The following is a 57671-nucleotide window of genomic DNA, read 5'->3' as shown; positions in this document are numbered from 1 at the left end:
TTTCTTCGCTGTTGGTAATACTTGTCCGGTAAATTTGACCTCACCTGAGCCTAATGCTCGGCCACGGCCTGGATTACCATCCCAAGCCAGGAAAAATCCGACGAGTTGCCACATCGCATCCAAGCCTAAACAACCAGGCATAACAGGATCACCCGGGAAATGGCAATCAAAAAACCAAAGATCCGGATGTATATCCAATTCTGCAATGATTTCGCCTTTACCGTAAGCACCACCTGTATTTGCAATATGAGTAATGCGATCCATCATCAGCATATTGGGAACAGGGAGTTGTGCATTGCCAGGACCAAACATTTCGCCGTGTCCACACTGCAATAATTCTTCGTATGTAAATGATGATTGCTTACTCATGAATTCTCTTAATTATCCCGCCAATTGGGCTCCGTATAATACCACGATCGTTTCTAAACCAGAAAAAAACGTCATTCCCATATATATAAAAAAGCCACGGGCTTTCCCGTGGCTATGAAACTGTTGAAATAGTGATTTACTGTTTTATAGCAATAGTCTCTGCAGCCTCAGGTGCTTTAATATTTAAGCCTTGAAGCAATAGTCCCATACTATTCAAAATACGATACTGCGCATACAGTTCGTCATACTCAGTGTTAACCAGAGCCGTCTGTGCTCTGAAAACTTCATTCTCAGAATCCAATAAGTCTAATAAGGTGCGCTGTCCAAGACTGAATTGTTGTCTGTAGGCATCACGTGACTTTTGACTTGAGTCAACATGTTGTTCGCGATATGACATCTGGCTTTTGACCGTTTCCCATGCATTCCAGGAAAGCCTCGTTCCTTCTTCCACTTCACGATAAGTATTATTTCGAATCTCTGCTGCTTGATTAATTAAATAGGCAGTCTCTTCACGTCGGGCTGAATCACGGCCGCCATTCAATAGGTTATAGCGTAAACGCAACATGGCCGTGATGTCTTTATCCGTACCCACCTGACCATCGATATTATGATCAGCACGCGTACCTACTTCCAGATGTAGATCGGGATAAAAAGGTGCTTTTGCGGTGGCGTGCTGTGCACGGGCTGATTCCAGATCAAAGTTGGCTAATCTTAAAGTTGGATGATTATCAACGGCTTTTGCTATTGCAGCATCCAAGCTATCAGGAATCAGGTTTTCGGGAATTTCAGGCTCTTCTAATGATTCAGGTGGCTCGCCAACAACGCGGATAAAAGTTGTTTCTGCATCACGCAATTTACTTTCTTCTTCCATCAGGTTGGCTTCAGCTAAGGCAAGCCTACCCAGACTTTGGTCCATATCTGCACCACGACCAACACCACGCTCACTGCGAAGAACAATTTGATCATGTGTCCGTTGGTGCGCTTCAAGGTTGGTTTGGGCTAATTCAACAATTTTCTGCTGTCTCAGCACATTGAGATAAGCGTCAACAGCTTCCAACCCGGTATTTTCTGCAGCACTGTACACCGCTGATGCACGGGAATTTGTTCTAAATTCTTGTCTTAGAACTTCGTTTTTAGTTTCCATGCCATCAAACAACATTTGACGCAGCTGTAAGCTTGCCTCATCCCTGTTCAGTCTGACTTCGCCACGCCCTGCTGAACGTGTATTCGGGTTATCAGTCATTTCCCAGCCCGTACCCAAAGCTAAATCCAGAGTTGGATAATATCCGGCCTTTGCCTGATCTATTTCTTTAGAAACAGCTTGTCGTTCACTCGCAGCAGCAAGGATATCGGGATTTGACTCAATAGTATGCATTACTGCACTTTCCAACGTTTGAGCAGAAACACTAGATACCATTACCCATAAAGGTAAGCTTAAAACTAAACTTTTCTTCATCACTTCAAATCCCAATTCCCCCCCAGCCTGAATGTTTTACATTCAATGACTGAATATAAGCCTCATTCCATTGTGCTTAAAATGGCACGGTGTATTAAAACATAACATACTGTTGTTTGATATAACTAACGTAAATCCCTGAAAAATATAGCAAGTGAAAGTCTATCCGGAATATTCATTTTCTGGAATATCGCTGTTAAATGTGCTTTTACAGTTCTTTCCGTAATATTCATTGTCCTGGCAATCATTTTATTTGTCGCACCATGACTTACCAACTCAGCGACTTCCAACTCCTTACGCGACAAACTGTCCAATTTTGCTTGTTGCTCATTTGAAAGTTGAGGTGTGTGATTTAATTCATCAATTAACCCAGCAATAACATGCCGTTCTACCCACACTTCTCCCCGCTGAATCAAATCGAGCGCAATCAGTAACTTATCATCAACAAGTTCTTCTTGAAAATATCCACGTGCGCCCTGTTTAAGAATCGAAATCTGCTCAATAACAGAAAGTTTAGGTCCGATAATAAGTACACGAGCACGGGTCACAGCATTTTCCATGATGCTGAATAAAGAGCTTGCATCACCATTCAAACAAGATAGATGACACAGAATGAGATTTGGGTTTTTTCCATTAAGCTCAGCTTGCGCGTCTTCGATACAGGAAAACTCACACAGCTCATATTGGTCTGCCAAAAGGTGCTTGATATGCACAAGTTGTTGGGCATCCGTCCCGATGCAATAAAGCATTGACTTATTTGCCATATCCGGCATATTTGGTATGGTTTGATTAATCAACGTTCTCTCATCGCCTCATTTTTAGCTTTGAGTATCGGTTTGAATAAATAATCCAGCACCGTTTTTTTGCCAGTCAAAATATCAACCGTTACAGTCATACCTGGAATAATCTCTAATGGACCTTTACTACTATCAATATAGTTTTTATCTGTTCTTAAGTAGATAAGATAAAAACTCTCTCCCTCATCATTTGTAATTGTATCAGCACTTATTCGTTCTAATGTAGCAGGAAGTCCACCATAAATGGAAAAATCGTAAGCGGTTAATTTCACCATCGCTTGTTGTCCAGGACTCAAAAACGCAATATCAGACGGCCGAATATTTGCCTCAATTAACAGATTATCTTCAACAGGAACAATTTCAACTAAATCCATCCCAGGTTGAATAACGCCACCTACCGTATTTATTTTTAGCTGTTTTATTTTACCTTTAACGGGCGAGCGTACTAATGTACGCCTCACTCTATCTTCTTGAGAAGTGGTTGTTTCTTTAGTAATGGCTAACTCTGACTGTACCTCGCTCAGTTGTGAGGCAGCATCAGATTTAAAACGCAACGTTGTATCTTTAATTTTTTGTTTCGCTTCATTGAGTGTCGAGCGAATTCGGGGAATGGCTAATCGTGTAGTTTCCATTTCTCCACGTAAATCATTGGTTGCACGTTTAAGTCTTAATAATTCAACTTCAGATATCACACCCACTGAAACTAAGGGTTCAGACATTTCCAGCTCTTGACGACTTAAATCATAACTTGTGCTCAGTTTATTCAGTTTAGCCTGATTCTCCAGTAACTCTTGTTCACGCTGTTTTACTTGCTGCTCAAGCACATTGATACTGCTCTGTAACTCTAGCTGCCTGGATTGATATAAGGAACGTTCACTGGCTGCCAATGAGGGCTGTTGCTTAATGATTTCCTCAGGTAATTCCAATGGTTTACCCTCAACCTCAGCTGTTAAACGTGCTTTGCGAGCCAACAATTCCCAATATTTCAGTTGTGTCTCGCGGAAAGAAGATGAAAAACGTGTGTCATCAATTCGAAGCAGCACATCGCCTTTGTCAACTAAGTCACCCTCATTAACCAAAACCTCAGAGAGAATCCCCCCCTCCAGATTTTGAATAACTTGCACTTTACTTGAGGGAATCACCTTACCCTGCCCGCGTGTCACTTCATCCAACTCGGTCACACTGGCCCACCAAAAGGCACAAATAAAAAATAAGGTAATTAGCAGTAACAATGAATGACCAAGTCGGGGCGAGCTTTCCAGCGAAGCGGCACTGACTTCTGACATAAACTCAAGATCGTCTGAATTCGTTTTGTTAAACCATGCCATATTTAGCCCTTGTTCACTTTTATATGGCCATTTTTAAGTGCTGTCAGAATTTGTTCTCTTGGCCCATCGGCCACAATGTGACCCTGGTCCATCACAATCACTCTATCCACCAAGCTTAATAAAGAGGCTTTATGCGTGACTAGCAATAAAGTTTTATTCTCAATATTTTCAGCCAGTTTTGCTTTGAAACGTTCTTCAGTACTGTTATCCATGGCATTGGTGGGTTCATCCAGCATGATGACAGGAGAGTCTAACAATAACGCTCTGGCAACGGCCACACTTTGACGTTGTCCGCCCGACAAACCTTCACCACGCTCACCTACTGGCATATCAAAACCTGAAGGATGGCGATTAACAAATTCAGTGACGCCTGCTATGTCGGCCGCTTTGAGTACTTCATGATCTTCAGCGAATGGTGCCACCATGGTGATGTTTTCACGAATACTGCCATAAAACAGCACAACGTCTTGAGGTGCATAACCAACATTCTTTCTTAAATCGACAGGATCAACCTGTCGAATATCGGTCCCATCGAGCAAAATAGAACCTTCTTCTGGCTCATACAAGCCAAGCATGAGTTTTTCTATGGTACTTTTGCCAGAGCCAATACGGCCGATAAAAGCCACTTTTTCACCAGCATTAATTTTAAAAGACACGTCAGTTAAGGCATCTATAGGCTGCTCTGGATATCGGAAACTGACTTTTTTAAACTCGATCCCGCCTTTAAATTCGGGACGATGCAGAAACTCTCGTCCTGAGGGTCTCTCGACAGGTAAGGCCATAAGGCTGTTCAATGAGCTTAATGCCGCTTTGGACTGGTGGTAACGTGTTAGCAGCCCGGCCAGTGCTGCCATGGGCGCTAATGCTCGTCCGGTTAAAATAGTACTGGCAATTAAGGCGCCCATCGTAATTTCATTTTCAGTAATCAGATAGACACCAAAAACAACAACGGTAATGGATGCCATTTGCTGAAGGAAAGAGGAAAAATTAATCGCGGTAGCAGATAAAATTCGGGCGCGTTGACTGTATTTCGTCATAAAACCGATTGTCTGTTCCCATTTCCGCTGTATTGGCGTCTCGGCGCCAATGCTTTTGATCGTTTCTAAGCCAGTTAAAGTCTCAATCAAAGTAGAACTTCTTTGGCCTGAATGCCTGAATAAATGTTGAATGGTTTTTGATAAAGGAAACTGAATAATCAGACTGACTAGTATTGTCAGTGGAATCACGGCCAGTGGAATGAAAGCAACAGGACCAGCCACTAACCAGATAACAGTTATAAATAATAACGAAAAGGGCAAATCCACTAACGTAGTTAAGGTAGCCGAGGTAAAAAACTCTCTGAAAGACTCAAACTCCTGCATGCTATTAGCAAATGAGCCTACTGAGTTGGACCGGGCAGACATTTTCACTGCCATGACCTTCTCAAAAATAGTGGCAGACAGTATGACATCCGCTTTTTTACTGGCAATATCAATAAAATAAGCGCGCAACGTTCGTAAAAGTAATTCAAAGACAAATACTGTTGCGACACCGATAGCCAGTACCCAGAGTGTTTCGGTGGCATTATTTGGCACCACCCGGTCATACACATTCATCACAAATAACGGTGAAGCTAGTGCAAAACTGTTTACTAATATAGATGCGATAAAAACCTGACCATAAATTGGCCAAAAACGCAGAATCGTCCCCCAGAACCAATGGTTCGCCCTTGGTATAGCTGAAAACTCCGTACGCTTATCAAATTGGTGAACGGGTTTGATAAAAATACTGTATCCAGAGTACTGAGCATTTAGCTCCTCTAATGGAATTTCTGCTTCCCCTTCCCCTGTTTCCGGGAAAATGACTCGGGCCTTGTTGTTACTCAATTCCAGAACAATACAAGCATTGGCATCATTGAGTAATAAAACAGCGGGCAGAACAAGATTCGGAATTTTCGTTAACTTTCTCTTCACAATACGTGAAGATAAACCAGCGCGATTAGCGGCACGACTAAACAGGGATGGTGAGAGTTTATTATTAACTAATGGAAGACCAGCAACCAGAGATTCTGGACTATGCGGCTTATTCAAAATTTTAGCCAGCAGTGTCAAACAGGACAATAATGGATCATCATGCGTACGGTAGCTATCCTGAGCATCCCATTGCTCATTTTTACTCGTATTGATGACAGGCTCCGTACGCATCTTTATTACTTGTAGTTATTAATAAAACTTGATGAGTTTCACAGTTTTTTAGTTTACTGTAAAGCACTGCTTATCGTAATGTGCTACAGGCATGGGTTTATGGGGTACTAATATAATGGTTTATGTGAAAAGAGACGAGTCAGGAAAAATCACTGCTGTCTATGACAGGCCTCAGGATGAGGCTACAGAAAAATTGTCAATAAACTCTGCTGAATTAGTCGATTATTTAATACAATCGGAAAAAAAAGAAGATAGCCTTTCTGCGCTAAGTGCATCGGACTTATCATTGATCAGGGTATTGGAAGATTTGATCAACACCCTAATAGATAAACAAGTTATTTTATTTACAGATTTACCGATAGCGGCAAGAGAAAAATTAGCCAACCGTGAAAAAGTCAGGGATCAACTCAATAGCCTTGAAAACCTGATGAGTGATGATCCCGGCCTTCTCTAATCACTAACTTTTACGACTCTTTCTTGGTGGGCGCTGTTTTTTTTGTGGCGTATTCTGACTAGCACTTTTTATTGCTTTATCACGATATGGGTTATCACTGGTTTTAAACTCAATCATCACCGGTGTTCCCTGTAATTTCAGCGCCTCTCTGAATGTATTCTCCAGATAACGCTTATAACTGTTCGGGGTAGACTCCGTCTGATTACCGTGAATAATAATTCTGGGTGGATTTTTCCCTCCCAGATGGGCATAACGAAACTTAATACGACGACCTCTAACTAACGGTGGCGGATGATCAGCAATCGCATCTTCCAGCACACGTGTTAATCGTGACGTTGGTACTTTAGTCATGGCAGATTGGAATGCTTGTCTGACTGATTTAAATAACAAACCGACCCCACTACCATGCAGTGCCGAAATAAAGTGTGTCTTGGCAAAATTCAGGAAAGGTAAACGTCGTTCGATATTGGTAGTAACCCACTCTCGTTCACTTTTTTCCAGACCATCCCATTTATTCACAGCAATGACAACGGCACGTCCACTTTCAACTATCAGTCCGGCCAGATGCAGGTCCTGCTCAACAATACCTTCATGAGCATCAAGCACCAACATCACAACATTCGCATCTTCCAGGGCCTGCAACGTTTTTAAAACACTAAACTTCTCAAGTTTTTCAGAGACTTTCGACCGACGTCTGACACCTGCCGTGTCAATTAATGTGTAATTAACACCGTCTTTCTCAAAAGGAATGTGAATACTATCGCGTGTAGTTCCTGGTTCATCAAAGGCCACTACACGCTCTTCACCAAGTAATCGGTTAATTAATGTTGATTTACCAACATTAGGCCTTCCCAAGACAGCCAGCCGGATTTCATTTTCATCAAAGACTTCGGCTTCATCTGCTTCAATTTTCTCAACCGCCGGAATGCGTTGTTTAATTTCAGCTAATAAACTATCAATCCCTCTGCCTTGAGTCGCAGAAATGACTTGTGGCTCACCCAAACCTAATGCATAAAATTCGGCAGATATAATTTCACGACGTTCACCCTCTGTTTTGTTAATAACAAGACAAACAGGTTTTCCATCATTGCGTAGTTGTTGGGCCACATCTGAATCTGTTGGCATCAGGCCTGCTCGACCATCAACAATAAACAAAATAAGATCCGCTTCATCAATCGCTAGCTTAGCTTGCTTGCGCATCAAATCTGACATATTGTCAGTCTGATCGGTGAGTCCACCGGTATCGATTAATATAAAATCAAAGCCGGGTTCTTTCACCTTGCCATAAATACGATCACGGGTCAGACCGGCATAATCAGCGACTAGTGCATCACGACTTCGTGTTAGCCGATTAAATATTGTTGACTTGCCAACATTAGGGCGGCCAACCAGCGCGATTACAGGTTTCAATTTTCGGGTACTCTCAGAGCGGTAATACTGCCATCAGCGGCAGTAATATAAACAACACCATTAATAACTAATGGTTTACAGTAGATTGGTCCGTCACTCACTTGTTGACGTGAAACAAAACGTCCATCGTCGCGGGCGATCCAGTGGATATATCCTTCAAAATCGCCAACAACAATATAGTTACCAGCAATCGCGGGCGCTGTGGCTTGGCGACGTAATAATCTTGTCTGACGCCATAATGCGTCACCACTACCATCCTGCACAGCCCAGACATAGCCTTCATCATCGGTCACATAAACTGCATCATGGTAAGCGGCGTCTAGCCCTATTTGTGAAGACATATCACGTGACCATAAGACACGGCCAGAATTAATATCAACGGCAGCAAGCTGTCCTTGATAAGTCACTACATAAACCGTATCGTCTATCACAACAGGATCAGCATCGATATCAACCAAACGTTCCAACTCAGTACGCCCACGTGGGATAGCGATACTATTTTCCCACAAAACTTTACCGTCATTTAACGATAATGCCACCAACTTACCATTGTCATAACCAGCAATAACTTCATTACCAGTAATAACGGGTCGGCCAGCACCACGCAAACTTAACAACGGTACAGCACGTTGGTATGACCAGAGTACTTTGCCATCTTGAGCTGAAATACCGCTGACCCGTCCATCGGATGTCCGGCTGACAACAACATCATTTGCAGATGTCACTGGCGCTAAGACTTCACTGGTCAATTGGGTACGCCATAACTCTTTGCCATCGGCCTCGTTCAGAGCAACTACCACACCCTTGTCTGAACCAACGTAGACCATATTCATGCCGCCACCAATTCCGGTCACCACATTCAAATCAAGGTCAGCATCCCAAATTTCACGACCCGTTTCAGCATTTAATGCCGTTACCTCACCTTCATGATCAACGGCAAAGATTTTATTATTCTGCCACCATGATGACAGCTCCACTTTCTTGTCACCGGCGCCGTCACCAACACTTTTATCCCACAAAATCTTGGGGCTAATTTCGCTGGTAAACTCTGTTAGTGGTTCTGGTGGTTCTTCATAGGACTCATCAGCAAACCAATCACCCACGGTGCTACATGCTGATAAAAATATACTTAGTAATAAACCTATCGTCAGTAAACGCAAATTAACTTTCATGTGCAGCTGCCACGTCATCTAATTTCATTTCAATTAAGGTATGTCTTGGCTCACCTGAATTGAGGCCAACTAATGCTTTTTGATAAGCGGCATGGGCTTCTCCGGCTTGTCCTTGTGCTGTTTTGATGTCGCCTTCCAACTCAGCGAATAATGAATCAAACGCTGCAGCATCGTTAGATGTCACTTGCTTCAATGCTTCATCTAACTGGCCGTTATCGAATTCGACCTTTGCCAGTCTAAGTTTTGCTAATGCTCTGTGTCCGGATAACTCTGCATTAGCAATTACCCATGAAAGGTAATCTTTTGCTTTATCAACCTCTCCCGCTTCACTGGCTTTCTCAGCCATTTGTAAGGCCGCAAATACTGAATATGCACTCTTTTTATTATCCTGCATTAACTTTTCAGTACTTATTTCCGCAGCTTCGCTGTCTTGGTTACTTACCGAAACGATGGCCTGCTGATAAGTTAAAGCGGCTTGTTGGTCCTGAACCTGTTGATAGTTTATCCAATAACGGACACCAAAAATACACGCGATCCCCAACACCACGCCTACAAATACAGAGCGACCATTTTCACGCCACCACTGCTTTATTGCTTCTGCTTTTTCTTCATCAGATGCATAGATATCCATGCGGTCTCCTCAACATCAGTTTTATCATCAATATAAAGCGCTTGATTATACGTTTTTATCAGCAGCTTGTGGATCAACAATTCAATGAACACTAACCATATACTTCTTTGATGGCACCAATTTAGTGCTTAACATAATGGGTTCGCACCAAAATAAATCACCACATAGTCCAATATTGCACACATTTATCTGTATACAATTGATTTAACTTAACTTTTATTTTTGGTGCGAGTCTTGCTATTTTGGTGCTTTATATCTAAACCAACGAGGGGATAAGATAGTGCATAATGCAAATGATGTTTTATTTATATTACTAGGCGCCATAATGGTGCTTGCCATGCACGCCGGCTTTGCGTTTCTCGAAGTCGGAACAGTTCGCAAAAAGAATCAGGTCAATGCGCTTGTTAAAATTATTGTTGATTTTGCAATATCGACAATCGCTTATTTCTTTATTGGTTATGGCATCGCCTACAATTTACATTTTTTTGATGCTGCTCCCACACTCAACGAAAACTATGGCTACGGCCTGGTAAAATTCTTTTTCTTGCTGACGTTTGCTGCTGCTATACCTGCCATTGTTTCAGGAGGCATCGCAGAAAGATCAAAATTTTATCCTCAATTAATTGCTACTTTTTTTATCGCCGGCTTTATTTATCCTTTTTTTGAAGGAATCAGCTGGAACGGTGCCTATGGTATTCAGGACTGGTTAAATTCTTCCTTTGGTGCCAGCTTTCACGACTTTGCAGGTTCAATTGTCGTACATGCTGTGGGTGGCTGGATTGCGCTAGCAGCTGTTTTACATTTAGGTCCCCGGCACGGTCGTTACGGGAAGAAAGGAGAGATTTTTGCTCACCCTCCTTCCAATATACCTTTTCTAGCTCTCGGTGCATGGATTTTGACCGTTGGTTGGTTTGGCTTTAATGTTATGTCAGCACAAGCCATTGACGGTATAAGTGGTTTAGTGGCTATCAATTCATTAATGGCAATGGTGGGCGGTATACTAGCATCCTGCCTGGTTGGTAAAAATGATCCAGGCTTCGTACACAATGGGCCATTAGCCGGTCTTGTCGCTGTCTGTGCCGGTTCTGACATTATGCATCCATTAGGCGCACTCATGACAGGCCTGGTTGCAGGGGCATTATTTGTTTTTACATTCACCCTGACACAAAATAAATGGAAAATAGACGATGTATTAGGTGTCTGGCCACTTCATGGCTTGTGTGGCGTTTGGGGTGGTATCGCAGCGGGTATATTCGGTCAGGTTGCGCTTGGCGGCATGGGCGGAGTCAGCTTAATATCTCAGCTTATCGGCACTGGACTTGGCATTTTGATAGCTTTTGTCGGCGGGTTTGCAGTTTACGGTTTACTAAAAGTCGTGCTTGGACTGAGATTATCTCAAGAACAAGAGTATGAAGGCGCGGACTTAAGCATTCACAAAATTACAGCAACACCCAATAATGATTAGATATAACGGGAAAACGCATAATCCGATATTATCGGATTATGCCGCCTTCCTGCTTCTTGAGAAAATCCGCTAATAAAGAAATCTCATCTGATTCTTGTTCTATGCCATCAATACGCAGCTCTGCTTCTTCAAGTTTTAGCCCTGAGCGGTATAAAACTTTATAGGCTTGGCGAATATTTTTAATTTGAATATCGCTGAAATTACGTCTGCGCAGACCTTCGACATTAATACCAAAAGGTTTTGCCATATGCCCAGAAACAAGAATATATGGTGGGACATTTCTCGAAATAACACTGCCCATCGCACTAAAAGAGTGTGATCCCATATAATTGAATTGGCTGATTAGCGTAAAGCCACCCAAAATAACGAAGTCGTCAATGATGACATGTCCCGCCAAAGAAGCATTGTTAGCAAAAATATTATCATTACCGATAATACAATCATGTGCGATATGCACATACGCCATAATCCAGTTATTACTGCCTAGACGGGTTATTCCACCACCCTGAACAGTTCCCCGATTAATCGTCACTGACTCGCGGATAAGGTTGTTATCACCAATTTCAAGTAGTGTATCTTCACCGTGAAATTTTTTATCCTGAGGTTCCTCACCTATTGAGGCGAACTGGAATATGCGGTTATTTTTACCAATTTTTGTTGGTCCATTAATCACCACGTGCGATGCAATTTCAGTGCCTTCACCGATCTCGACCTTTGGGCCAATGACTGAAAAGGGACCAATCTTGACGTTATCAGCAATAACCGCTGTTGGATCAATAATAGCTGTCTGATGAATCACTTTGGCATTTCTTGGTTAACACACATGATATCTGCGCTGACAACGACTTCGCCATCAACACTCGCTTCACCCGTAAATTTCCATAAGTTACGTTTATTTTTAACCAGCTTCACTTCGAGTCTTAGCTGATCGCCTGGCTCAACTGGCTTTTTGAAACGGGCATTATCAATACCTGCTAAATAATATAACGCTTCATCAGACCGAATCTCATCAGCTGTTTTAAACGCTAACAAACCTGTTGCTTGAGCAAGGGATTCAAGGATTAACACACCTGGCATGATAACACGCTGAGGAAAATGACCTGTAAAGTGTGGTTCATTGAATGTAACATTTTTGATGCCGACTAAATGCTCGCCAGGTGTAAATTCAATGACTCTATCGATGAGTAAAAAAGGGTATCGATGAGGTAACAGGCGTTGAATTTCATGTATGTCAATCGTGTTCAAGCTAATATCCCTTGACTATTATTATATTAATAAAGACCGACAATCTTACTTTGAGTCGCCATTTTGGTAAAGCGAAACAACACTCGAATCAATCTTTTGTTTTTTCTTCAAGCTGTTTAACACGATCAAATAATTTATCCATTTGGCGGTATCTAATCACGTTTTTATGCCACTGTTTAGCAGGTTCAACAGGAATACCTGAAGAATAGATACCTGCCTCATTAATAGACTTAGTGACCATACTCATCCCGGTTAATTGCACACCGCTGGCAATATTAATATGTCCTGCCATGCCAGTACCGCCACCAATGGCACAATATTCACCAATAGAAGTACTTCCTGCAATCCCTGTACAACCGGCTATAACAGAATGTTTACCAATTGTGACATTGTGTCCGATCTGTATTTGATTATCTAGCTTCACGCCATCAGCAATAACCGTGTCATCAATGGCACCTCTATCAATTGTAGTATTGGCACCAATCTCAACATCATTACCAATATTGACAGATCCAACCTGAGGCACTTTTATCCAGTGGCCATTATCGTTAGCAATACCAAAACCATCCGCACCAATGACTACCCCAGGATGAATAATCGTCCTTTCACCAATCATGACTCCAAAGCATAATGTCACATTAGGTCTGAGGTTTGCCGCTTTGCGAATAATCACATCATGTTCGATAACACATCCCGGCCCAATCACCACGTCATCTTCTATGATGACTGCTTGCTCAATAACGACATTCGCACCAATGCAAACATTAGCACCTATCTTTGCTGATGGGTCAATTGATGCTGACGGATGGATGCCAGGAAGCTTTTTTTCAGTGGGGTGAAGTTGGCTTGCCGCTTTTGCATACGCAACGTATGGATCATCAACTTCAATCGCATTTGTGGTGACATACTGAGCCATACCTTTTAAAACGATTATGGCACCGGCACGGGACTGATTTAAGAATTTTTTATATTTGGGATTGGATAAGAAACTAAGCTGACTTGAATCAGCATTTGATAATGTACCGACGCTGCTAACTGAGTAATTAGCATCGCCGATAACACTACCATTGATATATTCCGCTATTTGAGCAAGAGTCAAACTCACAGGCGCACTCTATTTCTTAGCTTTTAACATTTCCAGAACTTTATCAGTCAGATCTACTTTATCACTGGCAAAGATAACGCCTTGGTATAAAACTAAGTCATAAGACTCTTTTTTGGCTAAATCAACAATTGTTTCAGCAATGTCTTTTTCAAGCTTTCTCAACTCTTCGTTACGACGGATAGACAAATCTTCACTATATTCATCCTGAAGACGTTGTAACTCGCGCTGATCACTCAATAAGTCACGTTCTTTATCACGACGTTGTTCAGCACTTAAAATAGCACCATCTTTATTCAGTTTTTCTTGAGCTGCTCTTAATGCTTTATGTTTTGCTTCTAAAGACTTACTTCTTGCTGAAAATTCTTTTTCTAACCGTGCGAGTGCTGCTGCTTTTTGTGGTGATTTATCGAGCACCACGCCTGCATTTACAACACCGATTTTTAAATCTGCTGCATAACTAGCAGGTGCGGCGATGAACAATGCAAATAATAGCCAAATAAACTTCAAATTCTTCACACTCAACTCCAAATAATTAATTAAAACGTCGAACCTAATGAGAACTGGAATGCTTCAGTCTCATCGCCGTCTTCTTTCTTCAACGGTGCAGCTATACTAAACGACATTGCACCGAATGGTGAAATCCATATAGCTGACAGACCAGCTGAATATCTCAATAAACCCGCATCAAAATCTTGATTCACATCGTAAACATTACCAAAGTCAGTAAATGCACTCAGGCGGAAAGATTTTAACGTTTTTTTCATAAATGGTACTGGGAAAATAACTTCAGCGCCGCCACTGACCAGTAAATTACCACCTAATGGTTCATCATCTTCTTTAACACCAAGCGTATTAGCCTGGAAGCCTCTAACACTTCTGATACCACCCGCATAGAAATTCTGGAAGAAAGGATATTCTTCTGTATCCCCATACGAATCACCATAACCAAACTCACCTCTTAGAGAGAAGGTGAATGTCTCGTTGATTGGATGGTACGCATTAGCCTTATATTTCAGTTTGTAGTACTGCAGTGACGGTCCAGGTACTGCGAACTCACCTGTCAGTGTTTGTGAGATACCACTTGTAGGTAACAATGCATTATCACGGTCATCACTCGACCAGCCAAGGTTTAATGTGACAGTATCAAATGAGTCACCCTCTCGGTCAATAAAATCAGAATAACGCGAAATGTTATTGTCGGATGGTAAATCGATTTCAGTATGCTCATAACCGACACCAAGGTTAATACGATTTTCTTCTGAAATTGGAATACCAAAGGTAATATCGCCGCCGAAGGCGTCTAATGTATAGGTAGCGATATTAGCTTCATCAGCATCAGTTTTACGATAGAAAGCATTAAAGCCCTGACTGATACCATCAACCGTCACAAAGGGATTGGTGTAACCAAAACTATAAATCGTATTGATACTGCTATTGTTAAAACCAAAACGAATATGTTTACCACTTCCTAAGAAGTTTTTCTGTGTCACATTTGCATTAAAAATAAGGCCATCAGATTGCGAGAAACCGATACCGGCTGAAAGACTACCAGACGGTGTTTCTGTGACGCCAAAGTCCAAATCAACCTGATCCTGAACGCCAGCAACCGGGATGGTTTCAACGTTCACATTTTCAAAATAACCAAGCCGTGATACACGTGCTTTTGATTGCTCGACTTTTTCAGTCGAAATCCAGGCAGATTCCTGCTGACGGAATTCACGGCGTAAGACTTCATCACGTGTTTTGCTATTACCAGAAATATTAATACGTCTGACATATGCTCTACGACCAGGGTCAACAAAGAATGTTAAATCCACTTCGCGTTTTTCGCGGTCGATTTCTGGTACAGCATTTACATTGGCGAAAGCGTAACCATCGTTACCCAGACGGTTAGTTAAGTTCTCAGTACTCTTTGTGATCGCCTTACGTGAAAATACAGAATTTTCTCGAATCGTCACTAACTTGAATAATTCATCTTCCGGAACAATCAAGTTACCTGCCAGACGTACCTGATTGATTTTATATTTCTCACCTTCACTAATATTAATAGTGATAAACATGTGTTTTTTATCATCACTGATTGATACCTGAGTCGACTCAACAGTAAAGTCAACATAACCACGATCCAGATAAAATGAACGTAGTGTTTCTAAATCAGCAGATAATTTTTGACGAGAGTATTGATTGTCTTTTGTCAGAAATGATAACAGTGAACCGGTTGTTGTCTGAAAGTCCGTCATCAGCTCTTCATCATCAAAAGCATGGTTACCGACAATATTGATCTCACTGATTGTGGCGACAACACCTTCCGCCATGGTGATACGAATAGCGACACGGTTTCGCGATAGTGGTGTCACTTCTGAACTAATGGCAACACCATATTTACCGCGGCTGAAATATTGACGTTCAAGTTCCAGCTCTACCCGTTCAAGCATGGCTTGCTCAAACACTTGGCCTTCACCAAAACCTATTTCGCGAAGCGATTTCAGTAATTCGGCAGAATCCATGTCTTTATTACCGACAAGTTCAATGCTGGATATCGCCGGACGTTCTTTTACTTTAATAACCAGTACATTGTCTTGTATTTCCACTTCAACATCGTTGAAATACTTTGACTTAAACAATGAACGAATAATGCCTTTTGCATCGTTATCCGTCATCGTATCCCCGACTTTTACAGGGAGATAATTAAAGACGGTACCAGCAGAAATACGTTGCAATCCCTCTATACGGATATCTTCAATGGTAAAGGACTCAGCTTTTGCGACTGAGATAAAGGACAAGAACAGGAGTATAGGCAGTAATTTATTCATTGTTATCAGCAATAACTATCCGTCGACGAAAGAGTAAGTGTACCTGCAATTAATCTGATTATCCAAACACTCTTGATAGATCATTAAAAAAGGCAATAAACATGACCATTATCAAAACAAGGAAGCCCACTTTTTGAATTTGGACCTGCATAGTGTCGGAAAGCGGTTTACCTCTGACTGCTTCAAATGCAAACATAGCCAGATGACCGCCATCCAGCATAGGAATAGGTAATAAATTGAGGATCCCCAGAGTAATACTTATCATGGCAAGAAAGCTGATAAATGACATCACCCCTTGCTCAGCAGAGCTGCCTGCGATTTGTGCAATACTAATAGGGCCGCCTAAGTTATCGGTTGATACTTTTCCGGTAACCATGCCCCACAAACTCTTTAAAGTCGATGAAGAAAAATCCCAGGTTTGAATCACAGCATATTTAATTGCCTCGATCGGTCCATAACGTAACTCCGCTTGCAGCTCTTGTGGTATGGCAGTCTGACTCGCATCCACAGCAGCACCAATGCGGCCTTTACCATCCTCACCTGTTTCAGGTATCAAAGTCAGTCCTAAGCGATCACCATCTCGTAGCAGTTCAATATCTAACGTTTTACCTGCACTGGCCTGAATCAACTCAACCCATTGATTCCAACTTGGAATAGTTTCCTGTTGTGCGCTGACTAGCATATCACCTGCTTTTAAACCGGCTTTTTCTGCCGGAGAGCCAGGCATCACCTCACCGAGAATCGGTTTTATTGAGGGACGGAGTGGCTTAATCCCAATTTGCTCAAGAATATTGCCAACTTGTTCCAGGCCAACTTGAGGCAGAATGAGCGAATGTTCTTGTTTAATACTCGCTGAGCTGACGGTAATATCAATTTTTTCGCCGTACTCTGCTTTTTGAATTAATGCCTTATAAACACTATCCCATGTCGGGGTATCATTACCATCGATTTGCTGAATTTCATCGCCGGCATGCAATCCAGCTTCCGCAGCTATTGATGCTGGCCGTACATCATCAATAACCGGTTTAATACCCGATACACCCACTACTAACAAAATCCAGTAGGCCAAAACAGCAAAAAGTAAATTGGCTATGGGTCCGGCTGATACGATAGCTACACGCTTTGCAAGAGACTGGCGATTAAATGCAAACTGAGCTTGCTCTTCACTCACCGGCATTTCACGTTCATCCAACATTTTGACATAACCGCCCATGGGAATCGGAGCTAATACATACTCAGTGCCATCTTTACCGACTTTTTGCCAGATAGGTTTACCAAAGCCCACAGAAAAACGCAGCACTTTAACACCACAACGTCTGGCCACCCAGAAATGACCATATTCATGAATGATAATCAGGATAGCTAAGGCAATTAAAAAGAAAATTAATGAATGCATAAACCAATCTTGCTTTTAGCCAAGGTTCTCGCTGCAGCATCATCCGCCAGGATCTGTTCAAGTGTCGTGGCGTCGTTTACAGGCAGTTCAGTCAACACTTCTTCAATGATTCTGGCAATATCGGTAAAGCGAATTTGTTCATCTAAAAAGGCCTGTACAGCAATTTCATTGGCAGCATTCAAAATCGCCGTTGCGGTGCCACCCTCATTTAATGCTTTATATGCTAGGCGTAGGCAAGGGAATCGCGCGAAGTCAGCCGCACTAAAATCTAATCTGCCAACTTTGACGAGATCTAAAGGCTCTACACCCGATGCAATCCTATCTGGCCAGGACAACGTATTAGTAATGGGGGTGCGCATATCAGGATTCCCCATCTGTGCTAACACTGATCCATCTTCATAGTCGACCATAGAATGAATAACACTTTGTCTGTGTAAGACCACTTCAATTTGTTGACTTTGCAAACCAAACAGCCAGTGCGCTTCAATCACTTCAAGACCTTTATTCATCATGGTCGCAGAATCAACTGAAATTTTTTGTCCCATTGACCAGTTAGGATGGGCAACCGCTTGTTCAGGAGTGACATCGTCTAACTGCTCAAGATCATAGTCTCTGAATGGGCCGCCTGATGCCGTAAGAATAATTTTTCTTACACCTTTACCATTAAAATCATGATGTTGAGTATTGGCTACAGGAAGACACTGCCAGATAGCATTATGTTCACTATCCACAGGCAGCAATGTTGCACCATTCTCGGCTACGGTTTTCATAAACAAGGCACCGCTCATCACGAGTGCCTCTTTATTCGCTAGCAAGATTCGTTTACCTGCCTTTGCTGCTGCCAAGGTTGGTAATAAGCCTGCCGCACCAACAATCGCTGCTACAACAATATCCGTATTGGCTGAAGAAGAGACCTCTTCAAGCGCTTTCTTGCCAATTTTAACAATGGTTTTACTATGATTTTTTTTAAGCGCTTCAGCCAGTTTATCTGCTGCGGCAGCATCTAACATCACAGCAATTTCTGGTTCGAACTGAAGGCACTGCTGCAGCATGGATTCTACAGAACAATTAGCCGTTAAAGCATAGACTTTGAATTTTTCAGGATGAAGACTTAATACATCAAGCGTACTCAGGCCAATTGAACCAGTTGACCCCAGAATCGTCACTGATTTCATTTATAACCACCCATGATTAACATAAGGAAAGTGAAGACAGGCACTGCCGCGATTAAACTGTCAATTCTGTCTAATATTCCACCATGCCCGGGCAGCAGACTACCACTGTCTTTGACTGAGAACGCGCGTTTATACAAACTCTCAAACAAGTCACCAACAATCGATACAGCAACGGTAACAACAGCAAGTAACAGCCATTCAAACAAGGTGATTGTTGTCGGTGTTTTTACCCAATAAAAACCGATGGCCCAAATCGACGCAAACAACACGCCCCCCGCCACACCTTCCCATGTTTTATTAGGGCTGACGGCTGGTGCTAAGGCATGTTTTCCGAAGCGTTTACCGGCAAAATAACCACCCGTGTCAGCCAGCCAAACGGTGACCATCACAAAGAAGAATAGAATTGCCCCAACTTCACTAAATGCCTTGAGTGTAATGGATGAGACCACAAATACGGTGAGTATCAAAATACTGCTAATGGCCCCAAAAACTTTATTTTTAAATACATGTGACAGCCGCTCAGCCAGTGATTTATTCGAAAATCCGAGGATAACAACCAATGCAATAAGCCAGATGAGGATGCCAATACTGATAATGAAATAAGGATTAAGTTGAGTGATAGCCAGATATAAAACGATAATCAGATCAACAGCTAGCATAACCCGCATTCCCGGGCTCTGAATACCTATCATCTGATGCCATTCCCATGCAGCCAGTAATGCAACGGCAACGATCAAAGTGGTAAAGGTGGTTAATGAACTGGCAAAAACAGCCCAGACAACAAGAGGAATTAAAATAGCGGCGGTGATTAAACGTTGTTTAAGCATCAGATTGACCTTGCAATTGCTCAGAAGTACGGCCAAACCGTCTTTCACGTTTGGAAAATGAGCTGATAGCCGCATCTAATTGTTTACTATCAAATTCGGGCCATAATACGTCTGTGAAGAAAAATTCTGTATACGCCATTTGCCATAACAAGAAGTTACTGACGCGTTGCTCCCCACCAGTGCGGATAAATAAATCGGGCTCTGGCAGCGCCGATGTAGTTAATAAAGCACTGATATCTTCTTCATTAATATCTTCAGGCTTAAGCTCTCCGGTAGCTACTTTTTGTGCAATTTGCCGAACTGACTGGGTAATATCCCAACGTCCACCATAATTGGCAGCAATATTCACTATTAGCCCGGTATTATTCCGAGTTAATTCCTGCGCCTGAGCAATTTTTTGCTGTAATGTCGGTGTAAACTTATCTATATCACCAATAATGCACAACCTAATATTATTGTCGTGCAGCTTTTTGACTTGATTATCCAGTGCGTGACTAAACAATTCCATCAACAGTGATACTTCTTTGCCCGGTCTGCGCCAGTTTTCACTACTAAAGGCAAATAAACTTAAAACCTCGACACCCAGCTCAGCACAGCGTTTTACAATATCAGCCACTGTTTTCACACCAGCACGATGCCCCATAAATCGTGGCTGTAATCGACGTTTTGCCCAACGACCATTACCATCCATAATGATGGCAATGTGTTTAGGAATATTCTCTTTTGGGGGGGTATTCATTCAAGAATGGTCAATGAGAGTGTAACCAAAGGGTTACACTTCCATTAAATCCGTTTCTTTTTCTGCAAGCACATCGTCGATTTGCTTGATGGTAGCATCGGTTAGTTTCTGAATATCTTCTTCAGCACCGCGTTGCTCGTCTTCAGAAATTTCTTTTTCTTTGAGTAGGTCTTTAAGCGTACTGTTAGCATCACGACGAATATTACGTACCGCAATACGTGCATTTTCTGCTTCGTTTTTTGCGACTTTAACCAAATCACGACGACGTTCTTCGGTTAGTGGTGGAATAGGAATACGAATAGTCATACCAGCACTATTAGGATTAACACCAAGATCGGATGTCATAATCGCCTTTTCAACGACAGATACCATGTCTTTTTCCCATGGTGTCACCGTCAATGTTCTTGAATCTTCAACACCAACGTTAGCGACCTGACTCAAAGGGACATCAGAACCGTAATACGGCACTTGCAGATGATCCAGTAAGCTGGTGTGAGCACGTCCTGCACGAATTTTTGCCATTGCTGTTCCAAGTGCAGCAACACTTTTTTTCATACGATCAGCAGCATCTTTCTTGATATCTTCAATCATATTTAATCCTATTTCACTAATGTTCCAACTTGTTCGCCATAGATAATTTTTGTCAGATTACCTTTTGTATGCACATCAAACACACGTAAAGGGATCTTTTGTTCCTGACACATGACGACAGCTGTAGTATCCATTACAGCAAGGCGGTTATTGATGACTTCATCGTAGCTAAGTTCATCATAACGAACAGCATTCGGATCTTTGCGGGGATCAGCATTATAAACCCCGTCTACCTGCGTCGCTTTTAACATCAGTTCTGCGCCGATTTCTACAGCCCGTAAACTTGCCGCTGAGTCTGTGGTGAAAAAGGGATTGCCTGTGCCGGCAGCGAAAATAACTACGCGTCCTTTTTCCAGATGTCTGATGGCGCGGCGACGTAAATAATCTTCGCAAACCTCGTGGATTCTTATTGCAGACATGACACGACAGAAGGTACCGTTACGTTCCAGCGCATCTTGTAAAGCCAGGGCATTCATGACTGTCGCTAACATACCCATATGATCAGCACTGACACGATCCATACCACTCGCGGCTAGACCTGCGCCACGGAAGATATTTCCGCCACCAATGACGACACCGAGCTGAACGCCTTGCGCGTTCAGCTCAGATATCTCTTTGGCAAAACGGGAAATCACTTCTGGCTGGATGCCATACTCCGCATCCCCCATCAGTGCCTCGCCACTCAGTTTGAGCAGGACACGCTTATAAACTGGCTGACTTCCCGTTTGTGTCATAAATTACTTCCCTCTGGCTTGTGCCATTACTTCTTCAGCAAAATTGTCTTCTGCTTTTTCAATACCTTCACCGACTTCAAAGAACTCAAAAGCTTCAATTGAAGCACCGGCTTGTTTAATCAGTTTTTCAACTGTTACATCTGGATCTTTTACGAATGGTTGGCCAACCAGGCTGATTTCGTTAACGAATTTCGCCATACGGCCTTCAATCATTTTTTCGATGATGTTTTCAGGCTTGCCGCTATCACGTGCTTGAGTCGCCACGATATCACGTTCTTTGTCTAACAACTCTTGTGATAATTCATCTGGAGAAATCGCTTGTGGACGATTAGCCGCAACATGCATGGCTAAATCTTTAGCCAATTCTTCGTTACCACCTTTCAACTGCACCATTGTTCCGATGCGGTCACCGTGACGATAAAAACCGATAATGCCATCATCAGTATTTAATGAGGTGAAACGGCGAACTTGAATGTTTTCACCAATTTTTGCAACCAGTGCCTGACGAACAGTTTCAACCGTATCACCAGAATCTAGTGTTAATTGTTTTAAAGCGTCTAAGTCAGCTGGCTGAGCTTCCAGTGCTTTTTTCGCTACAGCAGAAACAAAGTTCACAAAATCGTCTGCTTTTGCCACGAAGTCAGTTTCAGAGTTCACTTCAACCATAACAGCGTGTTTGTTATCAGCACTAACTTCAATTCCGATAATACCTTCAGCAGTAATACGGTCTGCTTTTTTATCGGCTTTTGCTAAACCTGATTTACGCATTTCTTCGATAGCGACTTCAATGTCACCATTTGCTTCAACAAGTGCTTTTTTGCACTCCATCATGCCTGAGCCTGTACGCTCACGTAGTTCTTTTACTAAAGCTGCAGTAATTGCCATTGCTCTAACCCTTTTAATCTGATTGTTTTATGAATGCTCATCACTGAGCTCATATACAACACAGGCCCACCCTCGGGCGAGCCTGCTGAATTAAACTAGTAGAAATTATTCGCTGGCTGATTCAGCACTTTCTTCAGCAACTTCTACGAATTCTTCTTTTGCATCTGCAGTTGTGACAGAAGCGCGGCCTTCCAGAATGGCATCAGCAATGTTTGCAGTGTAAAGACGGATTGCACGCATTGAGTCATCATTACCTGGAATGACGTAATCAACGCCATCTGGGTTGCTGTTACTATCAACAACAGCGATAACAGGAATACCTAATTTTCTCGCTTCTTGGATCGCGATACGTTCATGTTCAACGTCAATCACAAACATCGCATCAGGCAAGCCAGTCATTTTACGAATACCGCCAATGCTTTTTTCTAATTTTTCTTGTTCACGAGCAAGATCTAATACTTCTTTTTTCTTCAGACCTTCAGTTTTACCTGACTCGATCATGTCTTGAATAGCATCCAGACGCTTGATTGATTGACGCACTGTTTGGAAGTTAGTCAACATACCACCTAACCAGCGGCGGTTAACGTATGGCATTCCGGCGCGTTCAGCATCTTCACGAATCGCATCTTGTGCTGCACGTTTGGTTCCAACGAACATGATACGGCCTTTTTTAGAAGCCAGTTTGCTGACAAAATTCAACGCATCGTTGAACATTGGTAAGCTATGTTCTAAGTTGATGATATGGATATTGTTACGTTTACCAAAGATGAATGGGCCCATTTTTGGGTTCCAGTAACGGGTTTGGTGCCCGAAATGAACGCCTGCTTCAAGCATTTGGCGCATTGTTGTTTTAGCCATGTGTATACCTTTAATAGTATGGGGTTGAACCTCCACGTACCCCAGTTGTCGACTAATTAGGCCAAACCTAATAGCACCCCGACACCTGTGACGGCACATGTGTGATTTTGCCTTCTTTCGGCGCGCATATTATTCCATACTTAAGCAACAAAACAAAGCTAAAAGAACAATTAACAGCATCGCCAGGAATGATCACTGGTGACTAAAGCTGATTTACGGCAAACTATGCCTGATATCAGAAACTTCATTTCAAAATTAGCAGGGAATTTAAATGGCTGTCAGTATAAAAACTGCCGAAGAAATTGAAAAAATGCGTGTTGCGGGAAAACTTGCCGCTGACGTTTTGACCATGATTGAACCACATGTCCAGGCTGGTATAACCACTGAAGAGCTCAATCAAATCTGTCATGATTACATCGTCAATGAACAACAAGCCATTCCTGCCCCTCTAAATTACCACGGCTTCCCCCGCTCAATATGTACCTCGGTTAACCATGTTATCTGTCATGGCATTCCCAGTGAGAAAAAACTGAAAGATGGCGATATTATCAATATCGATATCACGGTCATTAAAGACGGTTACCATGGCGATACCAGTAAAATGTTTCAAATTGGTAAAACATCTATCTTGGCTCAACGTCTTTGTCGTGTCGCCCGTGAATCTATGTTTGTGGGTATTGAAATGGTTAAGCCCGGTATCCGTCTGGGTGATATTGGTCATGCTATTCAGACCTATGCAGAGAAAGAAAACTTCTCGGTTGTTCGTGAATACTGTGGTCATGGCATCGGCCAGGTCTTTCATGAAGATCCTCAAGTCCTTCACTACGGCACACCTGGTACCGGACTTGAACTCAAACCCGGTATGACCTTCACTATCGAGCCTATGATTAATGCCGGTAAACGTCACGTCCGTCAATTACCCGATGGCTGGACCGTGGTGACCAAAGACCGTTCCTTATCAGCACAATGGGAACACACCATTTTAGTGACTGATAACGGTTATGAGATTCTGACCTTACGTGAAGAAGAAACCGTTTAATCTATAAGGTGTTGTATGCCTCAGCAGACTCTATCTATCTGGGAAGTCGGTAACTTAGTTATACCTTCTGATGCAGAGGTAACCAATGAAATTTGTCGCCAGGCCTTAAAACAAGGCCAGTTATACCTGCAACAACAATTTGATTCGGGCAGCCCGATTGAAGAATTAGTCTATCAACGTGCCTCTTTTGTTGATGAAATTCTTAATCAGATCTGGCAACAACACATTTCTGATGATACGCCTGTCAGTTTAATTGCTGTCGGTGGATATGGTCGTGGTGAGCTTCACCCCTACTCTGATATTGATGTTTTAATCTTACTTGATGAGTCAATCTCTGACTCTCCGCCGGATTCTCTATCGAGCTTCCTGACTCAACTTTGGGATGTGGGTCTAGAAATTGGTCATAGCGTCAGAACCATACAGGAATGCCGCCAACAGGCTGAAGAAGACATCACCATTGCCACCAATTTGCTTGAAGCACGCCTTTTATGTGGTGCCAGCACTCTGTTTGAGTCTCTGCAACAATTGACCGTCACCAATAAAACCTGGGATACACGGCGTTTTTTTGAATTAAAAAGACAAGAACAATTAGAACGTCATCAGCGTTATAACGATACCGCCAATAATCTTGAACCAAATATTAAAGAATCACCGGGCGGGCTCAGAGATATTCAGGTCGTCAACTGGGTAGCTCAACAGCATTTCGATGTTAAAAATCTGGAAGGACTTCGTCAAAAAGGGTTTCTGGCGAATAGCGAATATGAAACTTTACAAAAAGCGCAAAACTTTTTGTGGACAATCCGCTTTGTACTGCATCACCTTGCAGGTCGTAAACAAGAAAAGTTGATGATCGACTTTCAGCGAGAACTCGCTAAGAAATTGGGGTATAAAGACGACGACTCTCGACTCGCTGTAGAAAAATTCATGAAGGATTATTATCGTTGTGCCCGCTCTGTCAGGCAAATGAATAGTCTCTTACTACAGCTGTTTGAAGAGACAATTATCCTCGCCGATGAACCTCGTGAAGTCAGAGTAATTAATCGTCGCTTCCAATCACATAATGGCTATCTTGAAACAATCAACCCTGGCATCTTTGCTTACTATCCATATGCCTTATTAGAAGTCTTTCTTATTCTTCAACAAAACCCGGAACTCAAAGGAGTCAGAGCGTCGACTATTCGTCAGATTCATGCCCACTTACACTTAATTGATGATAATTTCCGCCGTGATATAAAAAACCGAACTTTATTTATGGAAATTATTCGTCAGCCAAAAGGCGTGACGCATGAGTTTCGTCGAATGAATGAATTAGGGGTTTTAGGTGCTTACCTGCCTGAATTCGGTCGCGTCGTCGGCCAAATGCAGCATGATTTATTTCATGCCTATACAGTCGATGAACATACTCTATTTCTGGTCGGCAATTTAAGACGTTTCTCCTGTGAAGAAAACCGAGAAGAGTTTCCTTTATGTTCAGAAGTGTTCAATCAACTGCCTAAACCGGAAATACTCTATATAGCAGGCATTTATCATGATATTGCCAAAGGTAGAGGTGGCGATCATAGTGTATTAGGTGTGGTTGATGCCAAAGCATTTTGCGAAAGGCATAACCTGAGTGATTATGATACGAGTATTGTGGCTTTTCTGATTCGTCATCACCTTGCTATGTCGACGACGGCTCAGAAAAGTGATTTGGAAGATCCGACTGTCATCAAAAAATTTGCTGACTTGGTAGAGACAACAGAACAACTGAATTATCTCTATTTATTAACGGTTGCTGATATCAGAGCCACTAATAATAACTTGTGGAATGGTTGGCGAGATTCGTTATTGAAACAGCTTTACCACAGCACCCACCAGTGGATTGAACATACTGAGGCTCAAGCAAAAAGTACACGTGAAAAGAGCTACAAAAAATACCAGGAAGCGATGCAACAACTGCTAGCTAATGGCCGCAGCCAAGAAGATATCAGTCAGCTCTGGCATGCCTATGATTTGGACTACTTCCTCAGGCATTCAATTGATGAACTCGTTTGGCAATCAGAGCAACGTTTAGATCATATGGATGACGATCCATTGATCGCACTGAGAAAACATAATGATCAACTGACGCTAGAAATATTTATTGTCACACATGATCGGGCCGGTATTTTTGCTGCCATAACGGCAGCGCTTGAGCAATGCCAACTCAATGTATTGGACGCAAAAATCAATGTCACCAATGAACATGATGCATTAAATACGTTTATCGTTAATGGTGACAGACTTGATACCAGACAAATTACCCGTTCGCTTGAAAAGCAACTCGCCAACACTTCTCATGTGAAGCCATATAGCCCTACCATCACACCGAGAACAATGAAGCTATTTAAAACACAGCCGAATATTGAGTTTGAAACCAACCCACAACAAAACCATACCGTGATGTCCTTACATACACATGACAGACCTGGATTGGTTTCGGCTATCGCTCAAGTCTTTCTGGCTTGTAAGGTTCAGCTCATTAACGCCAAAATTAATACACTCGGCGACCAAGTTGAAGACGTATTTTTCATTACCACAGCAGATGATAATTCGCTTGATGAACTGGAAGAAAATAATCTAAAAGAGCAACTACTGGTCAACTTGTCACACTAAAAAAAACGGCATGAGATACATGCCGTTTTTTTTAAATAGAAAGCTTAATTTTGAGAAACAGTCAGGTCATTAGACAGTTTTTCTAACTTTTTATCACCAATACCTTTGACGTTAGCCAGCTCATCTACCGTTTTGAATTTTCCGTGAGCATCACGATATTGAATAATGGCATCTGCTGTTGAAGGTCCAACACCATTTAACATCTGCAACTCTTCTGAGGTCGCTGTGTTCAGATCAATCTTATCGGCAGCGTATGCTAGAGAAGTGCTGAGAAAAAACGATAAGACCAATGCAAAAAATGATTTTCGTAACATAATCCATACTCCATGTTAAAACTAAGTCCATAAACAGTTTCTCCTGAAACTGAAGTTTTAGATTAGATGAAAAAACGAATAAAAATCAAACAGACTTTTTGCATTGTGTGAGCTTGCTCACAACTCACTTCCTGATCCTGTCCCCCGCTCCCTTGCCAGTCAAAGTGAGAAAAATTAAATAGAAATACTGTTTAACTGAAAACGAGGCAATCATTTTGGCATCTGTTTCAGCAAGCAACTCAGGGGTCGACATATCGATATCATTGACCTGAGCCAAACCGGTTATACCAGGGCGCACAGAGAACACATTCAGCTTATTTCTCGCCTCAATTAACTCATACTGGCTTTCCAGGCATGGCCTTGGACCAACCAAACTCATATCGCCTTTTAATACATTCCAAAGCTGAGGAAGTTCATCGAGTTTAGTCCTTCTGAGGAACCGCCCGAAAGGTGTTATTAGAGAGGCATTCGCCAAATGTGAAGCCATATCCGCCGTGTCTTTTTTCATTGTCCTGAACTTGACTAGCGTAAACGGCTTTTGGCCACGTCCAACCCGTTGTTGCCGGAATATCGGTGAACCTGTGTCAAACACGCCAAAAATCACGATAATTAACAGTATTGGCAAACCAATAATCAGCCCCATAATTGAAAACACGATATCCAGACTACGAATAATGCCATTCATCATCTTAACTTACTCAACATCCCTACATTTTTTCATTTGTTCACTCATCGTTATTACCGGCTCCCACTGAAGCTGCGTCTTGGCTTTAGTAATATCCAGTGCTAAATTGCCATATAACTGATCGACCATATTGCCTTTTCCCACCAGCTTGAGCAGGTGACGCAATATTGTAGCGGGGAAATAGAATAATGCTGTTTTCAACTGCATTGCCTGAATCAGTGTTGAAAGAAACATCGTTAATGACACATCGTCTCCATCAGAGATAAGGTAAGTCTGATTTTTGGCCGCGGGGTGTGGCAAAACAACCGCAATAAAGCTCACCAAATTCTCAACCGCAACAAAAGCCCGTTGATTTCTCACCCCTGCAAACGGTAATGGCCACTGTTTTTTTAAAATACGCAGCAATGTAGAAAAATTACCCGGCGCATCTGGCCCATAAGTCATGGGTGGACGAATGATCACAACATCCATCTCTGTTTCAGCAGCAAGCTGCATTAATGCCTTTTCTGCTTCCCACTTCGACTGTGCGTAAGCATTATGCGGATTAGGCTCATCAGTTTCGCTAAACGGCTTATCGTTGCTGACATTGCCATTCACCCCAATCGTGCTGATAAAAATAAACCGCTCAACACCCGCTCTTGCAGCCTGCCGAGCCAAATTGATCGTACCTAAGCTATTCACTTCACAAAAACTGTCAACTGAGCTATCGGCATCACCTTGAAAAACATGCACATGAGCCGCACAGTGCACAACATGACTCACCCCCACCAACGCCTCCGACCAATCGGATTGGCTGTTGATGGTTATGGCGACATCACGGCACGCGGGCTTAGGTGAAACAGTATTAATCTGACGAAAACACCGAACAAGCTGATGCTTATTCTGCAATAACTGGCTAACTAAATGCCTGCCGACAAAACCGTTTGCCCCCGTTACCAAAACGCGCATAGGTTTTCTTTAATTGCCATTCTGAAAAAAAAGCCCGTTATCTCTTTATGTTTATTTTTCAAGTTTAAGCAATCCAAACAATAACATTACCAATAAAAAACAGGCATCTCGAGGTCTTCGGCGTAATTGAAAAAAATGCTTCAATAAAAATAATCGGTTTGTTTTGAAATTAGGAACATTCTTGCCAAACAGCAAAAAATATAACTGTATCTGCTCAGCGTACCAATCGTCGCGAATCATGCGTAATCTGGATAATATCGCTTTTACGCCATAATTAAACCCAACCTGATTTGATGCATGCTGTCGATACATCATTGTTGGTGCTTCATCAATATGCCAAGCATAGCCATGACTTCTTACAAAGGCATACAGTGTCCAATCATGCAGTTGCAATCGTTTAAAAATGGCTTCATGACGACGCATAAACGTTTTAAAGTCATTCATAACGGCAGTTTTAAGAACATAGGTACAACCTGGCCCAGCGGCTTCGAAGAAATAATCGAACTGCTTCTGACGAAATGATTTTTTCACTAAAACCTGTTTACCACTCGGCCAAAAAGCGGTGACATTTGAAGAAAAAGCATCAACACCTTGTTGATTGATGACCTTAATCGAATCCGATAATTTATCACTCAGCCAACTATCATCCTGATCGGCCAAAGCGATATAGTCATACTTTTCAAAATTTGCTTCTCGAATTAAGCGAAAAAAGTTAGCTGCTGCACCGCCAAAGCGTTCCCCATATGGCAACAATTGAATATTCGAATAGACTTTTGCCAGCCGGGTGCACGTTTGATACGTCTCATCCGTAGACTGATCAACGCTAATCAATACATCCAGTTCAACATTTTTCTGATTCAGAATAGTGTGTATCTGCTCCTCAATCCACTCATCTCCATTAAAAGCCGCAAGAAGCACCAATACTTTAAGAACTGACTCATTTACTGTCATTGCGTTTATCTTAGTCAGACTCATGCATCACCGTCAGGTAGTGTTGAAACCACTTATCAGGCGTTTTAAACCGCTCAAAGCGTGACACACTCAACGCTGAGTATTGTCTATATGTAGACTCATCAAAAAGCGTCCCAATAATAAGATTAGCACACCCCACCACATCATCAGGCAGGTAATACAGCCCGGCTTTGCCATTGATAGCATGCGCATATTCAAGATCAGGAACAACAACAGGCAAGCCATAACACATTGCCTCAATTAACGGATTACCAAATGTTTCGGCTTTCGATGGAAAAATAAATGCATGAGCAGACAGGTAATACTCAACCAGTTCTGTCTGACTAACTTCAGTTAAATTATGAATCGAAACATCACTGTCATTGATCGCTTCCAAAAATGACTTTGCCTCGCCTATCTCAGGGTTAACGGTGACAAAAATACTGTGTTTGATACCACGCTGAGCTAATTCCCTGGATAAGTTAACCAAAAACACATGGTTTTTATGCGGATAAAACCGACTGACATAAAGCAATTTCAAATCATTTTTAACAGCCGCTTGCCGACGTTCAATCAGATCCGCAGGGTCATGAGGATGAGCAAAGCTGTAACTGATCGGGTTAGGGATTATTTCAACATCGAAGCGAGGCTTTGGATACTTACGTTCCAGCTGCCGAGCCATGTAATCGCTTTGCACTACAATGTGATCGGCATTTTTAGTCGTAATATAAAAGGCCACCCGCTTTAACCACTCGGTAATCTTGCTACTAAGTTCCAATTGCTCATATAACCTGTCATCCACCAAATAAGGATGATGCAGCAATACTGTTTTAGTTGCGCAAACGGGGGAAAACAAGAAATTACCAAATGCTAAGAGATGTTTTATTTTATTCCGCCAGACCAAAAAAGGAATGAAACACAACTCCAAATACACGCGAAAAAGCACTTTTAACAAAGTACTACGTGGACAAAATAAACGTATAAAACGCACGTTATCGGTGTTTTGGTAATGCGAATAATCTGAAATATCAGGGATTAGAATCAGGAAAGATAAGCGGCTATCTATCGCCTCATTAATAAAGTTGAAAGCAATATTCTTAGGGCCTGCACCTTTTTGATTGTATAAATTAGCCAGTTTATTCATTCTGTTTTAAACACTTCTAACCAAACAAGTACATTGAACTCACTCAGCAGAGTATTTGTGCACATAAATTTTCTCATCAGTGGGTGTTAATCATTTTATCGACTGTACTCGTACCACTAATGTTTTTCTTTAATATTCTTTGACAAAGACACCAACTTTAACCATTGATAGTTTGTATTTGATGTGGCTTTTTTCCCAAATGCGATTAACTTTTTTTCATACAAGCTGAAGCTGAGTAATGCTGCAATTATTGTCACAATAATTGTTAGTCCAAACTGTATATATGGGCTGGCAATACCAAGCTTTTCTAATATATAACCTAAATACAGATTAACTATCGGATGTAGCAAATAAATGCCGTAAGTGACTAACCCAAACTGCTCTAATGGATATTTAAGAGCAATCGGCACATTATTTTCCCATTTTGAAAAAGAATAAAAAGATATGACTAAAAATATCGATGCGAACATAAAAATGATTCTATTTACACCCGTTACGATTGCAATTTTATCTCCACTCACTGGGTATGACGCAAAAATAGCTAAAGTCAAAGTAAAGATTATCACTGTGCTTATGCAACTGATATCTACTCGATTGTAATAAATCGCAATCCCCGCCACATAAAGAAACAAATTATTAAATGGATTGATGTATAAATGCCTCTGTTCAGTGAGAGATTGTTGTGGCATGAGCAGAGCAAAACAAAAAATCAAAGCAACAATAAATGTCGCTAAAAGAAATAAATTACCCAAAAGTTTGTTTTTCTCATACATCATGAGAATCAGGGGTGTCATAGCATAGTAGACCATCTCATTACCAATCGACCAAGCCCCCGTATTCATATAATCAGAAGGAGAGATAAACCCAAATAGAGTTGTTATATTGAGAAAAACCTGTGTTATCGAAATATCTTCACCAGCAGCTAATTTATAAACAACTAGCAATGCAACACATAGCCATAATAATGGCCATATTCTGAATACACGCCGAATATAAAAAGTTACGGCTGTTCGTTTATCAGTTATATACTTAGAATAGACTATCGCCATACTTAAGCCTGACAACACAAAAAATATTGACACGCCATAAATACCAAAGCGTCCTAGCATAGAGGATGAATCGAGCTTAAAAAAATGCCATGACGTCAAGTGATAAATCATTATTGTTAGCGCCATAAGCCCGCGCAGCCAATCAAGAGATTCAACTCTACTAATCATGCAAAATCATCCTTTGCTTTATTTCCATGCACAAATTTCACCTTTAATATCTTTCTAGTTTTAACAGTGCATCTACAAGTTAAATATCAATCAGCCAGTGATGTCTCAGATTAAACACCGGCCTCAATCTATACACATCACAGTTGCACTAAACACATAAAGCATTCACTTAATTAATTCTTAATTGAAATTTAATACTATTACGTAGCATCGAGCACGTCTGTATAAGCATTATTTGTTCACCTAAGCGGTTTGCCGCCCAAAAGTAAACGCATAATTTCACCCAGCATAATCACTTTTAATAGCCAAAATATAATTACAGCAAAACCCACATCGCGTTTTTTGTGGTTCTTTAACAATATTTTTGCATAACGAATCGGAGGAATTAGATGCCAAAGCATGTATTTCAGAATACGTTTTTCCATTTTTGCACGCAGAAATCCGCCGCCAGTAATTCGTCTGGATTTACGGATCAACTCTTCAATTGATTTTCTAGCCGGGTGACCGACTCGTGTTTGAGGTGAATACGTCAGTCCATAACCTAGTTCAGTAGCCCGTTTATTCCAATCCATATCGCCGCCGGACATAAGGGTTGCATTAAAACTCCCCACTTTATCCAGCACATCTCGACGAACAAAGAGATTAGCTGTAACAGAAACACCTTTATTAACATTGTGCTGCTGATTAAATGCTGTAACAGAATCAAACTTCCAGGTTAACCAAGAGCCATCATTCTCTCTAAAAATAGATATCGCACCGGCTATGCGGTCAATGTTGCTAGAAGTTTGAAATAAATTGGCCGCTGACTCGAGCCAATCAGCTTCAGGTAAACAGTCCGAATCAGTAAACGCTATAATATTTCCCTTGGCATGTTTTAACGCCGCATTTCTCGCCGCATAAGAGCCTGGCATTATTTCCGTTAGAATTGTTATGTTCGAGCACAGAGAATCTGACAAACTTCTAGGAGCCAATTCTGAAGGATCATTATTAACAATAATCACTTCGTAATGACTTGCTGAATAGGTTTGATTATTTATTGCTTCGATGCAATTTAAAAGTCTATTCCAATCTTTATAAGTAGGAATTATTATCGAAATAAAAGGGGGCATTCCAGTAAAAATCCAATCCTTTGATATCTTGCTAATCGTATGAGGTTGTACGAGTAACAAAAATAGTTATTTATTATCATAAAAACTGACGTAACCCGGTAACTCTTCGGGCTGAACACCTTCCGAAATTTTCATTAAACAGTCGGCGACCAACTGTCCTTCCTTACCATCCCATTCTGTTAAATAAGTTGCACTGTAGTAACGGACGGCATTCTTATTCGACTGCTCATCCTGTTTCACCCTGTCCATAAGCATCAAGACTTCGTCGACTGATGAGGCGGTTAACGCCAGCCCATGCTTAACATAACCATAATAATCAGGCTGATCAGGCTCCATTAACTCATAATAAATCGGCATAACTCCAGCGAGTGCAGCTTCTAAATGTATACTGCTGTTACCTGCAATTAACCAGCTAATCTGCTCCATAAAAGTGGATATGGGTTCTTGCTTGGGATCACTTAACGTTACTTTACTACTCTTAGAAAATGCATCGTGAAATTGCTGTTTCTCTTGATTTGAAAGAGCAGGATGCCACCGAAGACGAACATTCATGCCATGTTCCACCAGCTTGTTAATAAATGCTATGCCAAGAACAGCGTCATCAAGTGCATTTAAGGCAATACCTAATATATTGGTGGGTGATTTTTCGATCCTTTTTAGATGCTTTTTTTGCCCCGACAGAATCACTTCAGGAATCGGTGCCCTACGAAAAGTTGATGGCTGATTAAGTTCACATTCTCTATACGTATCAAGTGCTGACTGCCCATCCAAAAATGCATAATTTACTCTTAATGCTGGGAATATATTGCTGACGGAGGCGTGCTGTAAATAGACTGTTTTTATACCAAAATGATGGGCAACCGCCAGCATACAACGATTAGGAACGCTATGATCATTTGCTGTGATAACAAATTCAGGTTTGTTCTGTGAAAAAGCACTGTGGAAATAGACTAAATACTTATAGACGTTACAAAAATAAGCAAAATGCCAACGCACCGAAACAGGATGAATGGCTTTTACCATCCGGTATAAACCAATCCCACGCCTGAAAAATAACACGGCTACTCGTACTGCTTCCAAAGGAGAGAGCTGCAAGGTTATATAGCCTCGCTGCTCTCGTTCTTTTTCTGAAAGTACTGTTCGGTTAAGAACCACTACAGATCTCTCACCACCGCGCTCTATTGAAGCTAGAGTTTGCTCCAATGAAGCAAGTTGATTTGCAGAACCCACAAAACTAAAAAATGTTGAGGGGTGTAGAGATCTATTTGTTTTAGCAAACCGTGTATCAAGAAATAAAACATATAAGAACTTGACGATTTGGAGAAAGAGACCACTGTGTGGTGGTTTCACCTTGGTGAACAAGGTTCGATTGTGTAATTGTTTTCCATGTAAATAACACAACCACAACTCTGATTCAGCAGCCAAAATACATTTAATATCTCTATACCAGCTCATCATTCTTTTTACTTTGTTCTCGTAAAAACCACGGCATCGGATAATTATGACGCTGGTATTCAAAAACCATAAAAGCACTAATAGCAAACGCCACAACTGTTGAATATGCTGCTCCTAACGCACCATATTGACTAATAAAGAAATAATTCAAAACAATATTCACCACCGCTGCCGTCACTGTACTTAAGGCTAAAAACCCCGTTTTGCTAATATGAACCAAATAGGGAAAGAAAATTTTATAAACGCCCTGAACCGCATACCCTAGAGCGATCCACCAGATAAACTTTGCCGCATCGACATATCGCTCATCGACAATATAGGGTAAAAACCATTCTCCAACAGTAGACATAACGTAGGCAAAGACAAAAATGCCTACGATATAAGCATATGTAAATTTCACTATTGTGGCTTTTCTCTGATAGGTAGGCTCTACCAATTGCTCATAAAACCACGGGCTCCATGCCTTGATATAAGCATCCGTTAACAAAGTAACCAACTTACCAAAGCTGTAGCCTATGGCATAAAGCGACACGGCCTCCAACCCCACTAGTTTTTCTATAAAAAGACGGTCACTAGTGGCAATAGCAACACCTCCCAGGACGTGAGGTATCAAAGGAAAGGATAATCTTAGAATCGACTTGATTACAGTCTTGTTGAAAATAAAACGTAAGTAACCTCGTTTGAACATATACGAGACACCAATAACACTCACCACAAGGGAGGCAATCGTCATACCAATCACTTGGGATAACCAACCTGTGTCAAAGACAACCAAAAACAATATGGTAACCGCGGCACTAAGGAATGCATTCGAAAGCTCAAATGCACCAAATGTATAAGCCTTGCCTTCATTTCTTAAAACGGATAGATGAATCTGGTTAGCCATACTTAGAAATCCCAGAGGAGGTAGAATTAATAAGTATTTAGCAGGGACAGAAAAAAAAGACTCTTTCAGACCTACAACTATCAGCATGACTAAACAATAAAATGACGTTGTGATCAGAAGTACAAAAAATACATTGCCTGTTATTAGACCCAATTCAGACTTTGTCTTACTAAAGAAATTCTTAGTCACATTAGCATGCATAGACATGCCAACAAACGCATTCATCATAGAATTTAATACAAGAAATATTGCAAGTATGCCAAATTCTTCTGGCGGCAAATATTCAGTAAGAAATGGTAAAAGTATGAATGGCGCGCCCTTACTTATAAGGCTTGCGCCAAGATATATGGAGGTATTTTTAATAACCTTCATTTTAAAAAAAAAACCTTGGATTTTTTCGAACGGCGGCCTTGAACAATTTAAAAACTAGACGTTTTCCACGAGAATTTAAAAGTTTTGCGGCAATTGCATTGAAAGAAGTGTTATCGATCCCATTATCAAACTTGAGACAATCAATTATCGTCAACAGAAATATTAAATCGAAATAAAAGTTGCCTGACAGTTCACTTCTCTCAAAATCGAAAAAATAAAAACCGTGATTGTTTTGAATAATATTATTGTAGTGAAAGTCAGAGTGACTATAGCCAGCCATATAGTTTATGCCTGACTTCATCTCAATTTTTATTATCAAACTTAAAAAAAAGCCCAACACTTCATAAACTTTAGGTCTAATTCTTCTTGAGAAAAAGTTATTTTTCCTAGGCAGTTCTTTTGTTTGAACTGGCCCACTACACGACAATACCCTGAGATATCGATAATAATTTTTGAAATTTTTACACCCTTCTCGATTTCCCAAACTTTTATAAAAAGTAATAGCATCTCTAAACAACAATGGCAGGTTCGAGGAGGTAAAATCTCCTCGAAACAAAATATCTCCCAAGGTCTCACCATCAATATACTCAACTAGAATACTGTATTGACATGAATCATATAATTTAGGTGCACAAAGAGGCTTAAGATTATAGATGACTGTTTCTCGCTCAAAGCTAGATTTAATGTGCGGTGGTGAATCTGGCGAGCATTTCTTTTGAATAAAGTATGTGCCTCCATCTTTTACTTTCAAAAGTGATGTAAGCTTAATTTTATTTTCACTGAGAACCGTGTCGATATTTGAGAGCGTCATCTTCAATATAAACTTATAGAAACTTCTCTTTTTCAAGGAAATTAATTGTTTCCTTTGGTGAAACTTTATGAGGAAGTAACAAAATTTTATATTCTGTTTTCTTTAAAAACTGGCGGTATATCTCCTCCATATTTTCTTTTAATACTGAATAAGAAATTACTCCTGTATTCAGCAGGTCATTCGCTAAAATTAAGTTTGATAATTCGGTGTAAGTTTTTAATTCTCTGATTGATGATTCAACAAACCTGTCAACAATTTCATCAAGCGTGCAATCTTTTAGCTTTGGAGATTTTACGTTGCTCCTGATGACGTAAAACGCATAACTACACTGTCCTGAGATTGATAATCGTTCGCCAAACAGGTTCTGAGGGCTGACTTTAAAAATAGGATTTTTTCTAAAAATTGATCTTTTAAGGAAAATCTCTAATTTTTTTGTAAAATTAAAGCTACATTTGAAATCATTTAAAATTTTTGAGCCATGCTCAATATCGCTACAGTAAACTGAAACTGGTTTAGGATTAAAAAATGTCTGTCCTTCAAGATTTATAATTGAGAAATCTTCCGAAAGATAGCTGTAACGACTATCATCAAGCATCTCTAATGCGGTGCTAGTTTTACCACAGCCGCCTGTACCACCTAATAAAATTGCTCTATTGCGCTTGTTATCATACAGAGTAGCGGCATGAATAAAACTCTTAGATTTAGTCATCAATACTATCTGAAAGATATACCAGAATAGGCTATAAGACATTATCAAGTTTGATTTATATGCCTTTCTTCTTAGCAAGAGATATTTTATTATTTTTTTTAGAAGCTTATCTTCCGTAACTTTTACTTTGACTACAGGAACCGCACCTTTCGTGTTAAAGATATCAGATACCAAGTAATCTATACTCGGTAGATATCCTACGAAATATTCATCCTTATTGAAGCTCATCAAACCTTTAGCTGAATTCACTTCTGGGAGGTACTCATGAAAGATATCATTGCTTGATATTTCCAACATGATATCTACTTGAGAGGCAGTAGTCGTTGGTATGAAGTCTAAATGCTCTGAGACTTCATCAAAAGTTTTTCCATTGCCTGTAAGGCCAATTGTTATACCTGCGATTTCTCTAACATTCATCAAAGAGACCCCAAGTCAATACAGTATCTTCATTTATATTTCGTTTAGCCGTTTTTCCAATCACCTCATTAATTAGCCTAGGGCTAATACCATGGGCTGGACGTTTAAACGTCAGATCTGCTTTCTCAATGGTCTTGCCAGCAGGAATTTCACGTGTAGCAACGAGACTGCGACGTGCGTTATGGCGGGCACTCTCTTCTTCACTTAGCGCTTTGACTCTAAACTCACCAACAACATTAAAAACAAGCTCTAAATTTTTTCGAAATAACATTAAGTCATTCTTGTCCATCGCATGATAGTGATCATTACCAGGCAGGGTTTTATCATGTGTAAAATGCTTTTCGATTATCACACTACCCAGTAAAGTCGCCATTTCACAGACTTTCATACCTTTGGGTAAAGTATGATCAGAGTAGCCGATTAATTTATCCGGAAACGCATGTTTAAGACCTAAAATCATTCCCAAATTAGCATTTTCATCAGGTGTTGGATAATTTAAAACACAATGTAACAAAGCAAGAGGATTACCATTCATTTCAATCCAACTGACTGCCTCTTGTATTTCCCATAGATGGCTTGCACCTGTAGATAAAATAATTGGCTTGTTGAATTTGCTTATATATTCAATGAATGGTTTGTTTGTAATATCGGATGATGAAATTTTATAAACACTCATCAGATCATTTAAGAAATCAGCCGACTCAATATCAAATGGTGTGCTCATAAACTCAATATCAGCAGTATCACAATACTTTTTGAGCTCTACCATTTCCTTTTTCCAAAATTTATCGTGTTTTGAAAAAAGCTCATGCTGGGACAAGGTAGGTTCTTTTGATGTATCCCAATATGCTGGTGAATGTTTAGATGCAAGAGTATCGGCTTTATAGGTCTGAAACTTAATCGCATCAGCGCCACCCTCTTTTGCCTCATCTACCAGGCGTTTAGCAATATCCATACTACCTTCGTGATTCACGCCAGCTTCGGCAATCACATAGGGGGGATGTAGTTGAGGAGCGTGAGGATCAACGGAACGAAAAACTTCTAGAATATTCATGCATGCTCCACAATTTGATGGACTAATTTAAGAACTCGTTGACGCCCAGCAGTCAGATCTGCTTTCGCCATGAGTTTGCTCATATATTGACGTGAGGAATAATTTTCTACCAAACTTGAAAAAGCCTCTGTAATTTTTTCATTTCCAACCTCCGTGCCTAAACCAAGATTTATAAAACCATGCTCGGCATTCGCGAATAAATGTGTCAGCTCTCGCTCATTCTGAGCCATGACAATAGTCGGAACTTGCATTGCAGCCACCTCATAGGTAGTGCGACCGGCTGAGGTAAAAATAATGTCTGCATCTTGCATAAGCTCTGCGATATTCATCGTGTTTCTAATGATTTGAATATCTTTAAATGCTTCGAGCGATTCATAGTCTGAATAGCCAAATCCGGCAACAACCGTTATTTCGATATTCATTTTCCGACAGTATGGCTGAATAGCTTGAATGACCTTAGACGTGTAATTATTCGGGTCAACGCCACCAAAAGTCAGTAATACTTTTTTGACATACTCAGACACTTTCCGTTTTGGGGTCAGAATAAACTCATCTCGCAAAATGAAATATTTATGTCCAAAAAAATGCTTGGGTAATATCTCTCGTTCCGGATAAATAGCATTAATCACTAAATCTGCAAGCTGTGCTCCATCACCTAAGTCTTCAAAGTTAATTGTCTTAATGCCTAACGCTTTAAGCGCTTTCATATAATCATGACTGCTATCAAGACGGTCATTGATGACAACATCTGGATTGAGTTTTTTAATGTCTTCGACTATGTCACTCTCAACCTGCATAACAACGGGATAATTCTTGGAGCTAATTTTATCGAACGCCAATTGCGACTCATCGTCGACTAAGAACAGCACCTCATGTTCGACAATATCATTGGCTAATAATAAGGTGTTATAAACATGGCCTAAGCCAATTTTCATGTGACCTGAAACTACAAAGAGCAGTTTTTTTCTCTTGAGATAATATTCACATAATCCCCAGTCAGCATAACTATCAATATCAATAGACTCCTTATCTGAAAGGAGTGATAAATCAACATGCTCACCAATACGGCTACTCTGAGAAATATTCTTTGCCCTTGTGATAAGAAAGCCTCCCGTCTCCTTAAACAACGGGCTCAGCTCTTGTCTGTTAACTCTTTTGAGATAATTAGGTTTATACGCATTGTTCTCAATTTTCCACGTCAAGTGCGTGTCATTAACCGCGGAAATTATCGTATCAATCTCAGGAGTGTTAATTAGTTTAGAAAGGGCTTCATCGAGTGATTTCGCTGACAATAACGGGGACGTGGGCTGCAACGTTACGATAATATCGTATTGCTTTTTTTCAATAGCTTCAGCTTGTTTATATGCTTTGAATATTACTGGATCAAGCGTTACAACGTCTTGTGCGTCTTCATCATTACGCTTTAAAACTTTCGCACCAAATTTTTCTGATATGGATAAAATTTCTTCGTCTTCACTCGAAACATAAACATCAACCAAAAAACTTGATGCTAACGCATTTCTGATTGAGTAAAAAATCAGAGGTCGCCCGGCAAGTGATCGCAAGTTTTTACGAGGAATTCCTTTTGATCCGCCTCTAGCAGGGATAACCACTAAAATATTTGGTTGATGATTCATTTTTTCTTATTATTCTTAATTAATTGTGTAATGTGATTGTGCTCATTTTATTAAGCTGTTTATAGACTCTTCTTTAAGAGTTTCTATCTCAATTTTCAATATTTCATACTCCCGTATTTTTGCTTTAAGAAACCGGCTGGTAACATTCGCTTTTTCTTCTATGCCACTGGGAGTGAGTTTGTACAGGTAAGCCATTTTATTTTGGCTGTTATGAAAGTTCTTCACTTTCAACAGCCCTTTTTCCATTAATGCTTTCAGGCAATAATTGGTTTTGCCCAGGCTAATACCCAACGCTTTAGCGATCTGGCGTTGACTGATTTCCGGATTGGCTTCAATCAGTTTTAATATTTTGTATCGGTATTCGTCGCTAATCATCTGATTACTGCGTTCAACAATTGAACACACTTTATAGCAGTAAAAAGGAAATGTAAATTTGTAAAATGAAATAAGAAAGTTTTGTGCTTAACTGTATTTATAACCCAGGATCCAGGCAGACCTGAATTCTTTCATAACTGGCAAGTCAGTCATTTTATTCATGTTCTGTCAGATAGATATACTTTGGCTGGATAGTATGCAGGTTACATCTGAGCATTACGAGCAAGCAGGTTACGAATAAGGATTTTGTCTTTACATCCGTCAATTCGTCAGTAGTACAGTTTGGCAGAGTAATGTCAACTTGAGCCTCGAATGCACTTAAATCATTGCTGATGTCAGGAAGGTATCTGAACCTGCTTAGATTTCAAGTTGATAGATCCACACAAGGCTATTCTATTGATTATACTGAACAATGGAGTCGGCGAATAAAGTTTCTGGGGGATATTCTAGATTATATCCAACCGGGCTCATCTATAGTTGGTTTTCAGCATCACGGCTCAGTTACTTTCTGATTGCTCGTTTTACTCATGTTTTTTTGCTGGCTTTTAAAAAAACTACAACGAAAAGGTGGCACAGATGCCAGAAATAAAATTTCCCCGCCATCCTTGGCTGTCTACTCAGATATTTCGTATTGGCATCCATGCCAATAGATATTTTATAGCCAGTGAAAAATTAACTCAGTGATCGATTTCTCATTCTATGCATCACCGCCAAATAAATCTCGGGTATAAATTTTATCTTTCACATCAATGATATCTTCAGTGACTCGGTTAGCTAAAATTACATCCGCCTGAGATTTAAACTGGTTGAGATCATTCACGACTTTTGATCTGAAAAACTCAGCATCCTCAAGTACAGGCTCATAAACGATAACCTCGATACCTTTGGCTTTAATACGTTTCATGACACCTTGTATAGCTGAAGCTCTAAAATTATCTGAGCCAGATTTCATGACTAAACGGTATATACCAACAACTTTGGGATTTCTGTTGATAATCGAATTTGCGATGAAGTCTTTTCTCGTTGTATTGGCCTCAACAATAGCTTTAATGATGTTATTCGGGACATTTTCGTAATTAGCTAATAATTGTTTAGTATCTTTAGGTAAACAGTAACCACCATAACCAAATGACGGGTTATTGTAGTGACTACCAATACGCGGATCTAAACCTACACCTTCAATAATCTGACGTGAATCTAAACCATGCGCTTCAGCATAGCTATCAAGCTCATTAAAGTAAGCTACGCGCATAGCAAGATAGGTGTTCGAAAATAATTTAATGGCTTCTGCTTCGGTACTATCTGTAACGAGAACAGTCACATCCGGTTTCAATGAACCTTCAACTAATAGCTGTGCAAACTTTTCTGCACGCTCACTTTTCTCTCCCACCACAATCCGTGAAGGATATAAATTATCGTATAGCGCTTTACCTTCTCTTAGAAATTCTGGTGAGAAGAAAATATTATCAACACCTAAACGCTGTTTAATTTCAGCAGTATATCCAACTGGCACTGTAGATTTAATGATCATCACAGCATCAGGGTTGATGCTTTTCACATCCTGAATAACCGCTTCTACAGACTTTGTATTGAAATAGTTGGTATCTGGGTCATAGTCGGTTGGTGTGGCAATAACGACATAATCGGCACTGTTATAAGCATCCGCTTTATCCAGTGTTGCCCGAAAATCTAGTGTTTTATTTTGTAAAAAATCTTCAATTTCAGCATCAACGATTGGCGATTTTTTGTTATTGAGCAGGTTTACCTTCTCCTCAATAATATCTAGAGCCACGACTTGATGCTTTTGAGCTAATAAGACGGCCAGTGAAAGGCCAACATACCCTGTCCCTGCGATTGCTATTTTCATATTTTCACTCAACTGTAACGGATTTCGCTAAATTTCTCGGTTGATCCACATCAGTGCCTTTTATTAAGGCAACGTGGTAACACAGTAACTGTAATAAGATATTGTATGTGATTGGTGCGGTAATACGACCGACATTGGTCGTGGCTTTCACGACTTTGAAACTGGTTTCCGAACTGATATCACTGCGCTCATCTTCGAACACAATCATCTGTCCACCACGAGCTTTGACTTCTTGTAAATTCGACTTTAACTTTTCCAGTAAATCATCAAGGGGCGCTATAGCAATAACAGGCATGGTTTCATCGATTAAAGCTAAAGGCCCATGTTTGAGCTCACCTGCGGGATACGCCTCTGCATGAATATAACTGATTTCTTTTAACTTTAAAGCCCCTTCTAAAGCAATCGGAAACATCGTGCCACGCCCTAAGAATAGAGCATGTTGTTTATCAGCGAATAACTGGGAGATATCACGAATCTCTTCTTCGTGCTCCAGCGCCATACGAATCAAATTAGGTAATTTCTGCAGACCACCTGCGATCATGGACTCACGTTCTTTACTTAATCTTTTTTGGACTTTACCTAAGCTGGTGAGCAGTAAAGCCAGCACAACAAGCTGAGTAGTAAATGATTTGGTTGACGCCACGCCGATTTCAGGCCCGGCATGCGTCAGATAAGTCATGTCAGCATCACGTGTCAGACTGCTCTCCGCTACATTACAAATACTTAAGGAAGTAATGCCATCTAAATCATGGACTTTTCTATAGTGATTAATTTGATGCAGTGCAGCCAATGTATCAGCGGTTTCACCTGATTGACTTATCATGACAAACAAGGTGTTATCCAAAATCACCGGGTTGCGATAACGGAACTCACTCGCCACTTCAACCTGACATGGCAGACCGATAATATCTTCCATCCAATATTTGGTGACCATACCTGCGTGATAGCTTGTTCCACAAGCGATGATGTGAATTTGCTCAACCGTTTTAAAGATTTGCTCAGCTTTGGGGCCAAAACTCGATACCAAAACCTGATCCTGTGTGATACGGCCTTCTAACGTGTCAATCACAGCTTGGGGCTGTTCAAAGATCTCTTTATGCATGTAATGGCGATGCTCACCCAACTCAACAGACGTAATATTCAGGCTTGACTGTTTAACAGGGCGCTCAACTAATTCACCTGTTGCCGCACTATAAATTTCGACCTTGTCCCGGGTTAACTTGGCAACATCACCGTCTTCTAGAAAAATAAAATTTTGTGTAACAGGCAGTAAAGCCGAAACATCAGAGGCAATGAAGTGTTCACCAATTCCAATACCTATAACTAATGGACTTCCCTTTCTTGCAGCCACTAACATATCAGGATGAGACTTATCCATTACGCCTAGAGCGTATGCCCCATCAAAGACTTTTAGAGAACGCAAAACCGCCTGTAAAAGATCATTATCCTGTTGCAGTTCAGCATGAATTTCATGGGCAACGACTTCAGTATCGGTTTCAGAAGTAAAGCGATAGCCTTGGGTAAGTTGTTTTTGTTTTAGTGATTGGTAATTCTCAATAATACCATTATGTACGACCGCCACTTGATTGTTACAGATGTGTGGATGAGCATTATTTTCAGAAGGTATTCCGTGTGTCGCCCAACGCGTGTGAGCAATACCGATTCGACCAGTAAACGGGGCATTTAATTGATCAACTTTATCCTGAAGTTGTTGTATTTTCCCCAGAGATCGAACACGATGCAGTGCGTTGACATCATCAAGCAGCGCCATTCCAGACGAATCATAACCGCGATATTCCAGTCTTCTTAACCCTTCCATCAAGATAGGGCTAACATTCCTTTCAGCGATTCCGCCGACTATTCCACACACTTAATTAAATCCTCTTGAAATACAGCACCAATATAGTTTAACTGAGACTCTGGCAATATAAAGAATGCACTTCTAGTTATCGTTCCCCAGCCAGTCACTTAACTCACATTGAGGAATAAATCCATCAATCGTGTCTAACAATATAGCTCGTGCTTTTTGACAGTCATCATGTTTATTAGCGAGTTCCAGTTCTCGAATGATTTTTACCAAAGCTGGCCACTCAATCACACATTCTTCTGCCCGCATTATTTTCTCATGTTCAGTTGCTGAGACATTATCACCGATGAGCAATTCTTCATAAAGCTTTTCACCGGGTCTTAGACCAGTATAGTCAATTTCAATATCACCATTTGGGTTATCGTTGTCACGTATGGTGAACCCACTTAAATGGATCATACGTCTGGCTAAATCAACAATCTTGACCGGTTCGCCCATATCGAGCACAAAGACATCACCACCTTTGCCCATGGCGCCAGCCTGAATAACCAAGGCTGCAGCTTCAGGAATTGTCATAAAATAACGGATGATCTCAGGGTCAGTCACCGTTACCGGTCCGCCTTTGGCAATCTGGTCTCTGAATAATGGCACCACAGATCCCGATGACCCTAAGACATTACCAAACCTGACCATGGTAAAGCGCGTTTTGTTATACAACGTTTTTGATTCGGCAAAGGCCTGAAGCACTAACTCTGCAAAGCGCTTTGTTGCCCCCATGGTATTGGTTGGACGAACAGCCTTATCGGTTGAGATAAGTACAAAAGTTTCCACCTCGGCATCAATCGCAGCCTGCGCGCAATGCAGTGTGCCAAACACATTATTACGGATACCTTCATTGGTATTTCTCTCGACAATTGGCACATGCTTATAGGCCGCTGCATGATAAATCGTATTCACGCCAAAACGCCGACATACCATCTCAACACGCTGCTGATTAAGCACTGTTCCCAGCATAGAGTAAACAGGAATATCTAAAGCTAATGACGCCAGTTCACGCTCAATTTGATAAAGATTAATTTCGCTCGCTTCATAGAGAACCAGACAGGATGGCGATAAATGGATAATTTGCCGACAAAGTTCTGAACCAATAGAACCACCAGCACCGGTCACCATCACCGCTTTATCCGTGATATTTTTGCTTAACAAATTATTAATCGGTGCTACAGGTTCACGACCTAATAAATCAGCGATATCCACTTCCTGAATATCAGAAACTTCCAGGCGTCCTTCTGCAATATCCATCAAATCAGGTAATGTTCTGACGTGGACAGGATAATGCTCCAACAGTTTTAATATCTCACTTCTGCGACGACGACCCGCCGATGGCATTGCCAGTAAAATGTCTCTGACCTTGAAACGTTCAATAAGCTTGGCAAGCTGGTCAACACCATAAACCGTCATGCCATTAATTTGTTGTCGCCACAATGTTACGTTGTCGTCAATAAACGCTACGGGACGCATCTGATTACTCAATTTCATCAGTGCCGCGGCTTGTGTACCAGCTCGCCCAGCCCCATAAATTAAGACAGGTGGAATATAACGAACAGCATTGACCTCTTTCCAAAGATGATGATCGCTTTTCACTATCAACCATCTCGCTATCATGCGGCTCCCCCCCACAAACAGCATCAGAATGATTGCTTGAATAGCATAAACCGTTCTGGGCACTAAACCTGCCAAATCGTTGAATGTTAGAACAATGACAGAAAAAATTAGACTATATAAAAAAACCGCTCTGGCAATTGTCCAGATAGCATCCATACCGATGTAACGAATAATCGCCCGATATAAACCTGACTTTATAAAAATAGGGATGGCGAGAACGGGTGCAAGAACAAAGATCCACAACTGCTGGTTCGGCGGAATATAAAACTCACCTAAGCGTAAAGAAAAAGCTAACCATAATGAGAATGGGATGGCTAAAAAATCCAGTATGACACTGATCGTTCTTTTTATTGGCCGAGGTCTGTTCAAAAACCATAGGCCCATTTTTTTTACAATTGATGGGTATGTCAACGTAATACACTCAGCAAGTTTTGGCTAATACACTTCAAGAAGACAGAAGATTATCACTCTTTTCCGCTCATTACCCACTCCAGTGTGGTTTGCCAGTCTGGCAAAGCAAGGTCAAAATGTTGTTTTAACTTTGTATTATCGAGTAAAGAATTAGCTGGACGATTTGCCGGCGTTGGATAATCACGCGTAGTGATAGGATGAAGCTTCGGCACTGAGTGTCCTTGTGCAGCCATTAAATTAAATATTTGCTGGGCAAAATCAAACCAACTGGCACGACCGGCACCAGATAGATGGTATACACCGCTATGGCTCTGCCAGAAGTCTGTTTGTTGGTGACTTTGCGAGATGACTTGCGCCGTTACATCAGCGATGTGACGAGCCCATGTTGGTGTACCGACCTGGTCGTGAACAATAGATAACTGCACCTTATCAATCGCTAACCTTTTCATCGTATTGAGGAAGTTAGCCCCTCTTGCACCATAGACCCAACTGGTTCTGAAGATCAGATATTTATCTGAGGCATTACTAATAGCCAATTCACCTGCCAACTTTGTTCTGCCATACACATTGAGTGGCTGAGTTTCCGCATCTTCGGTCCAGGCTTTATCACCACTGCCATTAAATACATAATCGGTTGAGTAATGAATAAGCGGGATATCACGATTTTTGGCGACTTCAGCTAATATCTGTGGGGCAAGAGCATTGACCTTATATGCCAGTTCTTGTTCAGTCTCAGCTTTATCAACAGCTGTATAGGCTGCCGCATTGACGATTAGGTCAGGTGCCAATATTTCTACTTTTTCAGCTAACTCTTCTGTCTTGCTTAAATCGAGTGTTTGACTATCTGTGGCAATAATATCGCCAAGACACGAAAGACTTTTTGTTAACTCGTGCCCGACCTGACCCCGTTTTCCGGTTATTAAAATCCGCATTAATCGTAAAATTCCGCTTCGTTAAAATGTAATCCCTGCTGATCTTTTGCCGATAGAGAAGGCAACTTGTCTAATAAAGGCCAATCAATATCCAAAGCAGGATCATTCCATAACAAACAGCGTTCATGCTCAGGCGCATAATAATCTGTCGTTTTATACAAGAAATCAGCAGATTCACTTAACACAAAAAAGCCATGAGCAAAGCCTGGAGGCACCCACAGCATATCATGGTTTTCCGCCTTTAGATGCACGCCTACCCACTGACCAAATGTCGATGATGACTGCCGTAGATCGACAGCAACGTCATAGACCTCGCCGGCGATCACACGGACTAATTTACCTTGTGCATGTTTAATCTGGTAATGCAGTCCACGTAATACATTTTGTGAAGAGCGTGAGTGATTATCCTGAACAAATTCGGTGTCTACGCCAGTGAGCGCTTCAAATTGTTTTTTATTGAAGCTTTCCATGAAAAAACCGCGCTCATCGCCAAATACTCTGGGTTTAAGGATTTTTACATCAGGCAGTGTCGTTTCTATGACTTGCATTTAATAAATCTTTTCGTGAATTAAGTTCATTAGATAATCGCCATAACCACTTTTTATCAGTGGTTTTGCTAATGCCAATAACTGATCAGCATCAATATAGCCTTGACGATATGCAATTTCTTCCGGACACATCACTTTCAGACCTTGGCGTTTTTCTATGGTTTGAATAAATTGGGAGGCTTCAAGTAGCGAATCATGTGTACCAGTATCCAGCCAGGCCATTCCCCTGCCCATCACCTCTACATGCAATTTGCCCATATCAAGATAGCGCTGATTGACATCCGTTATTTCGTATTCTCCACGCGCTGACGGTTTGAGATTTTCAGCGATATCAACAACCTGATTATCATAAAAATAAAGTCCGGTAATCGCATAGCGGGATTTAGGTTTAGCAGGTTTTTCTTCGATACTTAACGCTTTACCAGCATCATCAAACTCAACAACACCATAACGCTCAGGATCAAACACTGGGTAGGCAAACACGGTTGCCCCATTACTTCTGTCGTCGGCTTCAGACATCAAGTCAGCTAGGTCATGTCCATAATAGACATTATCGCCCAAAACCAAGGCTGTGCTGCTATCGCCTATAAAGCCTTTTGTTAAAGTAAACGCCTGAGCAATCCCCTCCGGTTTTTCCTGTACGACGTAACTTAACTCAAGCCCCCACTGCCTACCGTCACCTAACAGTTGTTGCAGCCGCGGTGTATCTTGGGGGGTTGAAATAATGCAAATTTCTCTCATCCCTGCCAGCATTAATGTCGACAGAGGATAATAAATCATGGGTTTGTCATAAACAGGGAGTAACTGTTTACTTATGGACTGTGTGACTGGATGTAAACGCGTACCACTGCCACCGGCGAGAATAATGCCTTTACGCTGACTCATGATGCCTGTTCTCCCAGACCAAGACGTTCTTGCTGATAACTACCGTCCATAACACGTTCATTCCATTCACGGTTATTGATATACCATTCAACCGTTTTCCGTAAGCCACTCGCAAACGTTTCTTTTGGTTTCCAGCCTAGTTCACGCTCAATTTTGCTGGCATCAATAGCATAGCGTTGATCATGTCCCGGACGATCAGTAACAAAAGTAATCAAATCTCGATGAGGACAATGTTCAGATTCGGGTAATAACTCATCCAGAATGTCACAAACACGATGCACAACATCAAGATTGGTATGTTCGTTAAAGCCGCCAATATTATAGCTTTCGCCCAGCTTCCCTTGTTCCAAAACAAGCTGTAAGGCATCCGCGTGATCATCCACATACAACCAATCACGGATATTATCGCCTTTGCCATAGACTGGTAAGGGTTTGCCCACCAATGCATTATTGATAATCAGTGGAATCAATTTTTCAGGAAACTGATAGGGACCGTAATTATTAGAGCAGTTGGTCATGACAACGGGTAGACCATAGGTGTGATGCCAGGCACGAACCAAGTGATCACTCCCTGCTTTGGTCGCTGAATAGGGTGAATTTGGTTGATAAGGTGTTGTCTCTTCAAACAAGCCTGTTTCACCTAAGGTGCCGTATACCTCATCGGTGGAGATATGATGGAAACGAAATTGTGCCGCAGCGTCTTTATCAAGCGTTTTCCAGTACTGTCTGGCCGCTTCTAATAAAACGTAGGTACCCACTAAATTAGTTTGCACAAAATCAGCCGGACCATCAATCGAGCGATCGACATGGGATTCTGCTGCTAAGTGCATTATCGCTGTGGGTTGATACTGTGTAAATAATGCCGCCATTGTTTCGGCATCGCATATATCAGCCTGTTCAAAGTGATAATGAGCGTTGTCTGCAACAGATAGAAGTGATTCAAGATTACCTGCGTAGGTCAATTTATCAATATTAACGATGTGGTAATCACTGAGTTCAATAAGACGGCGAATTAAAGCTGAACCAATGAATCCAGCCCCTCCGGTAACAAAAAGTGTTTTCCTTGACACAGATAGCTCTTCTATTTGAGTGAATTGAATATTTGCCAGCTAAAAGTAGCATTAGTGAGAACTGGAAGCAACGCAGAAGCTGTGTTTTTTACGAATGTCGACACATCATTTCAATTAATGCAAAGCTACGTAAAAGCTATCTACATTAAGAAAGATAGTTTGTTAGTCACTATTTATTACAGTAAGAACTTGTTTAGGCCAGTTTAATATTGAAGTGAATGAGAAGTAATACTATCGATTGTTGGGGTACCAGCCAAGCTCATCGTCACTTCCAACTCTTCGCGTAGAATCCTCAATAAATGGGCAACACCTAGTGCCCCCGCTACTGCCAAAGCGTAAAATTGCGGCCGCCCGAGACAAACTAAATCAGCTCCCAGAGCCAGCGCTTTAAAAGTATCCGTACCGCGTTCTACAGCGCCATCATAAAGAACCACAAAATCAGTACCCACCGCTTCTCTTATAACAGGCAACATCTCAATGGATGATGGCACGCAATCCAGAGTACGACCACCATGGTTTGACACCACTACGCCAGCTAGTCTCAACTCTCGGGCTTGCACGGCATCAATGGGCGACAGAATGCCTTTCAGGATAATGGGAAGCGTCGTCTGTTTTTGCAGCCAACGAATATCCTCCCAAACTGGTGCTTCACTCATCATGCCCTGAAAAACAACACTCTGACTGGGCTCAAAGCTTTGTCTTGGCAGAGGAGGCCGATCTTTAAGATTCACAGCCTCTACCCCTTCAGGTAAAACAAAGCCAGCACGCTGAGCACGATTACGGATACCATGCAGAGAAGCATCGACAGTGACAACTAAGGCACCATAGCCAGCCTGCTCTGCACGTCTGACCAAACTCAGCGTAAACTCTTTATCTTGCTGAAAATAGAGCTGAAACCATTTCGTTTGGGATGTACTTGCAGCAATATCTTCGAGAGAACATGTCGCTAGTGTACTGACCATCATACCTGTCTCTAAGTGATTGGCAGCTTCTGCTGTCGCTAACTCAGCTTGTGGATGAGCAAGCTGCTGAAAAGCGACAGGGGCTAACATCAAAGGGTGACGAAAAGGCTGTCCAAGCACGGTGGTATGTGTTCCTCCTTTTGTACAATCCTTCAACACGGAAGGTAGAATGAAATACTCATCTAATTTCTGGCGATTACGTCTCAAGGTGATTTCATCAGCTCCGCCACCGACAACGTATTCATACACAGCATGACTTAAATGTTGTTTCGCATAGCGAGCATAGTCAGCAGCACAAACTAAGTCCTGTGGTATCGAGTTGAGTGGCGTCTTTAATGATTTTTCCATACTTACGTCTCAGCCCATTGTCTTAACAGGTTTTGATAGATGTTGGTTAAACGCATAATATCCTGATGTTGGTGCTCATGTTGTGTCGTTAATGATTGGATACTCTGATCCAGATCAAACAAGATCTGACGTTGCTCATTGTCACGAACCATACTTTGCATCCACATAACGCAAGCAAGGCGTTCGCCATCAATGACAGGCTTAACTTGATGCAGACTACTTGAAGGATACAGAATGAGATCCCCTGCATTAAGTTTTATGTTCTGCTCACCAAATTGCTCCTGAATAACCAGTTCCCCCCCTTTATAATCGTCAGGTTCACTCAGAAATAAGGTAGCAGAAAGATCGCTACGCACACGCGTTGGTGTGCCTGGTACAAAACGGATGGCATTATCGACATGGTTACCATAGGTTTGTTTACCTTGGTATCGATTAAACATCGGAGGAAAGATTTTAAGTGGCAAGGCAGCCGACATAAATAGAGGTTGTTGAGCTAGTGCATCCAACACAATATCGCCGAGGTGATGTGCGAGTGTTGAGCTTTCATCCAACTGCTGATTCTGTTTAACAGCGCTGGCTTGTGCTCCAGCTGTTATCTTACCATCAAGCCATTCTCCTTTTGCTAAGTGTTCATTGAGTTTGCTGAGATCAGTTTTTGAGAACACCTCAGGTATAACCATTAGCATGTTATTAGCTCCAAAAAAAACGGGCCCGGAGGCCCGTTATAATAACCTGATCAGAATTTATAGGTCAGATTGACATTGGCGCTTCTTGCATCACCTTTATAGACGATGCTGCCACCTCGATATAACGCGGTGTAGTAATCCTTATCAAACAAGTTAAGAATATTGGCACGGACTGTCATGTTGTCGTTGATTTCATAAGAAGCAAAGGCATCATAAACAATATATCCAGGAATACTGATATCCGTGTTAGCTGCCGCATCTGGTTGTCCGCCAAACATGCCACTGGAATAGGTCACCACACCACCAAAGGCGAATTTTTGCGTGGCCTGATATTTTAATTGACCATTAAAGCTACGTTTTGCGAAGTTAGCTTTTGGTTTTCCTTCATCAGCAGGATCAAAGGCTTTCAGTGTTTCTGAATGCATCAAGGCAAGCCCCATTTGACCACTCAACCTATCTGTGATGTTACCCGATAGGCCAAGTTCGATACCACGAACACGGTTTTCACCCGTGTTAAGACTACCACCACCTGAATATGAGTCATTCCCACCTTCAATAACGTCATCTTTAGTGATTTGAAACACCGCAGCTGTTAACAACAAGTTGTTCTCAAGCAGGTTCCATTTGGTACCAATTTCTAAATTGGTAGACTGCTCAGGATCCGCACTCTTATAGTTGCCATCAGAGTCTGAACACAAACCACCATAACCACAACTGCCACCAGCATCAGCTTCACCACCATTGATATTGGAAGAAGTGCTCCAGCTGGCATAGATATTACCGTTTTTCCAGGGCGAGAACACAACGCCGGTGTGACCATTCCAGAAACCATCGCTGTAGCTACGATCCATTTCAGGTTGAGGTCCTCCGCGACCATTCCTAGCAGCTGTCCACAGATCATAATCGAAATAATCGTAACGAATCCCAGCGAAGACTTCCCAATCTTCATTCAGGGTGATTGTATCCATCAAATAAGCAGAGACTGTCTTCAGCTCTAACTGAGTCGATGCATCGTTTCTACTAGCCGTACCCGACCAAGCATTATTGTTGGGATTGTATGGGTCAACCGCTACGCTCGATGGGTTAACATCATAATTCCCGGCATCCATTTCTTCTTTAGCAAATTCAATACCTGTAACTATGGTATGGCGTTTGCCCCAAAGGTTCTGATCGATAATTAAGTTTGTCTGGTTGCCAAGGTAATCATTTTCCTGCCAACCGGTGAATGATCGTGTACCTGCTGAGCGAGCACTATAGGCAGTCACGATATACTCGTTTTCAGTTTTACCAACACGAGATTTATTTTCTAATCGCATGCCCTCTGTTAACTCAACATCAAAACCAAATGTAAAAATATCTGCCTTAGAATGTTGGAAGTCTAGTCCGTCCTGGCCAACATAATCATACTTAAGTATTTTGTTGGTATCTTGGTCCAGAGCAACACCCGGATCCGTTCGATCATCGGCACGAAAGTGATAATAATCTGCTGTCAGGCTAAGTTCATCGGTCGGCTGATAAACTGCAGACAACAAAGCACCTTGGCGTCGTTTTTCTGCTGGATCACGATCAGGCACATCTGCCTCACTGTATAAAGCATTAAAGCGAACAGCGAAGTCATCGCTTAGCACTTTATTCGTATCCAGGGTATAGCGCTGATATTCATCCGTACCCAGTCCACCCGATAGCGTTGTAAAGTCATCATCCAGACTCGCCTTTTTAGTCACACTATTTACGGCACCACCAGTAGACCCACGCCCTGCAAATGTTGAACTAGGACCTTTTGTAATTTCAACTTGCTCTAGTGCAAAAGTTTCACGGGTGATAAGCCCAGGATCACGCAAGCCATCAGTAAATACATCATTACGCGCTTCGTAGCCTCGAATAATATAACGGTCACCGAAAGAATTACCGCCCTCACCCGTACCCAATGTAATGCCAGGCTGTGCGCTCAGAATATCTTTTAATTCTGTCTTACCTGAGTCGATAATCGACTCTTTTGTCAAAACAGTCATGGTTTGTGGCGTTTCGGCAATGTCGCGCGTACGCTTGTTATCAGATAAATGGTTGGCTTTATAAGGCGCATCAGGCTCTGCGTAAGGATTACTTTCTGCAGTAGATTTGTCTCCCTCTATAACTACGGTATCGAGATCGACTTCTTCAGCAAAGGCTGGTGTAGTCATTGCTGATGATAGTGCCATAGCCAATGTCGACATCACCCATTTTTGACTATTGACTCGACTAGTAAAGTCACTACGCCTCAATTTTGTCTCTTTTTTTGCCATTAAGATTCCTTCACCCTATAAATGAAAATACGAACAATTAGTATTCAATATAATATTAAAAATGATACATCGCTTTCCCTGACAGGGAATCAAGTCTAGTAATTGCAGATTGAGTCGGACTATAACTTAGCGCACAGGTTACTTAAGCTTAAGGCAGAAGGCCAAAGTCTTAGTTTTAGATCAAAAGTGGCTTCTGACCAACTAGAAAACGCTATTGATGAGATGCTCAAACTCATACTTAGGACTTTATCAACCTAATCAGTACCGCCAGAAAATTAATTCCTACTTTTACTGCATTGACAAGCTACATAAGCAGAATTGAGCTCAGCTACACCACTATGACTGACTTTTCTCCATTAATCAGCCAGGCTCAATACCTTCATAACCCTGACATATCAATCTATTTAAATTAAATATCAGTGTTCCTACTAGCAAACTTGTAGACCTTAATGACGCACGCGACAAATCGAAGGCGGTAATAATAATGATTATCCTTTAGAGTTGCAAGCACAAGATAAGGCTAATTTTGTCTTACTCTCATTTACAACTATATCTAGACTAACGAGCTAGTGTTGATAAGGCATATTCAGCTCAAACTATCTGCAGATGATATTAACTGCTTGCTGATTTTCATTATGCAGTAGAGACAATAAGGGTTTTAGCTTAGTCCTCACAGGATCAGAACCATAGAAATTCAGTCAAACATTTAAAGTTAGAAATACTAGAAACCATAAACTTAATGTGATGCGCCAATAGCAATGATGAAGTAAATTTGAATGAAAGCTTAGGCTATCGGCGATGGCGAAAGTGATGAGATTAGAAAACCGCAGGAAATGACTTGAGATATGGTACGCCCGGCAGGACTCGAACCTGCTACCATCGGCTTAGAAGGCCGCCAAATATTCACGCAAAATTAGATAGTTAGCAAACAATCCACTTTCGCCTAAGTTAAAATTTTCAATTTTTATCATTTTGTTTGATAATGCTTTTTTATTTTATGGCGAAAGCAATCAAACACTAAAAGAAGGATTTAATATGTTAAAGGAATTTATAATTGGAACAGGGCTTGATTGTTTTCTGCTTGAAGCTAGATCGCGATTATCTTTAGTTTTAAGCTCACTAAAATCATCACCGTCTATAGGTACTGAGTTAAACGACTATCTAGCAACTTATCTTCTTGTTAGATTATGTGATGATGACAAAACATTTATTGACGTTGGCTCACACATCGGCTCTGTTATATCTGAAGTAAAGCATCACAGAAAATCAAAAATAATCGCTTTTGAAGCAATGCCAAATAAAGCAGAAAAGTTAACGAAAAAATTTCCAGACATTACCATTTTTAACTATGCCGTATCAGATGCCGCCGGAAAAGCTAAATTTTATGTAAACGAAAAATTGAGCGGGTATAGCTCACTCAATAAATCTAATGACACAGTAGAAATTGACGTTGACGTTAGCACTATTGATACGCTGATCGACGACCGCAATGTTGATGTAATCAAGATTGATATAGAGGGTGCAGAACTTGGCGCTTTAAAAGGGGGTGTAAAATTAATCAATAAACTTCACCCTACAATTATGTTTGAGTCGGCTCCTGGAGAGGTATTAGGTTATACAAAAAAACAAATGTGGGAGTTTTTTGACTCGATCGGCTATAAGATTTTTATACCTAATCGTTTAGCTCATAATGCCAAGCCATTGAGCTTGGATGGATTTTTGGACTCGCATCAATATCCAAGACGAACAACAAATTATTTTGCTGTGCATGAGTCAAGGGTTGATGAGATCAAACAAAAAGCGAACAGGATATTATCTTAATCTAGCCTGACAAGCTAGTAGCTGATTGGTTACTCGCACCTTGCCTGATAATAATTAAGCTGGGCTGTCATAGTTACTATTTGCTCGATGAGGGTGTAATAATATGGTTCAGCGTCTTTAGTAAGTCGGGGGGCGGCTCTTTCGCCCAAGCTGGAATCGGTGCCGGTTTCGGACACGTTATCGCTACCGGCTGCTGAACAGGTTGCATTGACGAGCAGCTGCTTAGACTTATCATTAACAGCATCGCGAAGATTATCAATTTCATTTCTGGCCTCTAATATAGTTTGGTATTGAATTGCTTCTGCTGTAGCCCATAGCTTTTCGTTTGCGTCTAGCTCGGCTTGTAACGATTGCTGCGTCTGTAATGCTTTATCAGATATTTCTTTTAACTTATCTGAGTGAGCTGTTCTTAGATCTGCCATGTTTGCATTTAAACGCCATCCATTAACTAAGGCGCCTAATGCACAACCGACAAGAAATATCGCTAGATAGGTTTTCATTGTCTTAATCCTGTGGCACAGATTTTATATTCCTTTATGCGCCGGTTATGCAGACCTTGAATATAGGTTTTACCAACATATGACCAAACAGGCCTATTTGATGGCGAATAGGCTAAAGCTCTACAGCCTTCATAGTGCTTACCCTGCCACATAAGCCCGACTGCACGACTGGCGCAGGCGTTAGGATTACCAACGTTGTGAGCAAAAAGCGATAAAGCATCGAATTGATTTTGTGTAATCGTGTCAGACAGGCATCTAGCAAGGCTTATCTGACCTTCTGTAACAACGATTTTTTCAATTTCTGCACATTTCTCGTCAGACCAGTAGTCACCGATAATAACCTCTTCTGGACTCGTGTGATTAGTTAATATAAAAAAGAAGGGATAGAAGCGACACGTAGACTGCTTGGACACTCAACAGAAGCACAAACGCGCAGCTATATAAGGGACTATTTAGGAGAAGAAACAGAGTCGCACGAAATGCAGAGTAGTGGCATT

52 protein-coding genes (1 of these 52 only partly in view) are annotated in these 57671 nt (G+C 41.3%); 5 read left to right on the top strand and 47 right to left on the bottom strand.

From position 1 onward, the window contains the following. The 5 genes from fabA to QQL60_RS00855 form a co-directional block, all read right to left on the bottom strand. A protein-coding gene (gene fabA / locus QQL60_RS00875; protein WP_040576271.1) for a 3-hydroxyacyl-[acyl-carrier-protein] dehydratase FabA crosses the window boundary here: on the bottom strand, positions 1 to 369 show its 5' portion. It extends 147 nt beyond the left edge of the window; only the first 369 of its 516 coding nucleotides appear in the window; its start codon is at positions 367 to 369; its stop codon lies beyond the left edge, outside the window. 136 nt (positions 370 to 505) lie between these two features. Then, positions 506 to 1825 (bottom strand): TolC family outer membrane protein, encoded by a 1320-nt coding sequence (locus QQL60_RS00870; RefSeq protein WP_284451841.1) that lies wholly within the window; start codon positions 1823 to 1825, stop codon positions 506 to 508. Between the two features lie 125 nt (positions 1826 to 1950). After that, a complete protein-coding gene (locus QQL60_RS00865) occupies positions 1951 to 2622 on the bottom strand; it encodes a LuxR family transcriptional regulator (protein ID WP_007145895.1) in 672 nt (223 codons plus the stop codon). Then, entirely contained in the window at positions 2619 to 3950 is a 1332-nt protein-coding gene (locus tag QQL60_RS00860) for an HlyD family type I secretion periplasmic adaptor subunit (protein ID WP_284722125.1), read from the bottom strand. Before QQL60_RS00860 ends, QQL60_RS00865 begins: the two co-directional genes overlap by 4 nt. A 2-nt stretch (positions 3951 to 3952) precedes the next feature. Then, a complete protein-coding gene (locus QQL60_RS00855; protein WP_284722124.1) occupies positions 3953 to 6133 on the bottom strand; it encodes a type I secretion system permease/ATPase in 2181 nt (726 codons plus the stop codon). A gap of 91 nt (positions 6134 to 6224) precedes the next feature. Here QQL60_RS00855 and QQL60_RS00850 point away from each other — a divergent pair, with 91 nt between their 5' ends. Next, on the top strand, positions 6225 to 6587 hold the full coding sequence (locus QQL60_RS00850) for a hypothetical protein (protein WP_284722123.1): 363 nt from the start codon (positions 6225 to 6227) through the stop codon (positions 6585 to 6587). Between the two features lie 3 nt (positions 6588 to 6590). On the opposite strand, the gene der is transcribed toward QQL60_RS00850, so the two are convergent. From der to QQL60_RS00835, 3 genes are read right to left on the bottom strand one after another with little or no spacing between them, the layout of a single operon-like run. Further along, positions 6591 to 7997 (bottom strand): ribosome biogenesis GTPase Der, encoded by a 1407-nt coding sequence (gene der, locus QQL60_RS00845; RefSeq protein ID WP_284722122.1) that lies wholly within the window; start codon positions 7995 to 7997, stop codon positions 6591 to 6593. Further along, positions 7994 to 9169, bottom strand: a complete 1176-nt coding sequence (gene bamB / locus QQL60_RS00840; protein ID WP_284722121.1) for an outer membrane protein assembly factor BamB — start codon at positions 9167 to 9169, stop codon at positions 7994 to 7996. Before bamB ends, der begins: the two co-directional genes overlap by 4 nt. Further along, positions 9159 to 9800: a YfgM family protein gene (locus QQL60_RS00835; protein WP_007145901.1), complete on the bottom strand. Its 642-nt coding sequence runs from the start codon at positions 9798 to 9800 to the stop codon at positions 9159 to 9161. Before QQL60_RS00835 ends, bamB begins: the two co-directional genes overlap by 11 nt. A 280-nt stretch (positions 9801 to 10080) precedes the next feature. Here QQL60_RS00835 and QQL60_RS00830 point away from each other — a divergent pair, with 280 nt between their 5' ends. Further along, complete coding sequence (locus tag QQL60_RS00830; protein WP_007145902.1) at positions 10081 to 11265, top strand: ammonium transporter; 1185 nt, start codon at positions 10081 to 10083, stop codon at positions 11263 to 11265. Positions 11266 to 11293: 28 nt separating this feature from the next. Here QQL60_RS00830 and lpxA read toward each other — a convergent pair whose 3' ends face one another. The 13 genes from lpxA to rpsB form a co-directional block, all read right to left on the bottom strand. Beyond that, positions 11294 to 12064, bottom strand: a complete 771-nt coding sequence (gene lpxA / locus QQL60_RS00825) for an acyl-ACP--UDP-N-acetylglucosamine O-acyltransferase (RefSeq protein ID WP_007145903.1) — start codon at positions 12062 to 12064, stop codon at positions 11294 to 11296. Continuing rightward, the gene (gene fabZ / locus QQL60_RS00820) at positions 12061 to 12510 is read right to left on the bottom strand and encodes a 3-hydroxyacyl-ACP dehydratase FabZ (RefSeq protein WP_007145904.1); all 450 of its coding nucleotides are present in this window, start codon (positions 12508 to 12510) and stop codon (positions 12061 to 12063) included. Before fabZ ends, lpxA begins: the two co-directional genes overlap by 4 nt. Before the next feature lie 88 nt (positions 12511 to 12598). Further along, entirely contained in the window at positions 12599 to 13615 is a 1017-nt protein-coding gene (gene lpxD, locus QQL60_RS00815) for a UDP-3-O-(3-hydroxymyristoyl)glucosamine N-acyltransferase (protein ID WP_284722120.1), read from the bottom strand. Positions 13616 to 13624: 9 nt separating this feature from the next. Continuing rightward, entirely contained in the window at positions 13625 to 14131 is a 507-nt protein-coding gene (locus QQL60_RS00810) for an OmpH/Skp family outer membrane protein (protein ID WP_007145906.1), read from the bottom strand. 20 nt (positions 14132 to 14151) lie between these two features. Next, positions 14152 to 16428, bottom strand: a complete 2277-nt coding sequence (gene bamA / locus QQL60_RS00805; protein WP_284722119.1) for an outer membrane protein assembly factor BamA — start codon at positions 16426 to 16428, stop codon at positions 14152 to 14154. A 58-nt stretch (positions 16429 to 16486) separates the two neighbouring features. Continuing rightward, the gene (gene rseP / locus QQL60_RS00800; RefSeq protein ID WP_284451849.1) at positions 16487 to 17824 is read right to left on the bottom strand and encodes an RIP metalloprotease RseP; all 1338 of its coding nucleotides are present in this window, start codon (positions 17822 to 17824) and stop codon (positions 16487 to 16489) included. After that, positions 17812 to 18999: a 1-deoxy-D-xylulose-5-phosphate reductoisomerase gene (ispC, locus tag QQL60_RS00795; RefSeq protein ID WP_284722118.1), complete on the bottom strand. Its 1188-nt coding sequence runs from the start codon at positions 18997 to 18999 to the stop codon at positions 17812 to 17814. The genes rseP and ispC overlap by 13 nt, the downstream gene beginning before the upstream one ends. After that, positions 18996 to 19826 carry a phosphatidate cytidylyltransferase gene (locus QQL60_RS00790; protein WP_284722117.1) on the bottom strand — a complete coding sequence of 277 codons (831 nt, stop codon included), beginning with the start codon at positions 19824 to 19826 and terminating at the stop codon, positions 18996 to 18998. The genes ispC and QQL60_RS00790 overlap by 4 nt, the downstream gene beginning before the upstream one ends. Further along, complete coding sequence (gene uppS, locus QQL60_RS00785; RefSeq protein WP_007145911.1) at positions 19819 to 20565, bottom strand: undecaprenyl pyrophosphate synthase; 747 nt, start codon at positions 20563 to 20565, stop codon at positions 19819 to 19821. Before uppS ends, QQL60_RS00790 begins: the two co-directional genes overlap by 8 nt. 33 nt (positions 20566 to 20598) lie before the next feature. Then, positions 20599 to 21156 carry a ribosome recycling factor gene (gene frr / locus QQL60_RS00780; protein WP_273182523.1) on the bottom strand — a complete coding sequence of 186 codons (558 nt, stop codon included), beginning with the start codon at positions 21154 to 21156 and terminating at the stop codon, positions 20599 to 20601. An 8-nt stretch (positions 21157 to 21164) separates the two neighbouring features. Then, positions 21165 to 21890: a UMP kinase gene (gene pyrH / locus QQL60_RS00775; protein WP_007145913.1), complete on the bottom strand. Its 726-nt coding sequence runs from the start codon at positions 21888 to 21890 to the stop codon at positions 21165 to 21167. 3 nt (positions 21891 to 21893) lie between these two features. Continuing rightward, positions 21894 to 22775, bottom strand: coding sequence for a translation elongation factor Ts (gene tsf, locus QQL60_RS00770; RefSeq protein WP_007145914.1), 882 nt, complete (start codon positions 22773 to 22775; stop codon positions 21894 to 21896). 105 nt (positions 22776 to 22880) lie between these two features. After that, positions 22881 to 23633, bottom strand: a complete 753-nt coding sequence (gene rpsB, locus QQL60_RS00765) for a 30S ribosomal protein S2 (protein WP_284451854.1) — start codon at positions 23631 to 23633, stop codon at positions 22881 to 22883. Positions 23634 to 23904: 271 nt separating this feature from the next. Between rpsB and map the strand changes: the two genes are divergently transcribed. Continuing rightward, positions 23905 to 24672, top strand: coding sequence for a type I methionyl aminopeptidase (gene map / locus QQL60_RS00760; protein ID WP_284722116.1), 768 nt, complete (start codon positions 23905 to 23907; stop codon positions 24670 to 24672). Between the two features lie 15 nt (positions 24673 to 24687). Continuing rightward, the gene (gene glnD, locus QQL60_RS00755) at positions 24688 to 27306 is read left to right on the top strand and encodes a [protein-PII] uridylyltransferase (RefSeq protein WP_284722115.1); all 2619 of its coding nucleotides are present in this window, start codon (positions 24688 to 24690) and stop codon (positions 27304 to 27306) included. A 44-nt stretch (positions 27307 to 27350) separates the two neighbouring features. Here glnD and QQL60_RS00750 read toward each other — a convergent pair whose 3' ends face one another. From QQL60_RS00750 to QQL60_RS00635, 24 genes are all read right to left on the bottom strand, one after another. Beyond that, the gene (locus tag QQL60_RS00750) at positions 27351 to 27620 is read right to left on the bottom strand and encodes a ComEA family DNA-binding protein (RefSeq protein ID WP_284722114.1); all 270 of its coding nucleotides are present in this window, start codon (positions 27618 to 27620) and stop codon (positions 27351 to 27353) included. A 124-nt stretch (positions 27621 to 27744) separates the two neighbouring features. Further along, a complete protein-coding gene (locus QQL60_RS00745; protein WP_284722113.1) occupies positions 27745 to 28308 on the bottom strand; it encodes a sugar transferase in 564 nt (187 codons plus the stop codon). Between the two features lie 6 nt (positions 28309 to 28314). Next, the gene (locus tag QQL60_RS00740) at positions 28315 to 29253 is read right to left on the bottom strand and encodes an NAD-dependent epimerase/dehydratase family protein (protein ID WP_284722112.1); all 939 of its coding nucleotides are present in this window, start codon (positions 29251 to 29253) and stop codon (positions 28315 to 28317) included. Positions 29254 to 29304: 51 nt separating this feature from the next. After that, positions 29305 to 30228 (bottom strand): glycosyltransferase, encoded by a 924-nt coding sequence (locus tag QQL60_RS00735; protein ID WP_284722111.1) that lies wholly within the window; start codon positions 30226 to 30228, stop codon positions 29305 to 29307. Beyond that, positions 30215 to 31348, bottom strand: a complete 1134-nt coding sequence (locus tag QQL60_RS00730; RefSeq protein ID WP_284722110.1) for a glycosyltransferase — start codon at positions 31346 to 31348, stop codon at positions 30215 to 30217. The genes QQL60_RS00735 and QQL60_RS00730 overlap by 14 nt, the downstream gene beginning before the upstream one ends. Positions 31349 to 31464: 116 nt before the next feature. Beyond that, positions 31465 to 32565, bottom strand: coding sequence for an acyltransferase family protein (locus QQL60_RS00725; protein WP_284722109.1), 1101 nt, complete (start codon positions 32563 to 32565; stop codon positions 31465 to 31467). A gap of 239 nt (positions 32566 to 32804) precedes the next feature. Then, positions 32805 to 33674: a glycosyltransferase family 2 protein gene (locus QQL60_RS00720; protein ID WP_284722108.1), complete on the bottom strand. Its 870-nt coding sequence runs from the start codon at positions 33672 to 33674 to the stop codon at positions 32805 to 32807. 66 nt (positions 33675 to 33740) lie between these two features. Further along, a complete protein-coding gene (locus QQL60_RS00715; RefSeq protein WP_284722107.1) occupies positions 33741 to 35132 on the bottom strand; it encodes a hypothetical protein in 1392 nt (463 codons plus the stop codon). After that, positions 35116 to 36387 (bottom strand): lipopolysaccharide biosynthesis protein, encoded by a 1272-nt coding sequence (locus tag QQL60_RS00710; protein ID WP_284722106.1) that lies wholly within the window; start codon positions 36385 to 36387, stop codon positions 35116 to 35118. Before QQL60_RS00710 ends, QQL60_RS00715 begins: the two co-directional genes overlap by 17 nt. Position 36388: 1 nt before the next feature. Then, positions 36389 to 37198 (bottom strand): BUD32 family EKC/KEOPS complex subunit, encoded by an 810-nt coding sequence (locus QQL60_RS00705; RefSeq protein ID WP_284722105.1) that lies wholly within the window; start codon positions 37196 to 37198, stop codon positions 36389 to 36391. A 13-nt stretch (positions 37199 to 37211) separates the two neighbouring features. Next, positions 37212 to 38324, bottom strand: coding sequence for a hypothetical protein (locus tag QQL60_RS00700; RefSeq protein WP_284722104.1), 1113 nt, complete (start codon positions 38322 to 38324; stop codon positions 37212 to 37214). Next, a complete protein-coding gene (locus QQL60_RS00695) occupies positions 38314 to 39378 on the bottom strand; it encodes an N-acetylneuraminate synthase family protein (protein ID WP_284722103.1) in 1065 nt (354 codons plus the stop codon). Before QQL60_RS00695 ends, QQL60_RS00700 begins: the two co-directional genes overlap by 11 nt. Next, entirely contained in the window at positions 39375 to 41015 is a 1641-nt protein-coding gene (locus tag QQL60_RS00690) for a cytidylyltransferase domain-containing protein (protein ID WP_284722102.1), read from the bottom strand. Before QQL60_RS00690 ends, QQL60_RS00695 begins: the two co-directional genes overlap by 4 nt. 42 nt (positions 41016 to 41057) lie before the next feature. Continuing rightward, on the bottom strand, positions 41058 to 41390 hold the full coding sequence (locus QQL60_RS00685) for a MarR family EPS-associated transcriptional regulator (protein ID WP_284722101.1): 333 nt from the start codon (positions 41388 to 41390) through the stop codon (positions 41058 to 41060). A 697-nt stretch (positions 41391 to 42087) separates the two neighbouring features. Then, positions 42088 to 43257: a nucleotide sugar dehydrogenase gene (locus tag QQL60_RS00680; RefSeq protein WP_284722100.1), complete on the bottom strand. Its 1170-nt coding sequence runs from the start codon at positions 43255 to 43257 to the stop codon at positions 42088 to 42090. Between the two features lie 4 nt (positions 43258 to 43261). Continuing rightward, the gene (glmS, locus tag QQL60_RS00675) at positions 43262 to 45127 is read right to left on the bottom strand and encodes a glutamine--fructose-6-phosphate transaminase (isomerizing) (RefSeq protein ID WP_284722099.1); all 1866 of its coding nucleotides are present in this window, start codon (positions 45125 to 45127) and stop codon (positions 43262 to 43264) included. 72 nt (positions 45128 to 45199) lie between these two features. Continuing rightward, positions 45200 to 47113, bottom strand: a complete 1914-nt coding sequence (locus QQL60_RS00670) for a polysaccharide biosynthesis protein (RefSeq protein ID WP_284722098.1) — start codon at positions 47111 to 47113, stop codon at positions 45200 to 45202. 80 nt (positions 47114 to 47193) lie between these two features. Continuing rightward, on the bottom strand, positions 47194 to 48072 hold the full coding sequence (rfbD, locus tag QQL60_RS00665; RefSeq protein WP_284722097.1) for a dTDP-4-dehydrorhamnose reductase: 879 nt from the start codon (positions 48070 to 48072) through the stop codon (positions 47194 to 47196). Continuing rightward, positions 48072 to 48620, bottom strand: a complete 549-nt coding sequence (gene rfbC / locus QQL60_RS00660; protein WP_284722096.1) for a dTDP-4-dehydrorhamnose 3,5-epimerase — start codon at positions 48618 to 48620, stop codon at positions 48072 to 48074. The genes rfbD and rfbC overlap by 1 nt, the downstream gene beginning before the upstream one ends. Next, positions 48621 to 49505, bottom strand: a complete 885-nt coding sequence (gene rfbA, locus QQL60_RS00655; RefSeq protein ID WP_007145947.1) for a glucose-1-phosphate thymidylyltransferase RfbA — start codon at positions 49503 to 49505, stop codon at positions 48621 to 48623. Beyond that, positions 49502 to 50575 carry a dTDP-glucose 4,6-dehydratase gene (rfbB, locus tag QQL60_RS00650; protein WP_284722095.1) on the bottom strand — a complete coding sequence of 358 codons (1074 nt, stop codon included), beginning with the start codon at positions 50573 to 50575 and terminating at the stop codon, positions 49502 to 49504. Before rfbB ends, rfbA begins: the two co-directional genes overlap by 4 nt. 203 nt (positions 50576 to 50778) lie before the next feature. Continuing rightward, positions 50779 to 51885, bottom strand: coding sequence for an alpha-hydroxy acid oxidase (locus QQL60_RS00645; protein WP_284722094.1), 1107 nt, complete (start codon positions 51883 to 51885; stop codon positions 50779 to 50781). Between the two features lie 2 nt (positions 51886 to 51887). Next, a complete protein-coding gene (locus tag QQL60_RS00640) occupies positions 51888 to 52571 on the bottom strand; it encodes a Fe2+-dependent dioxygenase (RefSeq protein ID WP_284722093.1) in 684 nt (227 codons plus the stop codon). A gap of 50 nt (positions 52572 to 52621) precedes the next feature. Then, positions 52622 to 54853 carry a TonB-dependent receptor gene (locus QQL60_RS00635; protein WP_284722092.1) on the bottom strand — a complete coding sequence of 744 codons (2232 nt, stop codon included), beginning with the start codon at positions 54851 to 54853 and terminating at the stop codon, positions 52622 to 52624. Positions 54854 to 55888: 1035 nt separating this feature from the next. Between QQL60_RS00635 and QQL60_RS00630 the strand changes: the two genes are divergently transcribed. Continuing rightward, positions 55889 to 56674 carry an FkbM family methyltransferase gene (locus tag QQL60_RS00630; protein WP_284722091.1) on the top strand — a complete coding sequence of 262 codons (786 nt, stop codon included), beginning with the start codon at positions 55889 to 55891 and terminating at the stop codon, positions 56672 to 56674. A 29-nt stretch (positions 56675 to 56703) separates the two neighbouring features. Here QQL60_RS00630 and QQL60_RS00625 read toward each other — a convergent pair whose 3' ends face one another. Together QQL60_RS00625 and QQL60_RS15265 are read right to left on the bottom strand one after the other, a co-directional pair. After that, positions 56704 to 57174 (bottom strand): lysis system i-spanin subunit Rz, encoded by a 471-nt coding sequence (locus tag QQL60_RS00625; RefSeq protein ID WP_284722090.1) that lies wholly within the window; start codon positions 57172 to 57174, stop codon positions 56704 to 56706. Next, positions 57171 to 57587 (bottom strand): lysozyme, encoded by a 417-nt coding sequence (locus tag QQL60_RS15265; RefSeq protein WP_379007603.1) that lies wholly within the window; start codon positions 57585 to 57587, stop codon positions 57171 to 57173. The genes QQL60_RS00625 and QQL60_RS15265 overlap by 4 nt, the downstream gene beginning before the upstream one ends. Positions 57588 to 57671: the final 84 nt, after the last annotated feature.

Origin of the sequence: Methylophaga thalassica (genome assembly GCF_030159795.1) — a bacterium.
Lineage (GTDB): Bacteria > Pseudomonadota > Gammaproteobacteria > Nitrosococcales > Methylophagaceae > Methylophaga > Methylophaga thalassica.
Note: the sequence above shows the minus strand (reverse complement) of the source record. Positions and strands in the feature narration are given on the sequence as shown.

Excerpts from the sequence above, each read along its gene's own strand:
- QQL60_RS00870 (WP_284451841.1), bottom strand. The coding sequence starts at position 1,825 with ATGAAGAAAAGTTTAGTTTTAAGCTTACCTTTATGGGTAATGGTATCT.
- QQL60_RS00860 (WP_284722125.1), bottom strand. The coding sequence starts at position 3,950 with ATGGCATGGTTTAACAAAACGAATTCAGACGATCTTGAGTTTATGTCA.
- QQL60_RS00855 (WP_284722124.1), bottom strand. The coding sequence starts at position 6,133 with ATGCGTACGGAGCCTGTCATCAATACGAGTAAAAATGAGCAATGGGAT.
- QQL60_RS00850 (WP_284722123.1), top strand. The coding sequence starts at position 6,225 with ATGGGTTTATGGGGTACTAATATAATGGTTTATGTGAAAAGAGACGAG.
- bamB (WP_284722121.1), bottom strand. The coding sequence starts at position 9,169 with ATGAAAGTTAATTTGCGTTTACTGACGATAGGTTTATTACTAAGTATA.
- QQL60_RS00835 (WP_007145901.1), bottom strand. The coding sequence starts at position 9,800 with ATGGATATCTATGCATCTGATGAAGAAAAAGCAGAAGCAATAAAGCAG.
- bamA (WP_284722119.1), bottom strand. The coding sequence starts at position 16,428 with ATGAATAAATTACTGCCTATACTCCTGTTCTTGTCCTTTATCTCAGTC.
- rseP (WP_284451849.1), bottom strand. The coding sequence starts at position 17,824 with ATGCATTCATTAATTTTCTTTTTAATTGCCTTAGCTATCCTGATTATC.
- ispC (WP_284722118.1), bottom strand. The coding sequence starts at position 18,999 with ATGAAATCAGTGACGATTCTGGGGTCAACTGGTTCAATTGGCCTGAGT.
- QQL60_RS00790 (WP_284722117.1), bottom strand. The coding sequence starts at position 19,826 with ATGCTTAAACAACGTTTAATCACCGCCGCTATTTTAATTCCTCTTGTT.
- uppS (WP_007145911.1), bottom strand. The coding sequence starts at position 20,565 with ATGAATACCCCCCCAAAAGAGAATATTCCTAAACACATTGCCATCATT.
- frr (WP_273182523.1), bottom strand. The coding sequence starts at position 21,156 with ATGATTGAAGATATCAAGAAAGATGCTGCTGATCGTATGAAAAAAAGT.
- pyrH (WP_007145913.1), bottom strand. The coding sequence starts at position 21,890 with ATGACACAAACGGGAAGTCAGCCAGTTTATAAGCGTGTCCTGCTCAAA.
- tsf (WP_007145914.1), bottom strand. The coding sequence starts at position 22,775 with ATGGCAATTACTGCAGCTTTAGTAAAAGAACTACGTGAGCGTACAGGC.
- rpsB (WP_284451854.1), bottom strand. The coding sequence starts at position 23,633 with ATGGCTAAAACAACAATGCGCCAAATGCTTGAAGCAGGCGTTCATTTC.
- map (WP_284722116.1), top strand. The coding sequence starts at position 23,905 with ATGGCTGTCAGTATAAAAACTGCCGAAGAAATTGAAAAAATGCGTGTT.
- glnD (WP_284722115.1), top strand. The coding sequence starts at position 24,688 with ATGCCTCAGCAGACTCTATCTATCTGGGAAGTCGGTAACTTAGTTATA.
- QQL60_RS00750 (WP_284722114.1), bottom strand. The coding sequence starts at position 27,620 with ATGTTACGAAAATCATTTTTTGCATTGGTCTTATCGTTTTTTCTCAGC.
- QQL60_RS00745 (WP_284722113.1), bottom strand. The coding sequence starts at position 28,308 with ATGATGAATGGCATTATTCGTAGTCTGGATATCGTGTTTTCAATTATG.
- QQL60_RS00740 (WP_284722112.1), bottom strand. The coding sequence starts at position 29,253 with ATGCGCGTTTTGGTAACGGGGGCAAACGGTTTTGTCGGCAGGCATTTA.
- QQL60_RS00735 (WP_284722111.1), bottom strand. The coding sequence starts at position 30,228 with ATGAGTCTGACTAAGATAAACGCAATGACAGTAAATGAGTCAGTTCTT.
- QQL60_RS00730 (WP_284722110.1), bottom strand. The coding sequence starts at position 31,348 with ATGAATAAACTGGCTAATTTATACAATCAAAAAGGTGCAGGCCCTAAG.
- QQL60_RS00725 (WP_284722109.1), bottom strand. The coding sequence starts at position 32,565 with ATGATTAGTAGAGTTGAATCTCTTGATTGGCTGCGCGGGCTTATGGCG.
- QQL60_RS00720 (WP_284722108.1), bottom strand. The coding sequence starts at position 33,674 with ATGCCCCCTTTTATTTCGATAATAATTCCTACTTATAAAGATTGGAAT.
- QQL60_RS00715 (WP_284722107.1), bottom strand. The coding sequence starts at position 35,132 with ATGATGAGCTGGTATAGAGATATTAAATGTATTTTGGCTGCTGAATCA.
- QQL60_RS00710 (WP_284722106.1), bottom strand. The coding sequence starts at position 36,387 with ATGAAGGTTATTAAAAATACCTCCATATATCTTGGCGCAAGCCTTATA.
- QQL60_RS00705 (WP_284722105.1), bottom strand. The coding sequence starts at position 37,198 with ATGACGCTCTCAAATATCGACACGGTTCTCAGTGAAAATAAAATTAAG.
- QQL60_RS00700 (WP_284722104.1), bottom strand. The coding sequence starts at position 38,324 with ATGAATGTTAGAGAAATCGCAGGTATAACAATTGGCCTTACAGGCAAT.
- QQL60_RS00695 (WP_284722103.1), bottom strand. The coding sequence starts at position 39,378 with ATGAATATTCTAGAAGTTTTTCGTTCCGTTGATCCTCACGCTCCTCAA.
- QQL60_RS00690 (WP_284722102.1), bottom strand. The coding sequence starts at position 41,015 with ATGAATCATCAACCAAATATTTTAGTGGTTATCCCTGCTAGAGGCGGA.
- QQL60_RS00685 (WP_284722101.1), bottom strand. The coding sequence starts at position 41,390 with ATGATTAGCGACGAATACCGATACAAAATATTAAAACTGATTGAAGCC.
- QQL60_RS00680 (WP_284722100.1), bottom strand. The coding sequence starts at position 43,257 with ATGAAAATAGCAATCGCAGGGACAGGGTATGTTGGCCTTTCACTGGCC.
- QQL60_RS00670 (WP_284722098.1), bottom strand. The coding sequence starts at position 47,113 with ATGGGCCTATGGTTTTTGAACAGACCTCGGCCAATAAAAAGAACGATC.
- rfbD (WP_284722097.1), bottom strand. The coding sequence starts at position 48,072 with ATGCGGATTTTAATAACCGGAAAACGGGGTCAGGTCGGGCACGAGTTA.
- rfbC (WP_284722096.1), bottom strand. The coding sequence starts at position 48,620 with ATGCAAGTCATAGAAACGACACTGCCTGATGTAAAAATCCTTAAACCC.
- rfbA (WP_007145947.1), bottom strand. The coding sequence starts at position 49,505 with ATGAGTCAGCGTAAAGGCATTATTCTCGCCGGTGGCAGTGGTACGCGT.
- QQL60_RS00645 (WP_284722094.1), bottom strand. The coding sequence starts at position 51,885 with ATGGAAAAATCATTAAAGACGCCACTCAACTCGATACCACAGGACTTA.
- QQL60_RS00640 (WP_284722093.1), bottom strand. The coding sequence starts at position 52,571 with ATGCTAATGGTTATACCTGAGGTGTTCTCAAAAACTGATCTCAGCAAA.
- QQL60_RS00635 (WP_284722092.1), bottom strand. The coding sequence starts at position 54,853 with ATGGCAAAAAAAGAGACAAAATTGAGGCGTAGTGACTTTACTAGTCGA.
- QQL60_RS00630 (WP_284722091.1), top strand. The coding sequence starts at position 55,889 with ATGTTAAAGGAATTTATAATTGGAACAGGGCTTGATTGTTTTCTGCTT.
- QQL60_RS00625 (WP_284722090.1), bottom strand. The coding sequence starts at position 57,174 with ATGAAAACCTATCTAGCGATATTTCTTGTCGGTTGTGCATTAGGCGCC.